The sequence below is a fragment of the Pseudoalteromonas sp. PB2-1 genome (genome assembly GCF_045040605.1).
Lineage (GTDB): Bacteria > Pseudomonadota > Gammaproteobacteria > Enterobacterales > Alteromonadaceae > Pseudoalteromonas > Pseudoalteromonas arabiensis.
Window position 1 is genome coordinate 165,001 of sequence record NZ_CP090667.1, and the last position, 57,671, is coordinate 222,671.

Here is a 57,671-nt window from a genome sequence, read left to right on the forward strand (position 1 = left end):
TGGGGGGACGGAGCAGGCTAAACAAGCATGGCGTTGGTTGTCCATGTGAAAGTGAGTAGGTTGAGAGTTTAGGAAAATCCGGACTCTTAAGACTGAGACACGAGACGAGCACCCAAGGGTGTGAAGTTGTTGATGCCATACTTCCAGGAAAAGCCTCTAAGCTTCAGATTATACCGAATCGTACCCCAAACCGACACAGGTGGTCAGGTAGAGAATACTAAGGCGCTTGAGAGAACTCGGGTGAAGGAACTAGGCAAAATCGTACCGTAACTTCGGGAGAAGGTACGCTCCTATCTGTGATGAGACTTGCTCTCTAAGCGGACGGGAGCCGCAGTGACCAGGTGGCTGGGACTGTTTATTAAAAACACAGCACTGTGCAAAATCGCAAGATGACGTATACGGTGTGACACCTGCCCGGTGCCGGAAGGTTAATTGATGGGGTTAGTTTTCGGACGAAGCTCTTGATCGAAGCCCCGGTAAACGGCGGCCGTAACTATAACGGTCCTAAGGTAGCGAAATTCCTTGTCGGGTAAGTTCCGACCTGCACGAATGGTGTAACCATGGCCACGCTGTCTCCACCCGAGACTCAGTGAAATTGAAATCGCAGTGAAGATGCTGTGTACCCGCGGCTAGACGGAAAGACCCCGTGAACCTTTACTACAGCTTGGCACTGAACATTGAACCTACATGTGTAGGATAGGTGGGAGGCTTTGAAGCAGAGACGCTAGTCTTTGTGGAGCCGTCCTTGAAATACCACCCTTGTAGTTTTGATGTTCTAACGTTGGCCCCTAATCGGGGTTACGGACAGTGCCTGGTGGGTAGTTTGACTGGGGCGGTCTCCTCCCAAAGAGTAACGGAGGAGCACGAAGGTTGGCTAAGTACGGTCGGACATCGTACGGTTAGTGTAATGGTAGAAGCCAGCTTAACTGCGAGACAGACACGTCGAGCAGGTACGAAAGTAGGTCATAGTGATCCGGTGGTTCTGAATGGAAGGGCCATCGCTCAACGGATAAAAGGTACTCCGGGGATAACAGGCTGATACCGCCCAAGAGTTCATATCGACGGCGGTGTTTGGCACCTCGATGTCGGCTCATCACATCCTGGGGCTGAAGTCGGTCCCAAGGGTATGGCTGTTCGCCATTTAAAGTGGTACGCGAGCTGGGTTTAGAACGTCGTGAGACAGTTCGGTCCCTATCTGCCGTGGGCGTTTGAGAATTGAGAGGGGTTGCTCCTAGTACGAGAGGACCGGAGTGAACGAACCGCTGGTGTTCGGGTTGTCATGCCAATGGCACTGCCCGGTAGCTACGTTCGGAACTGATAAGCGCTGAAAGCATCTAAGCGCGAAGCAGGCCTCGAGATGAGTTCTCACTAGACTTTTAAAGTCTCTGAAGGGCCGTTGAAGACTACAACGTTGATAGGCAGGGTGTGGAAGTGGTGTGAGCCATTAAGCTAACCTGTACTAATTACCCGTGAGGCTTAACCATACAACGCCAAACGCGTTTTGTGGCAGCGTAACAACGCAAAGCAGAAGTTAAGATACTAAAGTAGACATTTACTTACAATCAGCATTCCAGATTTAGTAGTCGCGATTTTATATCGCGCTTACAACAGAATACGCTTGGTGACAATAGCGTTTTGGACCCACCTGACCCCATGCCGAACTCAGTAGTGAAACGAAACAGCGCCGATGATAGTGTGGCATTTGCCATGTGAAAGTAGGACATCGCCAGGCTCCTAATTCAGTCGCAAGACTTTAAATTAAAAATAATAAGAAAATTAAACAGAATTTTCTTGGTGACAATAGCGTTTTGGACCCACCTGACCCCATGCCGAACTCAGTAGTGAAACGAAACAGCGCCGATGATAGTGTGGCATTTGCCATGTGAAAGTAGGACATCGCCAGGATCCTAATTAGAGAAACCCGTTGCAGCAATGCAACGGGTTTTTTTCGTATGTGGTGGCGATTTTACATCGCGCGCTATCTACGAATAGACACTCCATGACGCGGGATGAACCTGCTGCTACGCGCTAGTATTTTGATAGTGAAACGGCATGTACACCTATGCCATTATGGTCACTAAAACAACCCGTAGGCCTCGGTTTCTTCCTCTTCTTGGTTTGCAAGATGTTCTGGGCGGAATATAGCGCTTGGATCAATCAGTAACGTATGCTTATTTTTCATTTTGATTAAGCCGCGCATCATATTTTTTGTTTGTGGGTCTACATCAAAGCCGACGGAGGTTAACTTATCTAAGGGTTTAATATCTTCTTTTTTAACGTTGATGTTGTCTTCTACTTTATCAACCAGTAATCCTATGTGTGGTGTGATGCCATCTTTAGTGGTGAAGATAATAATAGGTTTGTAGTCGAGGATTATTTGCTCTCTAGCAGACTCAAATAAACGTATTAGTTGGTTAAAAATATGTCTCTTTTTCTCTTCAAATATATGGATTAACTTATCCTTAGATAGAGTTTTTTGTAGTTCGAGTAACTCTCCAGCCATGGCATGTAGTGCTCTGTGAGGCGTATCAAATTTGTTAAGAATGTTTTGCAAATCTTCATTGTCTGTTTTGAAGCTACTATACCAACGGCCAAAAGCACATTTTTCTGGATCAGTTGATTGTGTAAAAGCAACACCAGTTAGTAAGCTTTCTTCTAGGGCGTTTAACCAGAGTTGGTGCTCTTTTTCTTTCTCAGCTAATAAATCTGTTAACGCAGCATTTGTTTTATGGGTCGATTGGTTGTTAAGTACAATGCCTAAGTCAAATATAGGAGTGGGTGTATCCATGTAGTCTTTAACACCAATAAAGCTTTTATTTTCATTGGGTAGAGACGTTAGGTTATCTTCATAACGTTCTGTTAGAAGAATATCGAGTATTTTAAGTGAAATGGTCTTATGGCCAACACGAAAATTAATCAGATCCATATTTCCCTCAAAGCCTTATTAAGTCTTTAAAGCATAGAACATTATTCTGATTTAGCAGTAGTTAATCTTGATTACTTTTAAAATATGAGCGATAAATTTTTTTATCACTATTGCCAGTCTGTTCACTGAATAACCTTGCAAAGTCAGTATCTTCATCAAATAGTGCATTTAACTTGGAAAGTAAGCATTGGTTATTTAAAGGGGGAGAGCACTTTTGGGCAGCACTAACCAGTGCCACAGCATTCAAGTAACCTTCAAAAATTATGCGATTTGGCTTTCTTTGGTAGGGTTTAATATCTTCATTAAATTGCACGCACCAAGCGTTATCGCACAGATTAGGATCGGGGACGACTTCCGTGACCATAATATTGCTTGGATGGTTAATTCGCTTGTATAGTTCATGGCTTGATGCAAACGAAACGGCGGTGTAGTCGGGTGTGAAGCCTTGCTGGTAGCCTGTATTGATAAACTCAGCTAACGGTTTGTATGTGCCTACCATACAGATTGCAGTCGCTTTACTTTGTTTAAGTTGCGTAAGTGCCTTTGCAACATCTTCGCTATTGCGTTTAAAGCGGGCAACTTCAATAGGTTTTATTCCATATTTTTCTAAAGCTAAAATTAAATTACTTTCAACAACATAACCAAATTCATCAGCTTGAATCATTAATGCAATTTTTTCATGTTGGCGTTCTTTTACCAAGTAGTCGATTTGTTCAGACGCTTCATCTTGATAGCTGGCACGTAAGTTAAATACATTTGGCATTGAATTATTATGAAGAAAGTCAGCACCCGTGAAAGGCATCAAAAAGGGGACGCGATGCCTGTCGAGTAAAGGTTTAATTGCATGTGCAGTCGGTGTTCCCATCGAACCAAAAATAGCGTGGATGTTATCACTAAATAAAAATTGCCGTGTGTTTACAACCGTATTTTTGGGCTCGTACCCGTCGTCAGCAATGATGAGGTGGATATTTTGACCATCAATACCGCTATCAGCATTTATCTTATCGAAATAAATATTACTGCCGAAAGCTAATTGCTCGCCAATTTCTTTTGCAGGCCCTGATAGTGCTGTAGACATACCTAATTTAATAGGGGGAAGAGTGTCTTCGGCATGACCCAAAGTAGATAAAAGTGAAAGAGAAAACAATATGCTCTTAATTGTCGATATTATGGAGTAATTTAAAGTGAGCATACCAACCTTGCACTGCGGTTTTGAATTGTGTGTTTAATGCTTTTTTTCCTGACAAACTCGCTTCATTAATGAAGTGTTCGATACCAGTTTGCTGTAATATTAGCCGAATAAGTATGCGTTTTGTATCTTTATTAAGCAAGTGTAGACTAATTGGTGTATGCCAGAACAGTTGCCACAGTAGCGGTTGAGCAGAAAATAACGTGAATTCAGTGTTTAAAAGGCGCTCAGCTCTAGTTAGTAATGCAGCCGGGCATTCACTTTGTGAAAAATGAGGTAGTAACTCAGCAATCAGCTGCCACGGTAAGTGGCTAAAGTGGCCTAAAAGCTGTAAAGAAAAGTCGTGTTTAAACTCATTATTGAGTTGAGTTACTGAGTGCCTAGCTTGGCGGGTAAGTGGCTTTATTACTAAAGCCGAATGTTCCGCAGTTGCTTTATCGTGGCTAAACCCCAACTTAATGACCTTAAAACCATTACTTTGCCAAAACTTAACCAGAGATGCATTTGCGCCAAAGCTCGCACCGAAATAGTCGCAATTATCTAGCTGTTTTTCGCAGTAATTTAAGAGGCTTGAACCTACACCTTGCTGATGGCACTCTGGTGCGACAGCGATTCGCACAACTCTTGCAGAGCGTTTACATAAATCTTCTGTATTCTGGCTCAGTTGAGTAATGGTTTGTGCCATTAAATGGCCATGTGGTCTGCGCTTACCTGTTTTTACTTGCTCTGCGATTTCAGTCGTTAACCCTCCCTCAACAGCCACCAAACACACTGCTTTTAATGTATTTTCTTGCTTACAGATAGAGAGCTGTAACTCGGGTGCATCAAGCAGTTGACGCAAATCATTCACTGTGGTTTGGTAATGAGCCAGCGCGAGTAGTGCCATTATTTGGCTAAGTAGCTGCTCATCAACAACAAGTTGCTCTTTGCTGATGTTTTCAAATTGGTACTGCTTACTACTATGCGTGTCTAGGTACTTTGCATCGAGTAATAATAGTTCGCGTATACTATTTTCTAGCGGATCGCGCTTTGCAAAACGAATTGGTTCCTCAAGCGTAATTGTTTTTAGCGATTTAAATTGGCTACGTAAGTAATGTAAAAAGCGTAGCGTATAACCTCGCCCATTTCCCTCATAACCAACCATAGTGCTAGCAAACACAATTCGCGGATAACTTTTCAGAATTTGCAGTAGTATAGAAACCGGGATAGCCGCAGCTTCGTCGACAAATAACAGATCGCAGTCAGGCTTTTCATCTAACAGTGAATCTGGCGCAATATAGCTAAGGTTAGCCAGTTGCTTACAGTTTTGCTCTTTAGTTATACCAAGCTCAGATGCTAAATGTTTAAAGCTAGTTTGCACAGCTTTGGCTTGCGTTGTACAAATCAGGATTTTTTTATCTTGCAGATTAGCAGCTGCAAGTCCTAAAGCGGCTGACTTACCACGGCCCCGATCTGCACTGATAACTAAGGGCCTATTAGCGCGTCCTGTCGCAGTTTTAATTATTTGCTCAACACACGCCTGTTGTTGCTGATAATTTATCTCAGCGGTTGCTGGCGATACTGATTGGTAGACGGGGACTGAGTGCTCAGTAAAATAATGTCGCTGTAGCTTCAACTTTGTAAAAAAGCGTTGATTAAAAAAGCTATGCGTAATTTCTTCGCCATAAGAGGTAATACTTGTGAGTGCAGGGTCTTGCCAATGATTGTCCTCTGGTAGCAATAAGATCAGTACACCACCTGCTTTTACGGTACCTACAAGCGCGGCCAGTTTATCCACATATAAGCCGCTAAAACCATCGAAAATTGCGTGTTGAAACTCTTGGCCAAGAATTTGGTGAGCATGTTTTGGAAACTCACTATTTGCTAATTGTGAGCTAGCGCTTAAAACATAGGTATTGTTAAGCGCTAGTTGGCTTGCGAACTGGTAGCACCAAGTTTCGCTGCCTTGCACGATAACGAGCTGGCGATGCTTTGCAAGCGTCAGCTCGTTACACAGTGCTGCTATGTATTCATTATAAGGCTTGAAGTCTTGCATACTGTGTTACAAGCCATTTGCTGCCTAGGTCATCAAAGTTCACTTGAATACGTGATTGTGCGCCACTACCTTCGTAATTGAGTACGGTACCTGCGCCAAATTTGGCGTGTAATACGCGTTGACCTAAGTTAAAGCCGCTGTCTTCAAATGCCGCATGGGTTACTGATGGGCTAAAGCGACCTGCGGCAGGTGGTCTAGAAACCTGTGTTTTAATACGAATTTCTTCGATGCAATCTTCAGGCATTTCGCGTAAAAAGCGTGATGGGCTGTGGTATTTTTCTTGCCCATATAAACGACGGCTTTCTGCGTGACTAATGTATAATTTCTCCATCGCACGGGTCATGCCAACATAGCATAAACGACGCTCTTCTTCTAAACGGGCAGACTCTTCGTTACTTTGCTGTGATGGGAACATGCCCTCTTCAACACCAACCATAAATACCAGTGGGAATTCTAGGCCTTTTGCTGAGTGTAGTGTCATCATTTGCACAGCATCTTCGTGCTCATCGGCTTGACCTTCACCAGACTCTAGTGAGGTATAGGCCAAAAATCCCTGTAGTGGTGAGCTGAACTCTTCATCTTCAGGGAGCTCATATTGACCACATGCACTAATAAGCTCTTCTAAGTTTTCTACGCGAGCACGGCCTTTTTCGCCTTTTTCAGCTTGATACATAGCCATTAACCCCGAGGTTTGAATGGCGTATTTAGCTTGCTCCTCTAAGGTGAGGTCGCTGATCTTATCTTCGATATGTTCAACAAGCTCTAAGAATTTAGTCACTGCACTTGCTGCACGGCCAGATAAGTGTTGTTGCTCGATAATTGCTTTTGCAGCATACCAAAGTGGCAGAGACTCATTCCGTGCACAATCACGGATATGGCTTAGTGTTTTATCACCAATACCACGGGCAGGGGTATTAATAACGCGCTCGAAAGCGGCATCATCTTGGCGATTCCCCACCAAACGTAAGTACGAAAGAGCATCTTTGATCTCTTGGCGTTCGAAGAAGCGCATACCGCCATAAATACGGTATTTTAAACCTTCTTGCAGCATCGCTTCCTCAAGTACACGAGATTGCGCGTTATTACGGTATAAAATGGCGGCATCTTGTAATGCATTACCCGCATTGAGCCAGCTACGTAGTTTGCTGCTAACAAAGCGGGCTTCGTCTAATTCATTAAAAGCAGCGTAAACAGAAATAGGCTCACCGTCATTGCCGTCTGTCCAAAGGCTTTTACCCATGCGTTCAGCATTATTTTTGATCAGTGCATTTGATGCTTTCAAGATGGTTGCTGTTGAGCGGTAATTTTGTTCAAGGCGAATCGTTTCGGCTTCGAAGTCAGTTAAAAAGCGTTTGATATTCTCAATTTTTGCGCCACGCCAGCCATAGATACTTTGGTCATCATCACCTACGATCATAATACTATTCGTATTACCTGCGAGTAACTTTAACCAAGCGTACTGGATTGTATTAGTATCCTGGAACTCGTCTACCAACATGTGAGCAAAGCGTTGCTGATAATGACGTAAAAGTGTCGGGTGATTTTTAAGCACTTCGTAGCAGCGCAGTAGTATTTCAGCAAAGTCGATTAAACCAGCACGATCGCACGCTTCTTGATATGCAGCATAGACTTTTAGCATCATCTGCTCATTGATATCGTAAGCTTGAATGTCTTTCGGGCGTAGGCCTTCGTCTTTTTTCGCGCTGATATACCAACCAAACTGTTTTGCAGGCCACTTTTTGTCATCGATGTTCATCGCTTTAAGTAAGCGTTTGATCATACGTTGTTGATCGTCAGAATCTAAGATTTGAAAGCTTTCTGGTAAGTTCGCTTCACGGTGATGGGCGCGCAAAATACGGTGAGATAAACCATGGAAAGTACCAATCCACATACCACCAACTGGTGCTTTAAGCGTTTCTTCTACACGGGTACGCATTTCTTTGGCGGCTTTGTTGGTGAACGTGACCGCAAAAATGCTGTATGCAGAAGCTTGTTCAACTTGCATGAGCCATGCGATGCGATGAACGAGTACTCGAGTTTTGCCAGAACCTGCGCCTGCAAGCACTAGCATGTTTTGCAATGGGGCTGCGACTGCATCCCGTTGTTTATCATTTAAGCCATCGAGTAATTCAGAAACGTCCATCGTTACGCCTTTTCAATCTATAATGAAGGGAGTATAACAGGTGTTTATGCAAGGCTAAATAAAATACTGTTTTTATAAACAGCTATTTTGGCAAGTCATTAAAATTGGAGTATGAAAATTGTGAATTTGACTTATTTTTAGCAAAAAGAACTAAAACCAAAATAACGCTATTTTTTAACACTTTGATTTGTAAGCTATAATAAGTTGGCATAAAGTGTGTTTATTAAAAGTATAATCATTAAAAACTACAGAGGTTAGTATGGCAGAGCAAGGTTCTGGTGGTAATGTAATCGCAGCAATTTGTAATATCTTTTTCCCTGGCTTAGGGCAGTTGGTACAAGGTCGTTTAATGGCGGCGATTGCATTCTTTTTAGCTTGGGTTATCAGTGGCGCACTAATTTATGTCGCGATCGGCTTTGTGCTACTGCCGATTGTTTATTTATGGGCAATCATTGATGCCGCACGCTTTAGATCACGACTCTAGCTGTTTGAATAGCTTAAATGCGGGCGCCACATTGGCGCTTGCGTTGTTTTTAGGGCTGCAAAACTCGCCACGTATAGCTGCAAACGGTATAATCAGCGTATTAACGTATTACGAGCCCCCTTCATGGAATATCAATTTATCCGTGACCCAATTAGCGGTTTACGCATTAAAATCTCTTCTGAACACGGCGTTATTGGTCGTTGGCTGAATGAAGAAATCGGAAAAGAAAAAGTCGCAATGGTGCAAGCTTTAATTGCTGCAGTTAAGTGTAGCCATGAGCCTTTAACCTTACAAGGCCAAGAAATTGATTTGATTTTAAGTAAAGATGAAGCGTTATTTGAAGCCCATGCACTACATCAAGACAACGAAGACTTAGTCGCCTATCAAGATGATGATTTAATGCTCGAAGAAGAGGGCTTATGCAGTGGCTGTGGTTTTGAAGACTTTGTTGATTTAATTGAGTCTTGGCAAGAGTTTACCCAAGGGCGATAAGCAGAAACAGATTCTGCTTATCTGTGGCTAGTTTATTGTTCATTGACTGATTTAACAGCCGCAAGCAATAAGTCTTCAGTTAAACGTACTTTATAATTTGGATTAGCATACTGAAAGTGAATTAATCCTTTTGTGTCAACCACAAAAACAGCCGGTACAGGTAAAGCCACCTTTGCTTCGCCATCTAGCGACACAAAGTTAACGCCAAGCTTATTGCGATAGATTTTAGCGGTTTTAGCGTCTAGATAAAATGCCAAGCCTAATTGCTGGCTCAATGCCAAGCTATCATCAGATAAAAGTTGATAATTTGGAGAGGATATTTTGCTTTCATCTAGCTTCTCTGGGCTATCTGGCGATATCGCGATAATTTGTGCATTGAGGTCTGCTAACTGCTTTTCAATTTTTTGCACACTGGCTAATTGTCTTGAACAATATGGGCACCAACCGCCCCGATAGACAATCAATACCGTGGTTTTTTCTTTAAAACGTTCACCTAAAGAAACGCTTTTTCCAAACTGATCTTTTAAGTCAACATTTTGTATAGTCAAGCCTGGCAGTAATGGACTAACTTGTTCAGCTGAGTTTGCAATATTCGTTGCGGTAGCTGCAATTGCTTGGCTAGATAGTGCAAGCAATGCAGTAATAAGTAGTGATCTAAACATTAGGTTCCTTAATGATTCTTTCTCGATTTTACAAACGACCAGTTTATAGGTGTTTTTATTTCATCAATGCCAAATTTAACTGTAGTATATAGGCAAATAAAAAATGCAAGTTGGGATAAAGAATGTCTGCTAATTTACATAAACTCGTTGTTATGCTCGAAATGCAAAATGCGATGAATACCAAAGTTCATGAGCAATGGTTTAGCCAAGGTTTTGAGTGGTATCGTGCAATTTGGGTTGAGTGTGCTGAAATGCTTGATCACTATGGTTGGAAGTGGTGGAAAAAACAAACTCCAGATACTGAACAAGTTATTTTAGAGTTAGTTGATATTTTCCATTTTGGTTTATCTTTGCGCATTGATGGTGAAACCAGCTATGAGCAATTAGCCGCGCAACTTGAAGCGGAATTAAGTGCGCCAGTGCAAGCGGATGACTTTAAACAAACACTAGAGCAATTAGCTGCGTCAGCAGTCGCTGAAAAGCGCTTTAATGCAGCTGCATTTGCAGGTTGTATGGCGCAAATCGGTATGGATATCGATGATTTATACCGCGGCTACGTTGGTAAAAACACCTTAAACTTCTTCCGCCAAGATCATGGCTACAAAGATGGTAGCTATATCAAAGTATGGAACGGCCAAGAAGACAATGAACACTTAGTGGAAGTTGTTAAAAGCCTAGATACAGAGCATGTAGATTTTGCAAAGCTTGTTTATCAAGGCTTAGAGCAGCGTTACCCTAAATAAACGTGTTTATGCTCATTTTATAACGGGCATAAACTCGCGAAAATCGATGGTCGATAAAAAGTCATCGAACTGCTTGTGCGGTTGTTGACTATCTGGGTTGGCAACCGCAAGAATATGGCCAATACCAAACTCTTTTGCTGCATCGAGCACGGCAGGGCTGTCATCGACAAATAAAGTCCGTTTCTTATCAAATTGCCATTCTTGGTGCACTTGTTGCCATAATGGTTGATGCTCTTTACTCACGCCATATTGGTGAGTTGAAATTACCCCATCTAAGTAATTATCAATAGCAGTGTGTTCAAACTTTAACATGGCACAATCTGGGTGCGCGTTAGTAAGCATGATCAATTGCTTGCCTGCTTTTCTAAGCTCCGTTAGAAACGGCGGTACGTCATCACGCACTTTTATTAAATGTTGAATGTCGCGTTTAAGCGCCATGATGGGTAAATCAAGTTGCTGTTGCCAATAATCTAAACAATACCAATTAATTTGCCCATGCACTTGTTGATAGCGGTGCAGAATGTCTGCTTTTGCTTCGTCTAAACTCATTTTATGCTTACGCGCATATTGCTCGGGAATAACAGTAAGCCAGAAATAATTATCAAAATGCAAATCGAGTAGGGTGCCATCCATATCTAACAACACAGTATCGATTTTTGACCAATTTAACATAGGCAATTCACTTTAAAAGATTTATGATGAGCATAACTGCCATGATAGCAAATTAATGCCAATGACACAGAAAAAGCATCCTACACCACCGCAAATTTTGTCTAATGAAGTTGTCGCTAAAAGTCGACTGTTTACTGTTGAATCTCTCGAATTGAAGTTCTCAAATGACGAGCAAAGGCAATACGAACGAATTCGTGGTGGCGGAAGAGGTGCCGTCATGATTGTGCCTGTAACGGCTGATAATGAGCTGTTATTGGTGCGAGAATATTGTGCCGGCACTAATGATTATCAACTGGGCTTTCCTAAAGGCTTAATTGATCCGGGTGAAACTCCTGAACAAGCTGCAAATCGTGAGCTTAAAGAAGAAGTCGGCTTTGGTGCTAACCATTTTGCCGCCCTTAAAAAAGTCAGCATGGCACCTAGTTACTTTAATGCCACTATGCATATTTTGTATGCCGAAGATCTCTACTCTGAAACCTTACCAGGGGATGAACCAGAGCCACTTGTTGTTGTGAAGTGGCCGATGAATGATTGGCCGTCTTTATTACAACAAGAGGACTTTACAGAAGCACGAAGTGTTGCAGCTTTGCTATTATTAACAAAGTACTTAGAGTCGGGAGCTACCAATGAGTGATTTTTTAGAGCCTTGCATTCGTCTAGCTGAACAAGCAGGTGATGCCATTATGGCTATTTATCAGCAAGATGATATTGGTGCCGAGCAAAAGTCCGATCATACGCCCGTAACTAAAGCTGATTTAGCGTCAAATGAAGTATTGATGGCAGGATTAAAAGCGTTGGCACCAGATATTCCTATTATGTCAGAGGAAACGCCAATCCCTGCACTTGCTGACAGAAAGCATTGGCAGCAATACTGGTTGCTAGATCCCATGGATGGGACTGGGGAGTTTATTTTAGAAAGTGGTGATTTTGCAGTTAATATCGCACTGATTGAAAATAATCGTCCAGTATTAGGTGTTATCCATTGGCCAGCGAGGCACGTTACTTATTTTGCAACTTATCAGCAAGGCGCGTTTAAGCGTGAAAATGGCCAAGATCAGAAAATTTCGGTTGCAACACCTGATAATTTAACTTTAGCTGTAAGTCGTCGACAAAAAATTGAAGCGGTAAGTCAGTATTTAAATACCCAGTTTGCAACGGTCGCATTAGGCTCATGCTCATTAAAAGCCTGTATTATTGCAGAAGGTAAAGCGGATTGTTTTTTACGCATAGGGCCAACAGGAGAGTGGGATACAGGCGCATCTCAAGTGATTGTTGAAGAAGCGGGTGGCTGCATTACAGATGCTGAATTTAATCCTTTAACTTACAATCAACGAGAAAGCACAGAAAACCCAGATTTTATCGTTATGGGCCACCCTGATTGGGAGTGGCAAAAAATGATAAGTCCTCACCAACGAGCTTTTTAACGGCACTTTGTGTGCTTTTTGTTCGTTTGGTGGTGTTTTATTACTATAACTCTTGATTTCTAATCTTATTGCTATATGATAGCGCTCTCTTCGAAACAAGGCATCAATAACATGCTGTTGTTACTTAGAGATTACAGGTGCGGGATAGAGCAGAATGATAAATCATTCGTCGGACTCGCAAATACCTGAAGTCCAAGGTCGTCGGTTCAAATCCGGCTTCTGGGACTCTAAACATACAGGCGCGGGATGGAGCAGCCTGGTAGCTCGTCGGGCTCATAACCCGAAGGTCGTCGGTTCAAATCCGGCTCCCGCAACCAATTCTTTGAATTGGCTGACTTCTTAAATTAAGTGAGAAGTAAAATAAACTTAATATTCAGGCGCGGGATGGAGCAGCCTGGTAGCTCGTCGGGCTCATAACCCGAAGGTCGTCGGTTCAAATCCGGCTCCCGCAACCAATTTTTATAAAGATTGGTGTAATGTTGGAACTATAAAGGTCGTCGTCACGGCGTGAGGCATTCACTCTTCACCTTCACAGCTCCAGCAACCAATTCTTTGAATTGGCTGACTTCTTAAATTAAGTGAGAAGTAAAATAAACTTAATAATTTCAGGCGCGGGATGGAGCAGCCTGGTAGCTCGTCGGGCTCATAACCCGAAGGTCGTCGGTTCAAATCCGGCTCCCGCAACCAACTGAAATTAATACGTAACATTAGGCACGCGAAAGCGTGTTTTTTTATACCTGAACTTCAGGTTCATAGCCCAAAGGTCGTCGGTTCGCCCTCAAAGTTCACAGCTCCCGCAACCAACTGAAATTAAAAATTAATCTGTAATACTAGACACGCGAAAGCGTGTTTTTTTATGCCTGAACTTCAGGTTCATAGCCCAAAGATCGTCGGTTCGCCCTCAAAATCCACAGCTCCCGCAACCAACTGAAATTAATACGTAACATTAGGCACGCGAAAGCGTGTTTTTTTTATACCTGAACTTCAGGTTCATAGCCCAAAGATCGTCGGTTCGCTCTCAAAGTTCACAGTTCCCGCAACCAACTGAAATTAAAAATGAATATGTAATACTAGACACGCGAAAGCGTGTTTTTTATGCCTATAAGAAAGTGAAGGTGCTCTTGAGTATCGAAAAAATCTTTTTATCTCATCATAATGTTTGTCCTAATAGGTAATAATACGAAATCATTGCCTATTAATAATATGGTTTCTTGCTTCAAAATAGCTCTCTTGATTAAACGGATTGATATTTTCCTTCTGCTACGTTTAGTGACTTGCATAATCTTCTCTTAAAAGATTGAAACGTTTATGTTACAAGGTAGGTAAAATTACTTTTTAGTTACAAGTATGACTGAACTTTACCACTGGTTTGACTTAATTGGCGTGGCTGTATTTGCTGTATCAGGTACGCTGCTGGCCTATGATAAAAAAATGGATGGCTTTGGGGTTGTTGTACTTGCCACCGTAACGGCAATTGGTGGTGGTACGTTGCGTGACTTAATCCTAGATGTTCCTGTTTTTTGGTTACATGATCAAAGCTATTTTTGGGCTATTTTATTTTCGGTATTTGTTACTACACGTTTAATTAATAAGCAGCGTTCGATTGAATTTAATACGCTACAGATAGCAGATGCATTTGGTCTGGCGTTTTTTGCTGTTATGGGCGCTCAAAAAGCAATGTTGGCAGGTATGCCTGACACAACGGCTATTATTATGGGCGTTATTACAGGTTGCTTCGGCGGCATGATCCGTGATGTGCTTGCAGGTAATATGCCTATGCTATTAAAAGGTGAGTTATACGCAATTACCTGTATTGCAGGCGGAGTCGCTTATACGCTGGGTATTTCTTTTGGTTTTGTAACAGAGCTTGCGATGGTGATTGCAATGCTAGTGACGCTTGTTTTACGACTGGCGGCGATGAAGTGGCGGTTAACGTTGCATATTTTTAAATATTCTGATTAAACTATAACTTAGGACTTGTTATAGGGACAGATGAAACGTGTCATTAGCTCGTATTTTCTCTCGTGCACAAATAGGCGTACAAGCACCAGAAGTCATAGTTGAAGTGCATTTAGGTAATGGTTTACCGGCTTTTCATATAGTTGGTCTGCCCGAAACATCTGTGAAGGAAGCGAAAGATCGCGTAAGAAGCGCACTTGAAAACTCACAGTTTGGCTTTCCTGATCAGCGGATCACGGTTAATTTAGCACCCGCAGACTTGCCTAAAGAGGGAGGGCGCTTTGATTTAGCCATCGCCGTAGGCATCTTGGTGGCATCAGGGCAGATTAGTTGTCCCGATATTCATCGTTATGAATTTTATGGTGAGCTTGCCTTAAATGGGGAAGTAAGAGGCGTGAATGCGATTTTGCCCTCCGTGCTCGGTGCTAAAGAGAAAGGCCGTTGTTGCTTTCTTCCTGCCGATAATGACTCCTTGGCGAGTCTTGTTTCTGGGGTCGCACGAAAAGCAGTATATTCTATTCAGGATGTCTGGAACGACTTACTTAACCAGCAACCTCTTCCTTTGAATATTGAATACCCAGAGCAGGAATTAGATAGGGAGTCTCTACTCGATTTAAGCGATGTTAAAGGGCAACCAGGCGCGAAACGCGTATTAGAAATTGCCGCTGCTGGTGGGCATAATTTGTTATTTTTAGGCCCTCCGGGTACAGGCAAATCTATGCTCGCACAGCGTATGCCGACAATTATGCCCGCCATGTCTGACGATGAAGCGATTAGTACCGCAGCGCTTTATTCAATTATTGGTCAATCAGTCGATTTAGCGAATTGGCGTGAGCGTCCCTTTCGCAATCCTCATCATACGTGTTCAGCAGTCGCACTTGTTGGTGGTTCGTCAAACCCAAAGCCAGGGGAAATTTCATTAGCCCACAATGGAGTGCTTTTTTTGGATGAGCTGCCTGAATTTGAGAGAAAAGTACTCGACTCATTGCGTGAACCTATGGAAACGGGCGTAGTAACGATATCAAGAGCCGCGAGGCAAATGGAGTTCCCTTCGCAATTTCAGTTGATTGCAGCCCTTAACCCAAGCCCAACAGGTAGCCACACAGATAAGCGAGCGACGCCCGATCAAGTGCTACGTTACTTATCTCGGGTGTCAGGGCCATTTATCGATCGTATTGATTTACAAATTGAGTTGCCAAGATTAACCAGTAGCCAACTACAAAGTACTGAAATAGAAGAAAGCAGTGAGCAAGTTCGCTCACGTGTTGAGCGTGCCTACGCAATTCAGCTTGAAAGACAAGGCAAAGTGAATGCGCGTTTGAATAATAAAGAAATGAATCGTTACTGTATTTTAGCAGCCGCAGAGCTTCAGTTTTTAGCTAAAGCCAGTGAAAAACTGGCTTTATCGCCTCGCTCTTATCATCGGGTAATTAAAGTGGCACGCACCATCAGCGATTTAAAAGCGCAGCCAAATATAACCTTAAGTGAGCTAAAAGAAGCATTAAATTATCGGGCATTTGAGCGGCTAATTAGTCAGCTAACGCAACTCTAAAAGTTTAAATCGATAACATGTAACCTTTACCACGCACTGTAACAATACGCTTCTGATCCTTTTCATCACTTAATTTTTTACGTAGTCGACCAATCAATACATCGACGGTGCGATCACTTGGGCTCCAATCTGGTTGACCAATCTCTTCAGATATCTTTTCACGTGATGTTGCTTTGCCCGCATTTGCAATTAAGCAAATAAGTACTTTGTGTTCAGCTTCTGTTAGGCGCGACTCTTCACCGTTGGGGGTAATCAAGGTACGATTATCAGGGTGTAGCTTGAAGTCGGCATATTCAATAAACTCTTCGCTTTCATCATCGTTTTGAGAGCTCTTTAGACGTTTGTGAAGGGCACGCATTCTAAGTTCGAGCTCAAGTAAGTCTACGGGCTTACATATGTAGTCATCTGCACCTTGGGCAAGCCCTGCAATGCGATCGGCTTGAGAGTCTCTGCTTGATAGCATAATTACGCCAATTTCTGTGAGCGCGTTGAGTTCTTTTGCTAATAGCAGACCATCACGTTTGGGTAGTACTATATCGATGACAGCTAAAGAGATTGCATTTTGTGAAGGGGCGCGGGATTGCACAATGCCCAGTGCATCGGCACCTGTTGAGTCTACCTCAATCTCAAATTCAGTCTCTTTAAAATGGTTGAGAATACGTTTGACGAGTAGCTCGTCATCTTCAACCAATAAAACTTGAATAGTCATTAGCTTCTATTTCACACTTGATTTGTTGTTATGTTAGCACTGTATGACAAAGAGTGAGAAGTGTAATGGATAGGTTTATAACTATTTCTTACAATTTAATTAGTTAGGTGTCGTAAAGTGAAAGAAAAGTTGAGTACTTTTGTAGTACTCAACTATATAAAAATCTACTTTTCAGCGTAAAGGTATTGCCACCATTGTGGCTGCTCTTTTAGATTTTTATCGAAATAAGCGAGCATGGTGTCCCACCAATCAAAGCGTTTGTCGCGTGCAAATATCTGATGGTCTGCGCCTTTGTACTCAATGAGTTCGACATCTTTTCCTAGTAACTTTAATGCCGTGTACATATTGTGACTTTCCCCAACCGGTACATTCGTATCCGAATCACCATGCAGTAATAATAATGGTGTGGTCACCTTGTCGGCATGAAAAACAGGACTATGTTGGCTGTAAAGGGCTGGGTTATTCCAAGGATAGCTATTTTTAGACGCCTCGTTAGAGTATAAGTACCCCCACCAGCCTTGTCCCCAATACGACGTAATATTAGAAATGCCAGCATGGGCGATTGAGGCACTAAACATATCTGTTTTGGTAGCCAGTAGCATAGTCATAAAGCCACCATAGGACGCACCTAAGTTGCCAACACGTTTGCTATCTACGAAGTGATACTGGTTTAAAAACGCCTTTGTGCCATCGATGATATCGTTCGCTGTGTACTCACCCCATGCATTTACGTGTTTAGCTGAGAACTCTTGGCCAAAGCCTGTTGCGCCCGTTGGTTGCACAACATAAACAACATAGCCATGCTCAGCCCACAAGTTAAATGGATAACGACCTGTAAAACCACGAGTAACGGGTGATGTACCGCCATAATAATAGACCAGTGCAGGGTATTTTTTGCTTTTATCTACGTTGTGCGGCAAGTAAACGCGGCCTTTAATTTCAATACCGTCTTTATTGGTAAAGTTAAACTCTTCAAGTGAGGCAATGGCAGTATCTTTATAGGCGATCGGTTTTGAATCCCACAATATTTTCATTTTCGCGCGGCTGTTACCTAGGCTTAGTTGTTTCAGTTGCTGAGGTGTTGAAGCTGTAGTGCCAGTGAGCAAAATGCTGGGGTTGCGTTCTTTTGAATAACTAAATTGCTCAACAACATCAAAGCCGGCGTTCACCTTATTAAAGCGCTTTTTACTGAGGTCATACTGGTAAAGTTGTACTGTATCTTGTTCTGTAACTTTTATAAGTGCATCACCATTTTCAAGTACATTGAGTTGGCCAATTGCAGGATTAAATTCTTTGCTTAACGCTGTGGCTTTTTTACCATCACGACTTAAAAGGTAAAGTTGCCCATCGTAGTTATTAGCAAGCATGCCTTGTGGTAGGTTACGCCCTAAACCATTGTTAAAGTCAGGGCCTGCCGTTACATAAATCCCTTCGTTTGTGTATTTAGCCTGATTAAAGGTTTTAAATTGACCAAGTACATTGAGCGCTGATGTCGCCAGGTTTAATTCAACCAGCTCAGTTGCTGGCTCGGGTGATAGTTGCATTGCTTGTGCTGAGCGACTCATTAATATGCTGCCACGTTTGGCATCAAAGTCTTCAAGTGAGTGGCTAAGTGGGCCTTGGCTTACTATTTTGCTAAGACCTGTGGCAATATCAAGTAAATAGACTTGTGATGTCGTACGAGCATACGACCAGCGATCTTGTAGACCTTGATAGTGCTTAGTGAGCTTACCATTATCTTCAGGTGATTTTGACCAGCTAAAGATCAAGCTGTTTTGGTCATAAAATTGAAAGCCGTTCGCTCCAGAGAGGTTTTTAGCGATGACACTCAGCTGCATGGTTTTTAGATTTAAGCGCTTAAGCTCACCATTTAATAGATACACTAAACGTTTGCTGTCAGGGCTCCAAGTTATACTACTTGGCTGAGCTGACTCGAAACGATACAGAGTATTGTTCTTGGCGTCTTTAAGCTCTGTAACATATTGAGCTTGGTTGGCGGTTGCATCTTCGTAATGACGTTTGCTCGTGATAAAATAATCGCCACTGGGTGCCATTGACACAAAGCTAATTGTCGGCGCATCGAATAATTGCTTAGCCGATAAACCATGTTGCTGTTTAGCGCTAAATTGTATAGCGTCTAGTTCAGATTTAGCTGTAAAATCAAGCTCCACCTGATTCCAGTTTGCGACTTGCTCCGTAACGATAACAATTTGATGATCGCCTTGGCTTAAGGCTAATTCGTAGGCTTGATTTTTTTCTGTTTGTTTTTCGCCATCAATAAATAGCTGAGCGTTTTCAATGCCTTTTAAGGTCAATGTGCCTTGACTGAATCGATCTGTTGACGCTGTGAATTTAAGTGCTTGTAACCCTCCAAGGGTTAACGCACTGACTTTGTCGAATGCTTGCCAGTCAACGTCATTACCAAACAAATGTATACTGTCACTGCTTGTTTGTAAGCTTGGCAATAAGTTTGCGATGATGGCATCGCGATGATCGGTTTGATACGGCTTCAGTTGCATATCTTCTGCAAGTGGGCCAATAAACTGAATGGCTGATTTGTCGATTGGGTCTGCCAAAGAGGTTGTGCTTAGGGCACTGAGTACGAATGCACCCAGTGTTATTTTTAAATGGGTAGACTTACTCTGCCAAGTTCTTCTAAATGTCATAATTGAGCCTATAGTCGGTAATTTGAGCTAATATAGCACGCGCTAAAAAAGCCAAAAAGTGCTCTGCGTTAGAATGCAATCAGGGTTTGAGGTTAAGTCATACACTTGTTAAGGTGAGCAAGTTACCCCAAAGTGAGGATAGATAGTGACACTTTTACTTGTTTACATGGTCGTCGCCATTACGATTTCGTTTTTGTGTTCTGTGATGGAGGCGGTGTTATTAAGCATTACGCCCAGCTATGTTGCATTAATACGTAAACAACAGCCTCATTTAGCTAAACGTGTCTCCAAACTTAAAGATAATATAGATCAGCCGCTTGCCGCTATTTTAACTCTCAATACCATTGCTCATACCGCAGGTGCTGCGGGGGTTGGGGCTCAAGCAGCCGTGGTTTTTTCTGATGCTGCCGTGGGCGTTGCATCAGCTATTATGACGTTATTAGTGTTGGTGCTGTCTGAGATCATCCCTAAAACATTAGGCGCTAATTATTGGCGCGCTCTGACGCCTATTGTCAGCCTTGGCTTAGTTGGCTTGGTGTTTATGTTAAAACCCTTTGTCTGGTTTGCAGATATTCTTACTCGTTTCTTAGGTCGAAATTACGATGAAGCTTATTATATTCGTCAAGAAATTGAAGCTATGGCGGATATTGGAACGGAATCGGGAGCGCTTGGTCAGGATGAATCTGAAATAATAAGAAGCTTATTGCACTTTCGCCACGCTAAGCTCGATACCATCATGACACCACGTACTGTATTGTTCAAAGTACATAAAGATTTAACCGTTAATCAGTACTTGTCTGAATATGGCTCTTCGTCATTTTCTCGTGTACTGGTGTATGATCAAAATGGCGATGATATTATTGGCTTTGTGCATAAGAACGATATTATGCTTGCTTATCACCGATTAGGCGAAGACTATAAAATCAGTAAGTTAGTAAAACCTATCTATACTGTGCCAGAAACATTACACGTGCCAACCTTGCTTGAAACACTGTTGACAGAACGTACTCATATTTGCCTAGTTGTGGATGAGTACGGGGATGTGCAAGGAATTGTCACCCTTGAAGATCTCATTGAAGCGTTGATGGGCCTCGAAATAGTTGATGAACATGATCAGTCAGCTAATATGCAGCATGTTGCCAAGCAGCGTTGGCGACAGCGCCTAGAAAGTAGCAATACGATTGTTAGTGATGATAAGCGTAAGCCCTAACGCCTATAGCCAGCCGCCGTTTTAACCATTTGCCGCCATGATAAAGACCAATTTAAAAAGTCGTCTTTGGATTTTGGTCGGCATAGTAAAAAACCTTGCATAAGAATGAACTCTTTATACCTATCAAGGTAATCAAGCTCTTCAACGCGCTCGATGCCCTCTGCAACAATCGCTAAGTCCTCTTGTATGGCAATATTTACTAAACTACTGACGATAACTTGTGAAAATTGATCGGTTTCAATATTGCTGATCAAGGTTCTATCAATTTTTATTTCAGTAAAAGGCAGCGTTTTTAGTTGCTGTACGTTTGTAAAACCTGTACCAAAATCATCAAGGGATATGCCAAAGCCCCTCATGCGTAAGCGGTTAAGCGTTTCTAGCTGTGCAGCACTTCGTAAAGCATATTGTTCTGTTATTTCTAATATCACTTCACTGGGAGTGAGTTTATTAAGGTGTAGGATCAGGGCTAACTTATCAGGGCAGCTTAAGTCTTCTAACTGGGAAGGTGATAAATTGAATGCCAGCTTTAAGTTAGGATCAAAATGCTCTTTTATCTCATTAAAGTCATTGGTTGCTTTTTCGAATAACTGAAAAGTGATGAGGTTAATGAGGTCTAAGTCTTCAGCAATGCAGATAAATCGATCTGGCAAGACGACTTCATCTTCTTTACTGGTGTTTATACGTGCCAATACCTCAATGCTTTCTACCCGATTATCATGGCGATTGATTTTGGGCTGATAATAAGGAAGCACTTCATTGTGACTTATCGCATGCAGGAGCAGCGACTCTGAAATAGGTGATTTTGTACGTTCAATGTGAACAGAAAAATGCTCAAGTTTTTGCAGCAATAAATAAACCTGATTCAATTGTACAGGTTTCGAAATGTTGCCAATCAAGTGGGCGTTATGCTTACGTGCCAAATCTGCCGCTAAATCAATGACTTTTGGATCCATTTCAGAAATAATGGCTATCGCACCATTGTATTTCATTTCACCTAAGTGTCGAATAAGCTCCATCCCATCCATATCTGGCATATTTAAATCTGTAAATACGGCATCAAAGTAATGGGGTGCTTTTTTGATTTTATCCAACGCATCAGTTGCACTTAAGCAGGTTGTGATATTTGTTATCTCGAGCTCATTTAGTATGGCTTGCATAACAATTAAAATTGCTTTGGAGTCATCTACTACAAGTATATGTCGGTTTGATTTCACCTTATTCACTCCATGAATAAATTAATCTTCTTTAAAAGTAGTAGGAAAAAAGGAGTTCGTCATGTTTTATAACTGGTCAGTGATGAAAAAAAACGCTACTTTAAGAATATTGTCAATAATCCGGAATTTTGCTTTTTCCAAATGTAATAGCTTAATACAACAATAGCGTTTAAAATCATTATGATAACGATACAGCTAAGTCTAGCAGATGAAATTTTTACCTTGCACCTTAAAGGTTCGCAATTAGTAGGACTTTTTCATCATCAACAAGCTATTACCTTTGAGTCGCCCAAGCAGTATATGTATGAGTTTGACTTTCGAGGTGAGCGAGTCGGCTTAGATACGTGTAATGTTGATAACCGCTGCTTAGCTATTTACATAAATCAGCAGTTTGCTCACCGATTAGTGATACCCACGATGACACCTACTAAACCCAAAAGAAGCGTTATTGGCCTTGTCGCTTTAGCGTTTAAATTATTTAAAAGTGCAAAAGTTGTTAAAGCAGCACTTGCTGGAGCATCCGTAGCGGGCTATGCATGGCTATTCTCGATAGAGTTTGCGTTGATGCTAATAGGGTGCTTGGTTGTACATGAATATGGGCATGTCAGAGCGATGAAGTATTTTGGTATAAAAACCAAAGGTATTTACTTAATTCCATTTGTCGGCGGGCTTGCTGTTTCAGACGATAAAATTACGACCCGTTGGCAAGATGTTGTTATCTCATTGATGGGGCCAGCATTTGGTTTGATCACATCAGTACTGGGTGTGGTGCTTTATTACGCAACTGAGATGGAAATATTCGCGGGTGTAGCAGTATTAAGTGCACTACTTAATCTCTTCAATTTATTACCAATTCTCCCTCTAGATGGGGGGCATGTGCTGAAAAGTATTAGTTTCTCAATGCGCTCGTGGATTGGCCTAACAATGTGTTTAGTGGGTGTGTTATTAGGCCTTTGGCTTAGCTACACTTTCGGACTGACGTTGTTAGTGTTTTTCTTGTTTATTGGTGCGCTGGAAATACTTTTTGAGTGGCGTGAACGCCATAATTCACACCTTGTACCATTAGATACTTATGGGCAAACCTTCTCAACTGTGATGTATGCGCTGGTGGTCGCAGGCCATGTAGCCGTGATGATGCACTTTGCTGATTCACAAAGCGCAATCTTAAGCCTACCAATGAAAATTTTATCAAGTTAGTTTATTGTTTTCGCGCTGAGTTAATTTGAAATAGCACTATAAAATTAATCGGAATGTTCCTGAGCCATTTATTCGAATTTACTGACATGAACCCTCTATATTCCGTACTTATTTTAGGAGTTATCCTATTTACATAAAGTAGGGTAGAAATTTAAGTTAAATATCTGTGCTTTCCGATTACTTTGCAATTGCATGAGCACCACTTACGAGTCACGCCAATGGAAAGCTGTTTAAGGCTGAAATTATGTGAGAACAAGGCACATTGATTGGAGTGCTCGTTTAAAGTTTAAATCATTATGATTCCTTACTACATTTAGGGCGCCTTATCACTCTATCCGTTTTGGAGGTATGAAATGAAGCATCTCTACCGCGTATTATTTTTACTAATATCTACAGGAGTGATTACATATATAGGCATTGAATTTAAGCTAAATAAGAGCATACCGGAAACACTATCATTAGTTTGTATAATCTTTTTAAGTTTTTCTATCGGTTTCTATGTAGGTAGATATGAAAAAGCTAGTTTAATGGACGCTGGTATAGCGAATGATACAGCGTGAAAGTAAACACTTGTTTGCTCTCAAAAACTTAAACATGTTACTTTTTATGGACTTTTTAGGAAAGGTTAGGACACACGAATCCGACTTTATAAAATATACAGATAAAAATTATGGGACGAATAAGTAAGCTTTTGGTATATAAACTGAACCAGTACGAAACGGTTAAATAAACAACCTTGTTTCGAACACTAAAAGCTAATCTCAGAGCTATTCCCTAAGCCTCGCTATGTATCCATTGCGATATTTTTATTGGCTTAGTAAAACGGGTTTATATACTTTAGCCTTATTTTAAGGATAAAAACTCAGCATTAGCGCAATAAACACACCGGTGATCACCAGTTGCACTAAACAAAAGCCCATAATATCTTTTGCTTTTAGTCCTGCTATCGCAAGTACAGGTAGGGCCCAAAAAGGCTGAATGAGGTTTGTCCATGCATCACCCCAAGCAACGGCCATAGCAACACGGGGTATGTCGGCACCGAGTGTTTGTGCCGCAGGTATGACGATAGGTGCCTGAACAGCCCATTGGCCTCCACCCGATGGCACAAATATATTCACAAAACCAGCGCTTAAAAAACTCCAAAATGGCAGTGTTTCGGCTGTGGCTATTGCGATGAAGCCTTCGGAAATTTGCTGAGCTAGGCCGGTGTTAACCATGATAGCCATAATGCCTGCGTAAAATGGAAATTGCACTACGATTCCAGCACCGCTTGGGATTGCTTGCTGTAGGCTTGTGAGTAAGTTATGAGGTGTTTGGTGCAGTAAAATAGCGCTGAATAAGAAAATGGCGATAACACTATTTAAATTTAAGCCACCGTTACTCAGTACAAAGTAATAAACTAGATAGCCAAGGCCGATGAGTCCCATCCCTATACCCAGTATGCGGCTATGCTCAATGACTTCAGCAGGACGGCTAGGGGTTACCGACTGAGTCGGTTCATCATCTAGCTTTGCAGGGTCAATATATATACTGTCTTTGTTGCTTGGCAACATGTAGCGGTTTACAAGTGGCATGACAATAAATAAGCCAATGACAATTGCGATATTAAACCCTGAAAAAATAGTACTGTCCGTACCTATTACGCCGATACTTTGCTCTGAAAAGTGCCCCTCTGTTGCGATAGTCAGTGGTACTGAGCCTGCCAAGCCACCATGCCAGACAATAAAGCCTGAATAAGCACTGGCAACGAGTAACCTGTAATCAACGCGAACTTGTTTGGCAATCGCTTTTGCAAACAAAGCTCCTATTACTAAACCAAAGCCCCAGTTGAGCCAGCTTGCTAATAATGAAACGAACGTAACCAGTATAATTGCCTTGGCAGGTGTACTAGCCAAGGCCGCCAGCTTGGTTAATAGATGTCGCATGACAGGCGTACTTGCCAGCATATAACCGGTTAGTAATACTAACAGCATTTGCATGGCAAATTGCAATAAGTTCCAAAAGCCGCTTCCCCAAGCCGTTAAAATTTGTATCGGTGTCGATGGTGTGAAAATACCAGCAACGATAAAGCTTAAAAAAGTTAATAAAATTACAAAAATAAATGGATCTGGTAGGTAACGCTCAACCAGTTTTGTGAATGGCTTTGCAACATGATTTAGCATAATTTTTATTGTTGTCAGTAAATTGATTGTGCCAATTAATCATGAAAATAACTAATTGGCAAATCGACATTCTGTGGTGGGTTTACATTGGGCATCCCAAAAAGTGCTCATCAGGATTTTTTTGCGTTATTTAAAAGGGCAATTATTTATAAGGCTATTTTTGTTGCTCGAGTACAGCTCTTAAACGCGATTGTACTTCCTCGACAAGTAAAATAGGTTGAAACTTAGACAAGAAGGCATTACACCCTACCTTTTCAACCATTGCTTGGTTAAAACTACCACTCAAAGAGGTATTTAAAACGATATGTAGGTTTTTTAGGCGGCTATCTTGGCGAATTTCATGGGTGAGCCTATAACCATCCATTGCCGGCATTTCAGCATCGGTAATTACCATCAGTAATTCTTTTTCAACATCCTTGCCCTCGTCTGCCCAGCCTTTTAGCATCTCTAATGCTTCAAGGCCATTACGTGCAGGAATTATTTCTATACCTAATTGAGTTAGTGTATCACTTACTTGTTTGCGCGCAGTCGGGGAGTCATCGGCATGTAAAATTTTACGACCTGTGAACTCGTTGACTATATTTTGATCTAAAATGTCATCGCTGATTTGCACTTCGTATTCGATAATTTCAGCCAAGACTTTTTCAACATCGATAATCTCAACTAGGTGCTCTTGATTATCACGTTTAATTTTTGTCAGTGCAGTTAGGTAATGGTTTTTACCAATAGCGGTGGGTGGTGGCATAATGTCAGACCATGTCATATTGATAATCTGATCGACTTTGCCAATTAAAAAGCCCTGTACGGTGCGATTGTACTCAGTAATTACTAAGTTAGTATCTTCAATGTGTTTCGCCTCAGGCATGTTAATCGCTTTACGTAAATCGATCACAGGAATAGATTCACCACGGATATCGACAACACCAGATACTTTAGGATGTGAATTGGGTATTTTGCTTAAGTGGGGAAGTTTAACAACCTCTTTGACTTTGAATACATTGAGCGCAAATAAGTGGCGGCTGTGTAGATAAAACAGCAAGAGCTCTAAACGATTTTCACCAACTAATTGTGTACGTTGATCGACTGAAGCTAGAACACCAGACATATTGCACCCTTAAGACTTAATACAGAGAAAGTATAGTCTACTATTATTTTTCATCGACAGACATTAAGAATTTTCCACCAGTTGCTAAAACCTATGCATTACAGTACCGTATCGGTTAATTTCTTCTAAGATACATTGCAAGGATTATGCATCATATTTTTAACCGCTTAGTGGTACTTATACGCAGTCATATTGATCAGGTTAGCTGGCAGGCTGTGGTAATAACAACACTTTTCCATATGTTGCTTATTTGGTGGTTACTCGTGCTTGCAGGGGAGCAGGATCTCACGCCAATTAGCACCTACTTTTACTATTATGTTGTCACGACTTCTACAGTCGGTTATGGCGACTTTAGTGCCAGTACAGAGCTAGGACGCTGGATCGTTGCACTGCTACAAATTCCTTTTGGTTTGGCATTATTTGGTGTTCTGTTAGGAAAAACAGGGCAAACAGTTACTTACTTGATTAGGCGCGCTATGACGGGTGATAAAAGCTTCTCACATATTAACAATCATATAATTATCTTCGGTTGGCATGATACGCGGACAAAAAAGATGATTGACTATATTTTGGCAGATAACAAGCGTCTTGATCGACGCATATTATTAGCAGTGACCGAGCAAATGGAACATCCATTTCTAGCCAATACACATGTTGATTTTGCTCGCTTAAGTAGTTTTACCGATATTGATGAGTTAAAACGTGTGGCTATAGAGCGGGCAGATAAAATTATTATTGATGGTCAAGACGATGACCAAACATTCACAACGGCATTACGCATCAGTAAATTGGTCAATGAGCAGTGCCATATTAGTGCTCATTTTGATGATGAAACTAAAATTGAGATGCTACTTGAGCATTGTAATAATGTTGAATGCAGTAGTTCTAAGTCTGCAGAAATTCTTGTACGTTCGATGCAAGACCCAGGTTCAAGCCGTGTGCAAGAAGAATTATTATCTACGCTACACGGTGACACGCAATTTAGCTTGCCAATACCTAAGGGTGTAAAAGCCATGACGTTTGGTAATTTATTTCATCACTTTAAACAAAGTCATGATGCGATTTTGCTTGGTGTGGCGCATAACTTAAGTGCTCAGAATATGGATTTAAACCCACCTCTGGATTATACCGTCAGTGAGGGGGATATTTTGCACTACATCGCCGTTGAACGTGTACTTAGTAATGAAGTTGATTGGTCTTCATTGGTGAGCGAATGAATGAAGTTGCGTTTTTAATTATTGTATTGAGTGCGTATATTTTGCCTGTGGTGATTGTTTTAAATAGCAAACGCACTCAGGGGCATGAAAAAAATGCATGGTTAATAGGGATTATCTTGTTTTCGTGGTTAGCACTTATCATGTACTTAACCATCGTGCCCAAGCATGGGCACGTTAAAAAAAATAAAAAGGCGAAAAGTAAACACTAAGTTATTTTAACTGTTTTAGTTTGTGTTCAATAACCGGATCGTCAGGAGCCAGTTGTTGCGCCACTTTAAGCAATTTTACGGCATCTTTAGGGTGTTGCTCTTGGTGTTTTAGAGCAACATCTAACAAAGGTTGCACATCAACGTTTTCTTGCTCTTCTTTTACATGCTCCGCTTTTTCATCAATTAAAATGTTATGGGCTGTACTCAATAGTGCCAAGCGGTGTGCGGAACTCGCATTCGCTTTGTTAAGGCGGCGATAGTAGTCTTCTTTAAAACGCAGTGTACGTGTTTGCTGGCGAAATTGTGCAATATCGACTTGCTGGTGGCGCATAAAGTCAACGGCAACATCTTTATAAAATCCAAACTTACTGAGGTAAGTGGCATGTACACTGTGTCCCATTCCGAACACTCTTAGATGATTAAGCTGTGGGTAGCGCTTAGCGTGGGCACGGTCGATGCGATTTGTTGGGTCGTAAATAATGTAGCCTTTAGCGTGGCCTAAATCTAAGTCATGGTAATCACCGTGCCAATCAAAATTTTGTGCGATATCTGTGCTTGAGCGATCATCCCATGGCACTTTATCTTTATTTTTGGTGCTGACAGGGTGAAATAATAGTACTTTGTCGAGTTTTAATAAGTTAGCGAATGCACCTACTGCAAAGCCACCACGACTCAAGCCGTAACCTAATCGCTCGGTAAAGCAACTAACTAAAGGTGCCAATTGCTCAATAAAGAAAATCAGATTCCGATGTCTAAACCAATTGCTTTTCCCTAAATGTTGAAACGCAATTATATTTATTCCCTGCTTTTTGGCGAGCTTATAGCCCCAAGGAGTAAAGTCGTCGGTTAAGTCATGTTCTTGATAATTGGTACCAGCAGGAGAGAAGGTAAATAGCAGTGGCTTATTAGCATCGCTGATGTGATATTTCATATACACATCACCAAGCAAGTCGCCGCCAATAAATGGTAGTTGATTTTGCTGTTCGTCGCGGGGTAGCTTGGTCCACTCATCTAACCAATACAATAATTTCATACATACCCCATCTTACCCTTGAAACAAAGGTGACGTATTTTAGCAAATTTGGGGGCTCATTTAAATGACAGTGATTTTATGTCTCACTCATTGTCATTATTTGCTGCCAGTCATGTTCAGTCACGGGCATGACTGACAGTCGGCCGCCTTTTTTAAGGGCGATTTCGGTAATTGACTCATTGGCTTTAATTGCTTGTAAGCTCACTGGCTTTTTAAGGTGTGATTGATATTTCACATCGACCACAAACCAGCGAGGGTTGTCTGTTGTTGCTTTGGCGTCATAGTAGTCGCTATTTAAATCGAATTGTGTTGGGTCAGGGTAGGCATCACGCGTTATCGTGGCAATGCCTACCACACCAACTGCTTTGCAACTGGAGTGGTAAATCATCACCAAATCACCTTGCTTCATGTCATCACGCATGAAATTACGGGCTTGATAATTACGTACGCCATCCCACATAGAGGTTTGCTCAGGTGTGTTTTTTAGATCATCAATTGAAAATGCATCGGGTTCGGTTTTAAAAAGCCAATAAGCCATAATGAGGTGCTCTTACAAAGATTTACTTCCAATTAGTCTATAGTATCATTAAACGCTTGTCGGGATTGAGGATAAATAAATGAGCCAAGTATTAGATGATTTGCTGTCATTAATGGCGCTAGAAGAAATTGAACAAGGCTTATATCGTGGCCAAAGCCAAGATTTAGGGTTTAGAGCTGTTTTTGGCGGCCAAGTTATGGGCCAAGCTTTATCGGCCGCTAAAGAAACGTTACCCGAGGGGCGCATCGTTCACTCTCTGCATTCTTACTTCTTACGCCCAGGGGATGCTGCAAAACCGATTGTTTATGATGTAGAAAACATTCGTGATGGTAGAAGTTTTAGCACCCGCCGTGTGAAAGCCATTCAATACGGTAAACCTATTTTTTATATGACGGCGTCATTCCAAGGCGATGAAGAGGGGTTATCGCATCAAGCGCAAATGCCAAGTGTGCCACAGCCTGAAGAGCTAAAGTCGTCTCTTGAATTCTATCAAGCGAATGCCGAGCTTATTCCTGAACCTATACGCAATAAGTTCATTCGCGAAGTGCCGATTGAAATGCGCCCTGTGACTTTTCATAACCCATTTAAGCCACAAGTTATGGAGCCAGTGAAACATATTTGGTTTAAAGCCAATGGCGAGATGCCTGACGACCAGCGCATTCATAATTATTTACTTGCGTATGCATCGGATTTTGAGTTCTTACCAACGGCCTTACAGCCCCACGGTGTATCATTTATGCAGCCGAATATGCAGGTTGCAACGATTGACCATGCAATGTGGTTCCACCGTCCGTTTAGACTTGATGATTGGATTTTATATTCGATTGATAGCCCAAGTGCGAGCTCTGGACGTGGTTTGGTGCGAGGCCAATTCTTTGACCGTCAAGGCAACTTGGTTGCCTCAACGATCCAAGAAGGGGTCATGCGTCAGCGTTAACCTTTTGAGTGCTTAGCTTGGCTTTGCACTATGTCGTCAATTGACTGCCAGACGCGTGCTGGCAGCAATGCTTTAAGGTATATATACACCTCACACAGCTCACTGCTACCCGTTAAGCCTTGTTCTGTTTCAGTGATCAGCTTCTGCTCACGTAAACTTGTAATAAAACCAATGAGTACTTTCTTATCAAAGAATTCAGGGGTTTTAATGCCGTGTAACGTTCCTAAACGCTCTGCCAATACTTGGCTTTCATGCTCAAGTTCAGCACGCTCAATGCCATGACTGGTTTGGATAAAACCAATAACGATTGCATAACGTTGTAAAGTTAAGCTTAAAGCGCGACCGAGTATTTCTAGTTTTGCTAAGCAATCACTGCTGTTGGTGATTTTTATATTATCACCGTCAATTTCAATGAGGTCTTGATCAACAAAGCTGGCAAGAACACGCGTAATGTAGTTTTCATCTAACTCATGTAAGAACCACTCTTTGGCAAATAGTGGGTAAAAGCGTGCAATCAAAGCGTGGCAATCTGCCATCGTCGTTTTATGCGCTTTAAATAAATGCAGTGCAAGTAAGCTTGGCACAGCAAATAAGTGCAATACGTTATTACGGTAATAGTTGAATAACGTTTTCTCTTTATCGTTGATAGCAATGATTTCACCAAACTCATCGCTGATAACATCAAATTTATTGAGCTTTAATGCATGTTCAAGTAGTTGTTCTGCCGTTTCGTCAGGTGTTGTTACTTTGTCGCTATAACTCGCGCTGCGTTGTAAATGTAGATAAAACTCAAGCTGAGCAATCAATTTAGGCTTACTTAACGCATGTTTATCATTAACTAATAAAATCATAGCCAGTAGATTCACCGCATTGAGTGCCGCGGCGCTATTAATATTAACCATGACTTTATCAGCAAGGTTGGCGACCTGCGGCCCAAGCCATTGTGGTTTTTGTACATCGGTTGGGTGAATAGATTCACGCCAATCAGGTTGCTGCTCATTCAGGTATTGGTTTATCGAAATAGGGTCGCCAAAGTTTAAGTAACCACGCCCATAGTTTTTCAGGTTTTTAATCGCTTTAAAGATACCTAATATCGACTCACCTTTTTTATCGTTACCGGCAAGCTCTTTTAAGTAGGTATTAATTTCCATTACGTGCTCATAACCTATGTATACAGGCACAATCGAAATAGGGCGATCAATACCTCGTAGCATGGCTTGCAACGTCATAGCGAGCATACCTGTTTTTGGCGGTAACAAACGACCAGTTCGGCTACGGCCACCTTCAGTATAAAACTTTACTGAATAACCTTTGATAAACAGCTGACTCAGGTATTCTTTGAATACTGATGAATACAGTTTATTGCCCGCGAATGAGCGGCGAATAAAAAACGCACCGCTACGGCGGAATACACCACCGGCTGGGAAGAAGTTTAAGTTAATACCTGCCGCGATATGCGGCGGTACCAAACCTAAATGGTAAATAGAGTAGGTCAGTAATAAGTAGTCCATATGAGAGCGGTGACACGGCATATAAATAATCTCGTGGCCTTTATCAGTCAGCTCATTGACTTGTTCAGAAAACTTAATATCAATACCGTTGTAAAGCTTATTCCATAACCAAGTTAACACGCGATCAGCAACACGAATGGTTGCATCACTGTAATTTGCCGCTATTTCATCAAGAAGTTTCAGCGCATTTTGGCGTGCTTGCTGTTGGCTGATGTTCTTTTCTTTGGCTTCAATTTGAATGGCTTTTTTAATTGTTGGTGAAGCAAGTAGCGAATTGAATAGCTGCTCTCGCGATGGCATTTTAGGGCCAGTCGCGGCCAGTTTTTGACGTTTGAAGTGAACGCGTGCAACACGCAGTAGTTTGTGTGGTAGCTCATCCACGTCTGCTTTTTCGTTCACTAGCAGTGATAAGTCCAGGGGCTGACTAAAACGAATAAAATTATCGCGCCCAGAGAATAGCAACACAAAAAACTTGCGGAACCAACTTGGTGTGAGCGAGTGCGATACTAACGTCCCTAAGCCAGGTTTTTCTTTACCTGGGTTACGACCCCATAAAATAGTCACGGGGATCACTTGCACGTTTTTCTCTCCCGTGCGCATCAAATGATCAATGATTTGCTTGCCTTGTTGCAGCGCATTACTGGGTTTACTTTTGTCCCCAAATAATGGCGGAGGGTTTTGAATACCAATAAAGCGATTAAGTTCAGCATGCCCTAAAAGCTGCTCTTGTGTTGGGTCTGGTAGACCATATTTTTTACACACGCGCGCGAGTGCAGCCAAATCTGAGCGTGCATTAAGCTTAACTATATAGAAAGTCGGGTTAGCTGGGTTTAGGTTATATTGTTCAATCGGGTTGTCAGGCAGTACCTTGCTTCTTACAAACAAGCGGTTCATACCTGCTGACATAAAATTCAAACAACGATTAATGATACGCATCAACTCACCAAAGTAAATAAAGTAGTAATAGAGGCAAAAATAAGCGCAATAGAATAGCAATTATTAACTGGACTGACCATTTAAAAGCGATGCTTGCGCGCCTCAGACTGCACTAGTATAAAGTAAAGACGGCAATGTTATTGATAAAGTTCGAAAATTAAACAAATTTTAATTGGGGCTGTGGATTTTTTCAAAATTGTTGTTGCATTTATCACCAATATCACTATAATACGCAGGCTTTCAAAATTCCCTCGGGAACTTGGAAGGAAAGATTAAGCTTGGATTTCAAGCTAATAAAACAGGAACTCCGATTTGGAGTTCAACGTAGATATAAGAAAGCAGCCGACATCTTAGTTAGTAAGATTGTTTCGGTCGTTTTTTTATGCTCTTTTTAAATGCTCTTTATATTGAGGTTTAAGAATGTCAAATCAACGCATTCGTATTCGCCTAAAAGCTTTTGACCACCGTTTGATTGACCAATCAACGGCGGAAATCGTGGAAACTGCGAAACGCACTGGCGCACAAGTACGTGGTCCAATCCCACTACCTACACGCTTTGAACGTTTTACTGTACTAACTTCACCGCACGTTAATAAAGACGCGCGTGATCAGTACGAAATCCGCACCCATAAACGTCTGATCGACATCGTAGAACCAACTGACAAGACTGTTGACGCTCTTATGCGTTTAGATCTTGCTGCTGGTGTTGATGTTCAAATCAGCCTGGGTTAATCGGAAGATTAGAGAGGTTTTAGGAAAATGGCATTAGGTCTAGTCGGTCGTAAAGTGGGTATGACACGTATCTTCACTGAAGATGGTGTATCTATCCCTGTGACAGTTATCGAAGCGACTCCTAACCGTATTGCTCAGATCAAATCTGAAGCAACTGACGGTTATAACGCGCTTCAAGTAACCGCAGGCACTAAAAAAGCAAGCCGTGTAAACAAAGCAGCAGCGGGTCACTTCGCTAAAGCTGGTGTTGAAGCGGGTCGCGGTCTGTGGGAATTCCGCCTAAATGGTGGTGAAGGCGATTTTGAAGTAGGCGCTGAGCTTACTGTTGAATTATTCAACGAAATCAACAAAGTTGACGTAACCGGTACTTCTAAAGGTAAAGGTTTCCAAGGTGGTGTTAAGCGCTGGAATTTCAGCATGCAAGACGCGACTCACGGTAACTCTCTATCTCACCGTGCTCCTGGTTCAATCGGTCAAAACCAATCACCTGGTAAGGTGTTTAAAGGTAAGAAAATGGCCGGTCACATGGGTGCTGAGCGTGTAACGACTCAAAACTTAGAACTAGTTCGCGTTGACGCTGAGCGTAACTTGCTTTTAGTTAAAGGTGCAGTACCTGGCGCTATCGGCGGTGACGTTATCGTTAAACCAGCTGTTAAAGCATAAGTCCTGGAGATTTAGTGATGGAATTAGCAATTAAAGACGCTTCTGGCGCTCTTGAAGTTTCTGAAGCTACTTTTGGACGTGAGTTTAACGAAGCATTAGTACACCAAGTAGTTGTTGCTTACGCAGCAGGTGCTCGTCAAGGTACTCGTGCTCAGAAGACACGTTCTGAAGTAAGCGGTGGTGGTAAAAAACCATGGTCTCAAAAAGGTACTGGCCGTGCACGTGCTGGTACAATTCGTAGCCCAATTTGGCGTTCAGGTGGCGTTAGCTTCGCAGCTAAACCACAAGATCACAGCCAAAAAGTAAACCGTAAAATGTACCGCGGTGCGATCAAAAGCATCTTATCTGAATTAGTTCGTCAAGAGCGTTTAATCGTTGTTGAACAGTTTGGTCTTGAAGCACCAAAAACTAAAGAACTAGTTGCTAAGCTTAAAGAACTTGAGCTTAAAGATGTTCTAATCGTGACTGAAGAAGTAGATGAGAATCTTTTCTTATCGGCACGTAACCTATACAAGGTTGACACGCGTGATGTAGCTGGTATCGATCCTGTAAGCCTAATCGCTTTCGATAAGGTACTTATTACAGCTGCTGCTGTTAAGCAACTTGAGGAGGCGCTAGCATGATCCGTGAAGAACGTCTTTTAAAAGTGATCCTTGCTCCACACATCTCTGAAAAAAGCACTATCGCTGCTGAAGAGAACAACACGATTGTTTTCAAAGTAGCTTCTGATGCAACTAAAGCTGAAATCAAAGCTGCAGCAGAAAAGCTTTTTGAAGTAGAAGTAACTGGTGTTCGCACACTAAACGTTAAGGGTAAAACAAAACGTACTGGCATGCGTTTCGGTCGTCGTTCAGACTGGAAGAAAGCTTACGTTACTCTTAAAGAAGGTAGCGAGCTAGACTTTGTCGGCGGCGCCGAGTAATAAGGGGAGTTAGAATTATGGCACTTCAAAAGTGTAAACCAACTTCTGCGGGTCGTCGTCACCTGGTTAAAGTGGTTAACCCAGATCTACATAAGGGTAAACCTTACGCACCACTACTAGAGAAAAACTCTAAGTCTGGTGGTCGTAATAACAAAGGTCGTATCACGGTTCGTCACATCGGTGGTGGTCACAAGCATCATTACCGTGTAATCGACTTTAAACGCACTAAAGATGGCATTCCAGCTGTTGTTGAGCGTCTAGAGTATGATCCAAACCGTAGCGCAAACATCGCTCTTGTATTATATGCAGACGGTGAGCGTCGTTACATTATTGCACCTAAAGGCTTAAAAGCTGGTGATTCAATCCAGTCTGGTGTTGATGCACCAATCAAAGCTGGTAACACATTACCAATGCGTAACATGCCTGTAGGTTCGACTGTTCACAACGTAGAATTAAAACCAGGTAAAGGCGCGCAAATCGCACGTTCTGCTGGTGCATACGTTCAAATCCTTGCACGTGAAGGTCAATACGTGACTCTACGTCTTCGTTCTGGCGAAGTTCGTAAAGTTCCAGCTGACTGTCGCGCAACACTTGGTGAAGTAGGTAATGCTGAGCATATGCTTCGTTCACTAGGTAAAGCTGGTGCAAATCGCTGGCGTGGTATCCGTCCGACAGTTCGTGGTGTTGCCATGAACCCGGTAGATCACCCGCACGGTGGTGGTGAAGGTCGTACATCTGGTGGTCGTCATCCTGTGTCTCCATGGGGTAAACCGACTAAAGGTGCTAAGACACGTAAGAACAAGCGTACTGATAAGTTTATCGTACGTCGTCGTACTAAATAATAGTTGAGGAATAGCCATGCCACGTTCTCTCAAGAAAGGTCCTTTTATTGACCTACACTTGCTGAAGAAGGTAGAGAAAGCGTTGGAAAGCGGTGACAAGAAGCCAATTAAAACTTGGAGCCGTCGTTCAATGATCATACCTAACATGATCGGATTGACCATCGCTGTCCATAATGGTCGTCAGCACGTTCCTGTGTTTATCACAGACGAAATGATCGGTCACAAACTGGGCGAATTTGCACCAACTCGTACTTACCGCGGTCACGCTGCGGATAAGAAAGCGAAGAAACGTTAAGAGGGGAATGATAAATGCAAGCATTAGCTAAACATAAATTCGCCTCTGGTTCGGCGCAAAAAGCTCGTCTAGTTGCAGATCAGATCCGCGGACTTCCGGTTGATCGCGCTCTAGAAATCCTGGCGTACAGCCCTAAAAAAGCGGCTGTATTAGTTAAGAAAGTACTTGAGTCTGCTATTGCTAACGCAGAGCATAACGAAGGTGCTGACATTGATGAGCTACGTGTAGCTACGATCTTTGTGGACGATGGTCCTACAATGAAGCGTATTATGCCACGTGCTAAAGGACGCGCAGATCGCATCCTTAAGCGTACAAGCCACATCACTGTTGTGGTTTCAGATAGCTAGGAGTATAAGTAATGGGACAAAAAGTTCATCCTACTGGTATTCGCCTAGGTATCTCTAAACCTTGGGTTTCTACCTGGTACGCGAATTCAAAAGATTTCTCTGATCAGCTTTTTGGCGATCACAAAGTACGTAAATTCCTTACTAAGGAATTAAAAGCGGCTTCTGTGTCTAAAATCGTTATTGAGCGTCCAGCTAAATCTATCCGTGTAACAATTCACACAGCTCGTCCTGGTGTTGTTATCGGTAAAAAAGGCGAAGACGTTGAAAAACTACGTCAAGCAGTAACTAAGATTGCAGGTGTTCCGGCTCAGATCAATATTTCTGAAGTTCGTAAGCCTGAACTTGATGCACAACTAGTAGCTGACGGTATTGCGTCACAGCTAGAGCGTCGTGTTATGTTCCGTCGCGCTATGAAGCGTTCGGTACAAAACGCAATGCGTATTGGTGCAAAGGGTATCAAAGTTGAAGTTAGCGGTCGTCTTGGCGGTGCTGAGATCGCACGTTCAGAATGGTATCGTGAAGGTCGTGTACCTCTACATACTTTACGTGCTGATATCGACTACGCAACTTCTGAAGCCTTAACCACTTATGGTATCATTGGTGTTAAAGTTTGGATCTTCAAAGGCGAAGTTATTGGTGGTTTACCACTAGTACAAGAGCAAGAGAAGCCAGCTAAACGCGCACCAAAGAAAGCCAAAAAAAGTGCTAAGTAGAGGTAGCGAGTAATGTTACAGCCAAAACGTACAAAATTCCGTAAAATGCACAAAGGCCGCAACCGCGGTTTAGCGCAAAACGGTAACAAAGTAAGCTTCGGTACTTTCGGTTTGAAAGCTACTGGTCGTGGCCGTATGACTGCTCGTCAAATCGAAGCAGCTCGTCGTGCTATGACACGTCACGTAAAGCGTCAAGGTAAAATCTGGATCCGTGTATTCCCAGATAAGCCAATTACGAACAAACCATTAGAAGTTCGTATGGGTAAAGGTAAAGGTTCTGTTGAATATTGGGTTGCTGAAATTCAACCTGGTAAAGTACTTTACGAAATGGAAGGTGTTTCTGAAGAGCTTGCTCGTGAAGCATTTAACCTTGCAGCGCGTAAATTACCATTCACAACAACTTTCGTAACTCGGACGGTGATGTAATGAAAGCTAGCGAACTAAAAGACAAAAGCGTAGAAGAGCTAAACGCTGAACTTCTAGGACTTCTTCGTGAGCAGTTCAACCTGCGCATGCAAGCAAGCACTGGTCAGTTAGCTCAGACACACACGCTAAGAACAGTACGTCGCGATATCGCGCGTGTAAAAACAATTATTAACCAGAAGGCAGGTCAATAATGAGCGATAAAATCCGTACTCTTCAAGGCCGTGTAATCAGCGACAAGATGGATAAGTCTTTCACTGTTGCTATCGCACGTTACGTGAAGCACCCAGTATATGGGAAATTCATCAAACGTACGACTAAACTACACGTACATGACGAAAACAACACAGCTCAAACTGGTGACGTAGTTACTATCTCTGAGTGTGCTCCTATTTCTAAGACTAAGTCTTGGACTTTAGTAGACGTTGTTGAGCGTCCAAAGAAAGCTTAATTTTTAATTAAGTTTACTTTTAAAAAGCCCCGGCACTTGCTGGGGCTTTTTGTTTTCAAACTCTAAACAGCCATTTCAGTTAGTGTTTACTGTCATTCATCTTTGTATGAAAAAGCTTGCGTAATTTGATTTACAGTAATTCGCAAGTGTTCAAAAAATAGACCACTCAATTAAATAGAAAATAACTATTTAAGTAATAAAGTTAACCGTGTCGTTTTAAGAAAGAGATATTTAATCATTTTTTTATAAGCTGGCTCAAAATTTATTATTGTCAAAAATAAGTGATGAAATACTTTTTCAGAATCAACCTTAAATAATAGGTTTATTTTTGAGCTATATTGTTACTTTGTTGTTTTGTTTTTAATTTTATATGTGTTTTTATCCAGATTTATGCTTTTGTAAATTTATTGTTTATATGTAATATTATAATTAATAATGTGAGGTGTGGAAATTATTTTTATCTCAAGTTACTGATTGTATTGGTTATTTATTTGATTTACATATATTTACATATGTATCAATAGTTTTATTTAATTGTTCCTTTTTAAATTTATAATGAGCTTTGCGTTTATGTACCTTTATTGGTTATTGATATAGGTGTATTGATGTAAAACGCAAATAAAAAATAAAATAATCATTTGGAAGGGAAAATGAGCAAGTTAAACACATTATCATTTAATATAAAGGCTGCCCTGTGTATAACAGGGCTTGGTTTATCACATTTTGCCACTGCTGCAGATGAAGGTAATGAGCAAGTTGAGCGTATTCAAGTTACGGGTTCAAAAATAAAGCGTATTGGTGATTTGTCTCCAACTCCTGTTACTGTTATTACGGGCGATGCGATGGTTAATGCGGGTATTACTAATGCCGCTGAACTATTAAGCGAGATGCCATCGGCTACAGTTGGTTTATCACCTGAGACAACAAACGATAACGTTTTTGCTAATGGCTTGAGTAATACAGACTTACGAGGTTTAGGTGCAGAACGTACGCTCGTACTTGTTAATGGACGCCGCTTTATTGCGGGTGCTCCGGGCAGTAGCGCCGTCGACTTAAATAATATTCCAACCGCAATGATTGAGCGTATGGAAATCTCAACCGGCGGCGCTTCAGCTGTGTATGGTTCAGATGCGGTTGCTGGTGTGGTCAATATTATTACTAAGAAATCATTCCAAGGCTTTGAATTTGATGCATCAACATCGCAGCCTCAACAAGACGGCGGTGAAGAGTCTTATGTATCATTCACTTTTGGTAACGAAGGTGAAAAAGCAAGCTTTGTAACGAATATCTCTTATTCGGATTCAAAACAATTACGTGGTGATCAACGAGACTTTATTCGTAACGGTGTTATTTCTTTAGACCACCCTGATAACTCAAATGATGAAGATGGCATTCCTCGTCGAATCATTTATGATCAAACAGGTAGCACAACGCTTGGCTTTTATAGTCCAACAGGTGATTTCTTCACATCTGATGGTCATTATATCTTTGCTGATGACGGTTCAATTCGTCCATTTGCAAGTGGTGAATATTTACCAGCAAGTTCAACGCCAGGTAGCCGTAATACGCAATATTATGTTGGTAATGAAGGCGATGGCTATCATTTCTTAAATCATAAATATGTGCGTACACCACTTGAGCGTTTAAATTTATCATCGAATGTGAACTATGCGTTTAGTGATGCTCACTCAATGGCATTTGAGCTTACGTATTCAAATACGCATGCCTATGGTGAAAGCTCGCCTGCATTCCATACTTTAAGTGGTATGCGTACAGATAATGCGTTCTTTAGTGATGAGACAAAACAGTTTTTCTCTGATCGTGATATGGACACATATACAGCGTATATTACTACAGACGCACTAGGTAACCGCGTATACGATCAAAAGCGTCAGCTTATTCAAGGTGTTTTAAGCTTTGAAGGTGAAATAACCGATAACTGGTTTTACTCAGCTTATGTACAACGTGGCTCAGTACAAGCGGATACAACTTGGCACGGTGAAATGCTTGTCGACAATTTTAATAAGTCATTAGATGCCGTTGAAATTGATGGCGATATTGTCTGTGCCGATCGTTCTAGAGATGAAGTAACTGCCCGTGAAGGTTGTGTGCCTCTTAATATTTGGGGAACAGGTCTTGCCTCGCAAGAAGCGCTTGATTATGTAAAGACAGATGCAACTCGCCGTGCAACAGTTGATCAAACAACTTATGGTGTAACGTTTAGCGGTGATTTATTTGAGCTAGAAGCGGGACCAATTGCTACAGCATTTACCATTGAGCATCGTAAAGAAGCATCATCAACTTTACCTGATCCCGCTATGCGTAAAGGATTGATTTTTAACAATCAATCTGAGGCATTATCAGGTTCATTTGATGTCAGTGAGGCCGCTGCAGAGTTCTCTATTCCGCTTGTTGTAGATGCATCATTTGCCGATGAAATTTTCCTTGAAGCGGCATATCGTTACATGGATTACTCATCAACAGGCACTGATGACGCATGGAAGTTAAGTTTTAACTATGTACTTAATGATGATATTCGTTTCCGTATTAATAAGTCTAAATCAGTTCGTGCACCGAACATAAATGAGCTTTATCAAGCCCGTTCAGAGACTTTTAAAAGCTTTGATGACCCATGTGAACAAGGCCAAATTGATAATGCAGGTGAGTATAAAGAAAACATCACCAATAACTGTCGCTCGCAAGGCATTCCTGAAGGTTGGGTTCCAAGTGAAGACTGGAAGCGTACTAACCACTCTGGTTTCAATTTAGGTAATATTAATCTTGAAAATGAAAGTGCGCACGATTTAACTGTTGGTGTTATATACACACCTTCATTTGTTGATGGTTTAAGTATTACTCTTGATTATTGGGAGTTCGATCTTGAAGATATGATCCGTACACCTAAAGCAAAAACAGTGATTGAAAGCTGTTATGAATTTGAGAGTACAGATAATCCATATTGCCCACTTATCTATCGTAATAAAGATACCTTTGAAATTGATTCGTATGATCTGAAACCTATTAACTCTGCAAGTAACAGTATTGCGGGTACGGATATGGAAGTAACATATTCATTTGATACAACATTTGGCTCATTCAGAATGAATATGCTTGCCACTTACATGTCTAAAAACGATGAAAACTTAACAGGTAAAGAAGCTGATAAACGTAATGCTGCAGGTGAGTATACAGATCCACGCTGGAAGGCACGTTTCACAACGAACTATACCTATGAAAACTTACAGGTAAATTTAATCGGTGCCTATCGCCACAGTACTGTTTGGTCAAACGACTGGGTAGCTGAAGATAATAACTATAACGATATCTCATCTTATACGAAGTGGGATTTAACAGCGCGTTATAATATTACTGATGGCCTACAAGTGCGTGGTGGTATGTTAAATGTATTTGACCGCACTCCACCAAGACACCCAAGTCTTTATGATGACGGTGAATACTTTGATTTGAACGGTCGCACCTTCACACTAGGTGTTAACTATAAGTTTTAATCCTTAAGTGTTTTGATAGCCCCAGCACATGCTGGGGCTTTTTGATTGTATATTCTAAAAGATGCTGCTTTTTTGTATCTGTTAAAGCTCTGGGCACTGAACTATTTCGTTTTTTTAACACTCTTAAAATAAAAAGTGAGGAGTTTAGGTGTTAAAGGGAAGCTACAAAGCATGGATGATTTCAATTGCGCTGCATGCTGTAATCTTGTTTCTATTTGCGCAGCATATGCGGTCTGTATCTGTATCACCTGTCTCTGATTCTGTGAATGTAATACACGCATACGTTAGTGTTGATCTCACGGCTTTACCTAGTATAAAAAAAAGTGAAAAAATAACCTCAAAAGAAAAGCAGAATGACTCAAGACTGAAACCGCAAACAAAAGAGGCTGAACCCAGTCATTTAGGACAGTCAGCTGATACAAAAGCGGCTAATCGCTCTTTGAAAGAGCCTAAAGCAGTTCAAGCTGTAGCCGCTGAACCCAGTAAAGAGGTAGAAACTTTAACTGCTGAGCCTAAAACGAATAGTGAAGAAACAGCTGAAAAACCATTTAAAAAGCTGAATCCTTATGCACCAATCCCAGAGCTTAAGTTTGAAAATGGCTTTTCTAATGCTTCAGCACTTGGTCAGATTGATGCTGCAAATAATAATTCGCCTGTAGGCGGGGTTACAGTGCCTGCACAATTAACTGTCTCTGATAAAGCAACAATACTTTGGCAAAATGGCAATGGCAGCAAGCGAACAGAAATGCTCAATGGGCTATGTTACGACATCGATTTTAATACCGTATTTGGCAAGTCAGGAGTACCAAGCGGATCGCCCAGACCCTGTGAAGATAAAGAGGCTAAATTATTTAAGGAAATAATGAATAAATGGCGCAAAAAATAACAAAATACTTTACCTCAACTTAACTTGAGCTTTTAAAGTGGCGTTTTTAAAAGGACGCTATTATGAACTCATTAGAAAACTACTTGTTAAGTTTGCAACTTAATAACTATAACACTTCAATTTCACAAATCGTCGAAATACAGATTCGTACTTGGCAGTCGCTGCAATCGAGATCGCTTTATGCTCGGGAGTTGTTAGAAACATTAAAGGTCACGCATTATTCACTACAACAGCAACACCATGAGTTATTAAAGCACGTGCTGCCGCTACTTGGTTATCAGACCAAACAACAACACGACAACATGCTGTTGATAGAACATAAACGACTCACTCATTGGTTAAATTTATCTTGAATTGTCATTAACCAGTCACACTGCTAGCGTCAAATAAGCTGCTTTAAGAAAGAAAAGTCGCTTAGTTTATGCAAGAGCAGCCAAAAATCATTATCTTAGGTAATGGTCCTATCAATACAGATCTTACTGAGCAAGTAAATCATTGCCCACGAGTGGTTAGGTTTAACCATTGTGCAGCAATGCCTGATTATTTAGGCCAACGTTGTACTGACTTGTGGTTGGTTGGGCGTGGCCGACAAGCCCTGAGTTTATTAAACACACCACAAATGTCTCTCGAAGGGCTGAGCCAGGTTATGATCACCGATCCAACTCCTAATTCTGTAGCGCAATTTTTTTTTAAATTGATACAACGTAAAGGTAAGGTAGATTTCGGGGAGGCTCTAATCTCAGCCTATGCGCAAAAGTGCCAAGTAGAGCGTTTAACAGCACAGTTTCGCCAATCATTATTAAATGAATTATTAGCCCTTGGCTCACCGATACATCGGCCTCGTTGTGTTAGTTCTGGTACTTTGGCAATTGCTTACTTTTTAGTGCGGTTTAAATACGTACATATTGCAGGTTTTGGTTTTCAAGGTTGGAAGCGTCACCCTTGGAACCTCGAAAAACAATTTGTGGAGCAACTCGTCGCCGAAAAACGAGTTATATTGTTGGACAGTTAAACCAGACACCTAGCTGAGCTAAGCGCCTGGCTTATGATATTACCAAATCATCCCAACAAACTCAGGGTGATCGACAAATGGATTACGGTTACCTTGGTGCTCATATGCCGCTTGGTTGCGATCAAGTTCTAATTGGCTGACAGGGTCCTCGTTGTGCCATTTTAGTAGCATTGCGACAACCCAATTCTCAAATACTTGATTTGAGGTGCCGTTAAGTACAGCGTTACTGTAAGTAGTTTTATTTTGCCAACTTGCAATGACATTTTGATAGCGTGTTGCCATATAGAAATAGGCTCTTGCAAAATCGCCTTTAAACTCATCAATAGGTTCAAATACAGTACCTGAGTAATTTAAAGAACTCGCTGCGCTGCCCAATTTACTACCATTACTAGAGGTATAGCTTGCGCTTCCTACTTCACCAAATGGGTAGTTACTGCGTTTAGAGTTTACATAACCATCGGTTGCGAAAATGTGGTGTACATCAGAGTTCATAGGCTCAACAGTGCCGCCAAACCAGCTTTTCGGAAAAGAGTGTTCACGGTTGTAGCAATCAGCTTCACTGTTATAAGTACCACATTGATCGCTTACGGCTACATAGTTGTAGCTATCTTGACCTGTCGGGTTTTCTGAGTAGCGGTCTAGAATTGAGTTATCGTTTTCAAAATACTTATCGCGTGAGGCAATGTCATAAAAACTCCAAATAGCAGAGTAACCTTGCGAGTTGTGATCTTTAATAATGTTGTACAACTCTGTTTTTAGAGCATAGCCTGTGAGGCCTTGTGTAGTCACATAATAGCCTGTCGGATCAGGTGGTGTTGTACCGCCATCATCACCGCCAGTGCTATCACCTAATGTAAACGGTGTCGCCTCTGAGCTTTGGAAGTTTGCGCCACTGGCAAGCACCGTTTGGCCTAGAGAGAGGTTGTAGCTGCCATTACCGAACGAGCAACACATGCCATCACCGTAACTATCAAAAATAGTGAATGTGTAGTCACCATCAATTAAACAGGCTTGCTCACTATACTGAGTATTCGCTGCATAGCTGCCGCCAGATGCCACTGTACTGCCTTGGGCATTTGTTATTTGCCAACTTGTTTCTTCACCATAGTTGTCAGTGGTGAGCACTAACGATACTTGATTATCTGTGCAACTACCTGTCGGTGGTGGGGTTGTGCCTGTGCTGGGTGCAAAATTATCGACATAAACCACTTCGCTGCCATCAAAACCCGTTACGTCGTAAAAGCGTAAGCCAACATTGATAGCGGTTGTTGTTGGAGCTGTGTACTGATAGCTAATTTGTTGCCATTGATTGGTTAATGCTGAATTTGAATAGTCCTGATAGCCATCAACCACTAAGCGTGCTTTCACACCACCTTCGGTATGGTAAACCCAAGCAGAAAACTCGTAGCTTTCGCCCGCAACAACATCAACGAGCTGCTGTAAATCAGTATTGCTTTGTGTGCCAGTGTTAACAGTGACTTGTGCAGAATATTCGCCAGAGTAAACCACACTGTTGTTAGCACTAATGCTGATACCACTATCAATCGTGCTCCAAGCTGTTGGTGTGTTTGCTGACCAAGTTTCAAAGTCTGCATTATTAATATTTGCAAACGCTGTGTTGCTTAAAAAAAGTAAGCTGCTAGTAAGTATGAGCTTTTTCTTAATCCCGTATGGCATAGATTTTCCCTATTATGTGTTTTCAAATGGTGGACAATAGATGATAACAATGACAGGTTTTTTACAGAATTGATAATTTTTGGATTATTTTATATACGCATTTGTTAATTAAAATTTACAGTTCTGCATTGTTTATATTTTGCACACTTTTTAGTTTTGTTCCTATTTTGGGTTTGTCGTGTTACTTCTAAAAGCACTGTTATAGTTTTGTGGTGTAAAGATCACCCGACTTCAACAGCAATAATCAAATAATAACAGCTTGTTTAGGGGTCAAAATGAAGAAATATAATTTATTGGCGCATAGCGTTAAGTTTGCTTTGTCGTTAACTGCACTTTCTACTGTGGGTTATTCAGTCGCAGCTGAAGAGGGAGTTGATGAAGTTGAGCGAATTCAAGTTACAGGGTCTCGTATTGCAAAACCAAAGCTTTCTCAACCCACACCAATAGTAACAATTGGTGCGGCTGAAATAGCCAAAGCAGGTACACCAGATTTAGGGAGTATTCTAGCTGAGTTTCCGTCTATAGGCGCGACCGATACCCTCTTTGGTAATAATGATGACAATGCTGATGCAGGTATCAGCTCTGCTGATTTAAGACGCCTAGGATCCACGCGTACACTTGTTTTAGTGAATGGCAAGCGCCATGTCGCAGGGGCGCCAGGGTCATCTCAGGTAGACTTATCAACAATTCCAGCTGCACTTATTGACAGAATTGAAGTAATAACAGGAGGTGCATCGGCAGTGTATGGCTCTGATGCGGTTTCCGGTGTTGTAAACGTGATTCTAAAAGACAATTTCGATGGCTTACAATTAAAGGCATCAGTTGGTAATTCAACCGAAGGAGTCGGCTCTAAAAATACCTCACTAAGTATTTTAGCGGGGACAGATATTGCCGGCGGTCGAGGTAATATCACTTTCTTTGCTGGCAAAGACCATATCAATGAAGTGATGGCAAATGACTTACGCCAGTCGGATAACTGGGGAACAGTTGATAATCCGCTCAGCCAAGGTGAGGAAGATGGTATTCCTGATCGTTTAACAAGGCCTCGTGTTTTTTCGGATCGTATAAGTGAAAATGGTGTGCTAAACCCATTTGGTGCATTTGGTGAAATTACCACGTTTTCAGATAATGGCACACCTGAATTAATGCCGATTCGTGAGTTCACAAATAGCTTTGCATTCGGTAATTTCCCTGATGGATGTGAGCACTGCTTTAAACTTCAAGACTATGAAAATGTATTACCTGAGCAGGATAAAATAACCATCGCATCAACACTTAATTATAATATTACTGACAACCATACATTTTACAGTGACTTTAAGTTCGTTCGTTCAGACATTAAACAACAGTTTCAGCCATCTTTTCGCTTTGGTGATATATTTATTAACGTAGCAGACAACCCCTACCTTGATGAAACGCTACGCCAGTCCTACCTTAACCAAGGCATTACAACAATAGAAATGTCTAAGTTTTTTGCTGAATTCGGTAATCGAAGTGCTGATAACCGCCGTGAGCTATTTCGATTCGTTGGTGGGGTTCAAGGCTTATTTACTTTAAGCCAAACTGATTTTAACTATGATGTTTACTATGTATATGGGCAAACAGATAACCGCCGGAACTCATTAAACGATTTAATTTCAGGCAATCTTGATGCTGCGCTTGATGCTGTTATTAACCCAGATACGGGCGAAATAGTATGTCGAAATCAAGTACCCGACTTACAACTACCAGATGAGGATGGAAATGAGTATGTTAACCCTGCCACTTTAAATCCCGCAGATTGTGTTCCTTACAATGCGTTTGGTTTTGACCAAGCATCAGAGGCTGCAAAAGACTGGGTAACAGCCGATGTATCGCGTACAGATGAAATAACGCAAGAATTAATTGGCGCTAATATAACATTTGATACTGGGGAGTTTTTTGAACTACTTGGCGGGCCAATCGGTTTAGCTGCTGGTTTTGAATACCGTGAAGAAACATCAGAAACACGCACCGATGAGCTGACAAAATCAGGTGTTTTAGCACAGGCAGCTACACCCGATGCATTTGGTGAGTATGATGTAACTGAGGGTTTTATAGAGGTGAGCTTGCCTCTGCTTGCAAACCTTGCTTACGCAAAAGAACTTACCTTAGATGCCGCATATCGTTATGCTGATTACTCGCATGCTGGCGAAACTGACGCGTGGAAGGTTGGTGTGTTGTATCAGCCTATTGAGGATATTCGTTTGCGAGGCACTTATGGTCAAGCGGTACGTGCCCCGAATATAGCCGAAGCCTTTTCACCCATTTCTCCAGGCTTTGGCCGTGTAGCCGATCCATGTGATGCTGATAGTATTCTCGATAATCCTAATCGCGTTGCTAATTGTGCAGCAATCGGCATACCAGCAGGGTTTGAGGCAAATGATAATGCGAGTATAGATACTATTAGTGGTGGCAACTCTGAACTTGAATCTGAAACCTCAACCTCATTTACGGCAGGCATTGTTTGGACACCGAGCTTTTTTGAAAACTTTTCAATGACCCTTGATTACTATGATATTGAAATAGAAGACGCAATTTCATTTATCGCGACACAAAGTATTGCTGATAATTGTGTGGATGCCCCAGGAGGCCCAGACGAAAGTTTTTGCTCGCAGGTTGAGCGAGACCCTACAACGAATAATGTGACTTTAGTTCGCTCTGGCTTTTTAAATGCAGCAGCTTTGACAACTAGAGGCCTTGAAGCTGATTTTGATTACAGTATGAAGCTGTCTGATTATGGTTTGGCAGGGGATTTAAATTTAAACTTATTTGTAAATCATCTTTTAGAGCTAGAGGCTTTTGAGTTCCAAAGTCGACCTGATAAAGTAAATGTGGAAGATGGTGAAGTGGGGGATCCTGAGTGGCAAGCTCGCTTTTCCGCAACCTATGCTATTAACGATTTAGTTGTAAACTGGTCATCACGTTTAATAGATCGTTCAGCTCGTATCGACCTATCGCCTGACGGAGATATACCTGAAGATTTGAGCCCTGCCTTTGTGGGAACTATTGTGACCCATGACTTGTCCGCTAGCTACCAGTTATTTCAAAACACCCGAGTTGGTTTAGGTATTCGTAACTTAACCGATAAATTACCACCGGCTTATATTGCAGCCAGTGGAGCTAATGATGCAATTTACGATGCTATCGGTCGTCGTTTCTTTGCAAATGTTGTTATTGATTTTTAACTAAAAATCCGTTTAAACAAAAAGACACTGACTTATATGTTAGTGTCTTTTTTTTAGTTATTTATAAAATTAATAACTAAATGGAATATCAAAGCAGATTCTATTCTTTTTTAATCGCGCGAGACCTCGTTATTCTTCACGCTCAGATAAACCTTTAAAGCGTTTTTATTTAGTCTTTAAAGTCGAAAAAATTGTTCGCGAAATGACGGTAGCAAGTTCGTTTCGCAGTTAACTTTTCAGGGTTACGAGGAATAAATTCATGTTGTTAAGTCAACTAAATGCAGCGGCGAGCCCGCTATCGCAAGAGCAAGTACAAAAGCTGCAAGGCTTAGTGGCTGAACTTAATCCAATTCAGCAAGCGTGGGTCAGTGGTTACTTAGCTGCTAATGCCAACGCAGGTGCAATAACGGGTGGTGTTGCTGCCGCTCCAGCTGCTAGTGATGCTGCACCCTTAACTATTTTATACGGCTCGCAAACGGGTAACGCAAAAGGCGTTGCGACTAAGTTAAAAGAACAAGCCCAGTCGCGTGGTCTCACCGTTAAGCTAGTCAACATGGCTGACTACAAACCAACTGCCCTGAAAAAAGAAAAGTTCATCACGGTTGTTGTTTCAACCTATGGTGAGGGCGAGCCACCAGAAGACGCTGAAAGTCTGCATGAATTCTTAACGACTAAAAAAGCACCAAAACTAGATGGTGTTAAAGTGGCTGTGATTGGCTTAGGTGATTCAAGCTATGAGTTCTTCTGCCAAACAGCAAAAGATTTTGAAGCGCGTTTTAACAAGCTTGGCGCAGAAACTATTTTCCAGCGTGCTGACTTAGATGTTGATTACGATGATGAAGCTGCTAAGTGGATTGATGGTGCACTTGATGCGTTTGAACCTGATCTTAAAGCGCAGCAACAAGCAAGTGGTGGTCAAGTTGTGGCGATGCCATTTGGTGCAGCGGCACCTGCGGCAAGCCAATACACCAAGCAAAACCCATTTGCTGCAGAGCTAAGCGTTGTGCAAAAAATTACGGGTCGTGATTCAACCAAAGATGTGCGTCATGTTGAAATTTCATTGGAAGGTTCAGACATCACCTATACACCGGGTGATTCGTTAGGCGTCTACTTTTTAAATGACGAAGCACTTGTTGATGAAGTGCTCACGCTTACACAAATCGATGCATCTAGCACGGTTAAACTCGGCGACGACGAGCTAAGTATTCGTGATGCATTAATCGAAAAATTAGAATTAACTCAGTCATACCCAGGCTTTGTTGAAAAATACGCAACAGCAACGGGCAACCCTGAATTATTAAAGTTAGTTGAAGATAAAGCAGCAATGCGTGAGTACATCGAGCCTCGCCAAATCTTCGATATTATTCGTCAAAACCCAGCTCAATTGGAAGCGCAAACCTTAGTAGATTGCTTACGTAAACTACAAGCACGTTTATATTCGATTGCATCTAGCCAAGCTGAAGTTGAAGAAGAAGTTCACTTAACGGTGGGGCTGGTTGAGTTTGATGCATTCGGAAGCGAACACTTAGGTGGTTGTTCTGGCTATTTAGCACGTCGTGCACAAGAAGGCTGCAAAGTAAAAGTATTCAGCGAGCATAACGATAATTTCCGTTTACCGGCTAATGATGAAACGCCAATTATCATGGTTGGTCCAGGTACAGGTATTGCACCATTCCGTGCGTTTTTACAAGAGCGTGATGCTCGTGAAGCAAGTGGTAAAAACTGGTTATTTTTTGGTAACCCACACTTTACTCAAGACTTCTTATATCAAGTTGAAATTCAAGGTTACTTGAAGTCAGGCTTACTGACTAAAGTGGATGTGGCGTTTAGCCGTGACCAAGCGGAAAAAGTATATGTTCAAGACAAACTTCGCAAAAACAGCCAAGAAGTATTTGCTTGGTTAGAAGCGGGTGCTCATTTCTATATCTGTGGTGATGCAAACCGTATGGCGAAAGATGTTCATCAGGCGCTTGTAGACATTATCAAAGAAAATAGCGGCAAAGATGATGAACAAGCTGAGCAATATTTAAAAGATTTACGTAGCGCAAACCGCTATCAGAAAGACGTGTACTAATCACGTTTAAAGCTAACAGCCGTCACTGTAACAAATTTAGGAAATACCATGAGCGAACAAGACAAAAACGTAAAGCTTTCTGATAACGAGCGTTTGAAAAGAGAAAGTAATTTTTTACGTGGCACAATTGAGCAAGATTTAAAAGACGAGATCACCGGTGGTTTCACTGCTGATAACTTCCAACTGATCCGTTTCCACGGCATGTACCAGCAAGATGACCGTGACATTCGCCCTGAGCGTGCCAAGCAAAAACTAGAGCCGTTACATAACGTTATGTTACGTGCGCGTATGCCTGGCGGTATCATCAAGCCAGAGCAATGGTTAGCGATTGATAAGTTTGCTGAAGAGAAAACTAGCTATGGCAGTATTCGTTTAACCACGCGTCAAACGTTCCAGTTCCATGGTGTGCTTAAGCCAAATATTAAAGGTATGCACCAAATGCTCAATAGCGTGGGCATAGACTCAATTGCAACGGCGGGCGATGTAAACCGAAACGTATTATGTACGACGAACCCAGTTGAGTCTGAGCTTCATCAAGAAGCTTACGAGTGGGCTGCGAAGATCTCTGAGCACCTATTACCAAAAACCAAAGCGTACGCTGAAATTTGGCTAAATGGCGAAAAGAGTGAAACCACTGAAGAGCCAATCTTAGGTTCAACTTACTTACCGCGTAAGTTTAAAACCACAGTAACAATTCCACCGAACAATGAAGTGGATGTGCATGCGAACGACTTAAACTTCGTGGCAATTGCAGAAAACGGCAAGTTAGTTGGCTTTAACGTGTTAGTGGGTGGTGGTCTTGCGATGACTCACGGTGATACAGCAACGTATCCTCGTAAAGCAGATGACTTTGGTTTTATCCCACTTGAGCACACCTTGAAAATTGCTGAGCACGTTGTGTCTGTACAGCGTGATTGGGGCAACCGCTCAAATCGTAAAAATGCGAAAACTAAATACACATTAGACCGTGTAGGTTCTGATGTATTTAAAGCTGAAGTTGAAAAACGTGCTGGTGTTCAATTTGAACAAAGCCGCCCGTATGAGTTCACTCACCGTGGTGACCGTATCGGTTGGGTTGAAGGTATTGATGGTAAGCACCACTTAACGCTGTTTATTCAAAGTGGCCGTATTTTAGATTACCCAAATCAACCGCTAAAAACAGGCTGCCGTAAAATTGCTGAAATTCACCAAGGTGATTTCCGCATGACGGCAAACCAAAACTTGATCATCGCAGGTGTTCCAGCTGATCAAAAAGCGGTAATCGAAGAGATTGCGCGCAACCATGGCCTGATTGATGACAGCCATACAGAGCAGCGTAAAAACTCAATGGCGTGTGTGGCATTACCAACCTGTCCATTAGCGATGGCAGAAGCTGAGCGTTACTTACCAAGCTTAATAGAGAAAACGGAAGCATTATTAGCTAAGCATGGTCTGAGCGATGACAACATCATTATGCGTGTTGTGGGTTGTCCGAATGGCTGTGGCCGCGCAATGTTGGCAGAAGCGGGTCTGGTTGGTAAAGGTCCAGGAAAATACAACGTGTACTTAGGTGGTAACCGTGAAGGCACGCGTATTCCAAAGTTGTATTTAGAAAATGTTGGCGAAGACGTATACCTAGACGCATTCGATAAGCTAATTGGCCAATGGGCAAGTGAGCGTAATGAAGGCGAGTGTTTTGGTGATTTTGTAATTCGCAAAGGCATTGTTGCTGAAGTTAAAGTTTCAGTAACTGATTTTCACGCATAATTTTATAAGCGACACCGCTTTAAGGTTTGGAATTAACCATGAGTGAATTTAAAGACATCTTAACGATGAGCAAAGAAGACCAAACAGCTATGCTGGCTGATATTAATGGTCTTCTGGCTGATAAAAGCGCTGAAGAGCGTGTTGCGTGGGCTCTTGAAAACTTACCAAGCACGCACTTTTTGTCGTCTAGTTTTGGTATTCAAGCGGCGGTGATGTTGCACTTAGTGACATCGCAGCAGCCAGATATTCCTGTGGTACTGACTGACACTGGTTATTTGTTCCCTGAAACCTATCAGTTCATCGAGCAAATGACGGAGCGATTATCGCTTAATCTTAAAGTTTATAAAGCACAGCTTAGTCCTGCGTGGCAAGAAGCCAAGTTTGGTAAACTTTGGGAGCAAGGTGAAGCCGGTATTAAGCAGTACAATCAACTGAATAAAGTTGAGCCAATGACTCGTGCTTTAAACGAGCTTGAAGCGGGCACCTGGTTTAGTGGTTTACGCCGCGGGCAATCATCTAGCCGTGCTGACAAGCAAATTGTTGAAATTAGCCGTGGTACTGTGAAAGTGTATCCACTTATTGAGTGGAACAACCGTGATATTTATCAGTACCTAACTAAGCATGATTTACCATATCACCCACTTTGGGAACAAGGTTATGTATCTATGGGTGATGTTCATACAACTCGTAAACTTGAACCAGGTATGACAGAAGAAGAGACGCGTTTCTTCGGCTTAAACCGTGAATGTGGCTTGCACATTGATGGTGATGGTATTTAATTCTATTTTCCTATCAGAAAATTCATAAAGTGCAACTTAGGTTGCGCTTTTTTTGTGTCTTTTGTGTACAATTCGCGGCTTATTAGTAGTATGGAGTCGTCGATGAGTCGTTTTGTCGTTTTCTTATTTTTTGTAGTGCCGTTTTGCCAGTCAAAAGTATTGCAGATTGGTCTACCAGACAGCGATTACCCTCCCTATCATTTTATGAATGCCGAACAAGGCGGTATTGTTCAAGACATACTGCAACGCTTTAGTGAGCAATATGCAATTGAGGTACAGTATTCGTATGCGCCTGAAAAGCGCTCGCAAAAAATGCTTGATGATGGGTTATTAGATGGGCGCATTGAATCTATAGATTGGTATACAGGGAGTAACCAGTACTATTGGAGTGAGGCGATTAGCTTTGTAGAGGATGTGTTAGTCATGCCACATGGCTGTCATATACCACCCATAGATGAGCTAACAGGCTATGTATTTATGGGTCGTTATGCTTATACTTATCCGAAATTTGAACATTATTTTGACAGCGGGGCGATGCACCGTGAGAATTTTTATTCAGAACGAGAGATGCTCTTAGCATTAATGGACTGGGATCATAATCAGCGTATCGCCGCTATCTCTCTAGATGCATTAAACTGGTATGTGAGCCGGGATGAAGTATTCAAAAAATTAACCGTAAGCACCTATAGTGTGGGAAAAGCGCCACTCCAATTACAGTTTTCAGCAACAGCAAAAACATATTTAATCAAAGAGCAGTTTAATGACTTTATAAAAAGTCTTAAAGCTTCAGGAGAATTTGCTAAGATTGTGAGTCGCTATCAATAGTTGGTAAATGGAAGGATGAAGCGTTTTTGTTATTTTGCCGTCATGTTGCTGCTGATCAGTGTTGTGCTGTTATTTTATATTAAAAAGCCAGATGGTAAACCTTACTTAGAACTGAGCATGTTCGAACATTACTCTGAAAAAGTGAGTGGTGATGTGAGTGACTTTGCTTCGCAAGGTGCCGATGCATTAAGCACACAAGCTAAAAAGTTAACTGAGAAATTGAGCTTTAGCAAAGACGCACATGCACCTGTTGTCGTGTATAAATGGCAAGATGAGCATGGTCAGTGGCACTATGCTGATACACCTCACCCTAATTATTCGAGTACAGTTGTTAGCTTAGATCCGAACGATATTACTGTATTACCTGCAGAAACTTTTCAAGCTGATGAAAAGCAATCATCAACCGTTAAAGCTGACGTAACACCGCCCGCACTTGGGGTGTACGATGCTAAAAATGTGCAAAAGATGATGCAAGAAGCAGAGCAAGTAAAACAGCTTATGGAGCAACGCAATAAGCAACTTGAAAAGCAGCTACAAGAGCAAAGCGGTAACTAATTCAGCCTGTTTTGTGCTGTCAGATCACTTTCCATTTTCATCAGCAAAATAGTGAGGTAAATTTTGGTAGGCAGTGAAAACAGTACGCCGATAGCAATACATGCTGCGCTGAACATAATACCATGCACACCCATGCTTTCACTTAAGTAATTGCCGGCTAATAAAGAATGCCCCAATACGATTAAGCAAATACCTAAAATGATGAAGGTTTTTAATATTCGAATGATGGTTTGTTCAGTCATACAAGCACCTCACTTTTGCCTTAATTAAAGTGTAGGTGCTGTTGTTATTAACTGGATTGTTCTAAATCAAGCAATTGTCGATTATCTATCCAATTTAACTGGGCCATTGACGTTATCGATACTTAAATCGCCAGAGCCCGCTTCGATAATTGTCAGGCCTAGTGTATCATTCACATAAATACTGCCCGAGCCATCGGTGATAGTAACGAGTCCATTTATATGTCTCACATCTATATCACCAGAGCCATCTTCGATAGCCAGCAAACCAGCCAATTTTTTAACGCTGATACTACCTGAACCATCAATAATACGTGCAGGCCCTTGGCTGTTCTCAATGTGGATATCGCCAGAGTCATCTTCAATATCAATGCGACCTTGGCCTTGCTCTATCATAATCGAGCCAGAGTCGTCTTCAATGCTTATATTGCCGCTTACATTGCTAATTCGAATATCGCCTGAGTCATCATCAATATTAATATTGCGACCGTTTTCAATCACAATTGACCCTGAGTCATCATCAATGCGAATGTCGTTTTGCATCGCACGTATAACGATATCACCTGAGCCATCATCGATATCAAGTTTAAGGTTGGTGGGCACAGATACGATTAAATCAATGTGAGGTGATGAACCTCTGTAAAACGATAAGCTACCATTATTGAGCTTACTGATAAGCTCTGCGGTGTCGCCGTGTTTTTCAATAGTTAGGGTATAGGTTTCATCGCCTTTAGCCGCATAGATATTGGCATTTACTGTGATAGCTGAAGCGTTACTATCGCCTTTGATGGTCAGTGAGCCTGCTTCGGCATCGATTTTGAGTGTGCTTAAATTTGCAGCCGACACGCTTAAATCTTGTTGTTTTTGCTCTGCGATTTGACCCGGAGATACATGAATCACACAACCAGTTAATAATAAGCTAGATGTGATGGCAGTTGCGCAAATTGCGCGTTTGAATGATGCAATTGTCATATGGATTCCAAAATTATTGTGATTTTTATCTGGTTAGCATTTGCAAACTATGGTCCAATTTTAACATGCTGATTTTTATGTGCTTTTCATTTTTTGTAAATAAGTGTGTTGGTCTAAACTACAAATTATTGGTGTTTTAAACAAAAAAGGGGCTGAAAATTCAGCCCCTTAGTTAACTTACAAAGTGATTACTGCTCAGCCAGCATATTACGAAGTACATACTGTAAAATACCGCCATGTTTGTAGTAATCCCACTCTTTAGGCGTATCTATACGCACATCAACACTAAAGCTAATTTGTTTGCCTTCACTGTTAGTGGCAATGACGCTTACTTCATTGGTTTTGTCATACAGGCCTTCAAAGTCGAATGACTCTTGGCCAGTTAGACCGAGTGACTCATAGCTTTCACCGTCTTTAAATTGTAAAGGTAATACACCCATACCAATTAGATTTGAACGGTGAATACGCTCATAACTTTGTGCAATAACGGCTTTAACACCAAGCAGTAGTGAACCTTTGGCTGCCCAATCTCGTGAAGAACCTGTGCCATATTCCGCGCCTGCTAAAATAATCAGTGGCGTGCCATCTTGCTGATACTTCATAGCAGCATCATAAATGCTGGCAAGCTCATCACTCGGTTGCATACGCGTAACACCGCCTTCGGTACCCGGTGCTAATAAATTACGTAAACGTACATTAGCGAAAGTACCGCGCATCATCACTTCGTGGTTACCACGGCGCGAACCATATGAGTTAAATTGTGCTTTTTGCACGCCATGCTCTTGTAAGTAGAGGCCTGCAGGGGCATCAGCTTTAATAGCACCTGCTGGCGAGATGTGGTCAGTGGTGACTGAGTCACCTAACTTTGCTAAACAGCGTGCGCCACTGATGCTTGGAATTCCTGGAGGCTCAATCTCCATACCATCAAAGAAGGGCGCTTTTTTAATGTAGGTTGAGGCATCATCCCAATCGTACAGTTTGCCATCAGGAATTTGAATTTTCTGCCAACGATCATCGCCTTGATACACATTGCCATAGCTTGAGGCGAACATTTCTTTGGTTACGGTCTCTTTTACTAATTCATTGACTTCACTGACACTTGGCCAGATATTTTTCAGGTAAATATCATTACCATTAGGGTCTTGTGCTAGCGGCTCGTTGTACACATCAATATCTGTACGGCCTGCGATAGCGTAGGCGACAACAAGTGGTGGCGAAGCTAAAAAGTTCATTTTCACATCTTGGTGAATACGACCTTCAAAGTTTCGGTTACCTGATAAAATAGAGCTGACTACCAGTTTGTGCTTTTGAATGGCTTCGCTGATTTCATCAGCCAGTGGGCCTGAGTTGCCAATACAGGTTGTACAGCCATAACCAACAAGGTTAAAGCCTAACGCATCTAAATCATCCATTAAGTCTGCTTTTTTCAGGTAGTCAGTCACTACTTGAGAGCCAGGTGCCAATGAGGTTTTAACCCAAGGTTTCACTTTTAAGCCTAATTGTTTCGCTTTTTTAGCGACTAAGCCCGCTGCTAAAATAACACTTGGGTTTGAGGTATTTGTACAGCTTGTAATTGCAGCAATGACACACGCACCGTCATTAAGCTCAAACTCCTCGCCTTTAAAGTTAACCTTAGCCGCCCCCATAAATTGTGCTTCGTTGACTGGCTCATCTGGGTTGGTTGTAGGGCCCTCATCTTCAATGCGCGCTTCTTGAATATCACTTTTATCGCGATGCTGCATACGTTCATCTTGGAAGCCCTTTAAGTGTTCACCAATGATGTCGCCCGCTTTATCAAGGGCAATTCTATCCTGTGGACGTTTAGGACCCGCAAGACTTGGTACTACATCATCAAGGGATAACTCAAGGGTATCTGTG

The 57,671-nt window shown here is 41.7% G+C and carries 51 protein-coding genes, 3 tRNA genes and 3 rRNA genes (2 of these 57 only partly in view); 39 read left to right on the forward strand and 18 right to left on the reverse strand.

Features of this window, described 5'->3' with window-relative positions; all coding sequences use genetic code 11:
* The 3 genes from L0Z67_RS00815 to rrf (L0Z67_RS00825) all read left to right on the forward strand — a co-directional run.
* Positions 1-1,484, forward strand: a 23S ribosomal RNA gene (locus tag L0Z67_RS00815) (it extends 1,401 nt beyond the left edge of the window).
* A gap of 133 nt (positions 1,485-1,617) precedes the next feature.
* Positions 1,618-1,732: ribosomal RNA gene (rrf, locus tag L0Z67_RS00820) — 5S ribosomal RNA — on the forward strand.
* Between the two features lie 58 nt (positions 1,733-1,790).
* A 5S ribosomal RNA gene (gene rrf, locus L0Z67_RS00825) occupies positions 1,791-1,905 on the forward strand.
* A gap of 172 nt (positions 1,906-2,077) precedes the next feature.
* On the opposite strand, the gene L0Z67_RS00830 is transcribed toward rrf (L0Z67_RS00825), so the two are convergent.
* From L0Z67_RS00830 to uvrD, 4 genes are all read right to left on the reverse strand, one after another.
* Positions 2,078-2,926, reverse strand: coding sequence for a CZB domain-containing protein (locus tag L0Z67_RS00830; RefSeq protein ID WP_062568276.1), 849 nt, complete (start codon positions 2,924-2,926; stop codon positions 2,078-2,080).
* A gap of 61 nt (positions 2,927-2,987) precedes the next feature.
* Positions 2,988-4,073 (reverse strand): ABC transporter substrate-binding protein, encoded by a 1,086-nt coding sequence (locus L0Z67_RS00835; protein WP_237114686.1) that lies wholly within the window; start codon positions 4,071-4,073, stop codon positions 2,988-2,990.
* A 7-nt stretch (positions 4,074-4,080) separates the two neighbouring features.
* Entirely contained in the window at positions 4,081-6,150 is a 2,070-nt protein-coding gene (locus L0Z67_RS00840; RefSeq protein ID WP_405128356.1) for a GNAT family N-acetyltransferase, read from the reverse strand.
* Positions 6,128-8,293, reverse strand: a complete 2,166-nt coding sequence (gene uvrD, locus L0Z67_RS00845) for a DNA helicase II (RefSeq protein WP_405128357.1) — start codon at positions 8,291-8,293, stop codon at positions 6,128-6,130. Before uvrD ends, L0Z67_RS00840 begins: the two co-directional genes overlap by 23 nt.
* A gap of 259 nt (positions 8,294-8,552) precedes the next feature.
* Between uvrD and L0Z67_RS00850 the strand changes: the two genes are divergently transcribed.
* Both L0Z67_RS00850 and L0Z67_RS00855 read left to right on the forward strand, forming a co-directional pair.
* Positions 8,553-8,777 carry a hypothetical protein gene (locus tag L0Z67_RS00850; RefSeq protein ID WP_062568272.1) on the forward strand — a complete coding sequence of 75 codons (225 nt, stop codon included), beginning with the start codon at positions 8,553-8,555 and terminating at the stop codon, positions 8,775-8,777.
* A gap of 123 nt (positions 8,778-8,900) precedes the next feature.
* Entirely contained in the window at positions 8,901-9,269 is a 369-nt protein-coding gene (locus tag L0Z67_RS00855; RefSeq protein WP_193988125.1) for a YacL family protein, read from the forward strand.
* Positions 9,270-9,301: 32 nt separating this feature from the next.
* Here the strand turns inward: L0Z67_RS00855 and L0Z67_RS00860 are convergent, their stop codons facing one another.
* Positions 9,302-9,931, reverse strand: a complete 630-nt coding sequence (locus tag L0Z67_RS00860; protein ID WP_405128358.1) for a peroxiredoxin-like family protein — start codon at positions 9,929-9,931, stop codon at positions 9,302-9,304.
* Between the two features lie 122 nt (positions 9,932-10,053).
* Here L0Z67_RS00860 and L0Z67_RS00865 point away from each other — a divergent pair, with 122 nt between their 5' ends.
* Positions 10,054-10,674 (forward strand): dUTP diphosphatase, encoded by a 621-nt coding sequence (locus tag L0Z67_RS00865; protein ID WP_405128359.1) that lies wholly within the window; start codon positions 10,054-10,056, stop codon positions 10,672-10,674.
* A 12-nt stretch (positions 10,675-10,686) separates the two neighbouring features.
* On the opposite strand, the gene yrfG is transcribed toward L0Z67_RS00865, so the two are convergent.
* The gene (gene yrfG, locus L0Z67_RS00870; protein WP_062568268.1) at positions 10,687-11,346 is read right to left on the reverse strand and encodes a GMP/IMP nucleotidase; all 660 of its coding nucleotides are present in this window, start codon (positions 11,344-11,346) and stop codon (positions 10,687-10,689) included.
* Between the two features lie 61 nt (positions 11,347-11,407).
* Between yrfG and nudE the strand changes: the two genes are divergently transcribed.
* The 7 genes from nudE to L0Z67_RS00905 all read left to right on the forward strand — a co-directional run bounded on the left by nudE (position 11,408) and on the right by L0Z67_RS00905 (position 16,281).
* Positions 11,408-11,980 carry an ADP compounds hydrolase NudE gene (gene nudE / locus L0Z67_RS00875; RefSeq protein ID WP_193989015.1) on the forward strand — a complete coding sequence of 191 codons (573 nt, stop codon included), beginning with the start codon at positions 11,408-11,410 and terminating at the stop codon, positions 11,978-11,980.
* Positions 11,973-12,770 carry a 3'(2'),5'-bisphosphate nucleotidase CysQ gene (gene cysQ / locus L0Z67_RS00880; protein WP_062568266.1) on the forward strand — a complete coding sequence of 266 codons (798 nt, stop codon included), beginning with the start codon at positions 11,973-11,975 and terminating at the stop codon, positions 12,768-12,770. Before nudE ends, cysQ begins: the two co-directional genes overlap by 8 nt.
* 240 nt (positions 12,771-13,010) lie before the next feature.
* A tRNA-Met gene (locus tag L0Z67_RS00885) sits at positions 13,011-13,087 on the forward strand.
* Between the two features lie 61 nt (positions 13,088-13,148).
* A tRNA-Met gene (locus L0Z67_RS00890) sits at positions 13,149-13,225 on the forward strand.
* Between the two features lie 155 nt (positions 13,226-13,380).
* A tRNA-Met gene (locus L0Z67_RS00895) sits at positions 13,381-13,457 on the forward strand.
* A 660-nt stretch (positions 13,458-14,117) separates the two neighbouring features.
* Positions 14,118-14,732, forward strand: a complete 615-nt coding sequence (locus tag L0Z67_RS00900; protein ID WP_062568185.1) for a trimeric intracellular cation channel family protein — start codon at positions 14,118-14,120, stop codon at positions 14,730-14,732.
* A gap of 37 nt (positions 14,733-14,769) precedes the next feature.
* A complete protein-coding gene (locus L0Z67_RS00905; protein ID WP_062568186.1) occupies positions 14,770-16,281 on the forward strand; it encodes a YifB family Mg chelatase-like AAA ATPase in 1,512 nt (503 codons plus the stop codon).
* A gap of 4 nt (positions 16,282-16,285) precedes the next feature.
* On the opposite strand, the gene L0Z67_RS00910 is transcribed toward L0Z67_RS00905, so the two are convergent.
* On the reverse strand, positions 16,286-16,990 hold the full coding sequence (locus L0Z67_RS00910) for a response regulator transcription factor (RefSeq protein ID WP_062568187.1): 705 nt from the start codon (positions 16,988-16,990) through the stop codon (positions 16,286-16,288).
* Between the two features lie 164 nt (positions 16,991-17,154).
* Positions 17,155-19,656, reverse strand: coding sequence for a prolyl oligopeptidase family serine peptidase (locus L0Z67_RS00915; RefSeq protein ID WP_405128360.1), 2,502 nt, complete (start codon positions 19,654-19,656; stop codon positions 17,155-17,157).
* 145 nt (positions 19,657-19,801) lie between these two features.
* Between L0Z67_RS00915 and L0Z67_RS00920 the strand changes: the two genes are divergently transcribed.
* Positions 19,802-20,866 carry a hemolysin family protein gene (locus L0Z67_RS00920; protein ID WP_062568189.1) on the forward strand — a complete coding sequence of 355 codons (1,065 nt, stop codon included), beginning with the start codon at positions 19,802-19,804 and terminating at the stop codon, positions 20,864-20,866.
* Here L0Z67_RS00920 and L0Z67_RS00925 read toward each other — a convergent pair.
* Positions 20,863-22,089 carry an EAL domain-containing protein gene (locus L0Z67_RS00925; protein ID WP_405128361.1) on the reverse strand — a complete coding sequence of 409 codons (1,227 nt, stop codon included), beginning with the start codon at positions 22,087-22,089 and terminating at the stop codon, positions 20,863-20,865. The two genes, L0Z67_RS00920 and L0Z67_RS00925, sit on opposite strands and share 4 nt — an antisense overlap.
* Positions 22,090-22,263: 174 nt before the next feature.
* On the opposite strand from L0Z67_RS00925, the gene L0Z67_RS00930 reads away from it, so the two are divergent.
* Positions 22,264-23,277 carry a site-2 protease family protein gene (locus L0Z67_RS00930; protein WP_405128700.1) on the forward strand — a complete coding sequence of 338 codons (1,014 nt, stop codon included), beginning with the start codon at positions 22,264-22,266 and terminating at the stop codon, positions 23,275-23,277.
* An 848-nt stretch (positions 23,278-24,125) separates the two neighbouring features.
* On the opposite strand, the gene L0Z67_RS00935 is transcribed toward L0Z67_RS00930, so the two are convergent.
* Positions 24,126-25,439, reverse strand: coding sequence for a short-chain fatty acid transporter (locus L0Z67_RS00935; protein WP_237114692.1), 1,314 nt, complete (start codon positions 25,437-25,439; stop codon positions 24,126-24,128).
* Positions 25,440-25,593: 154 nt separating this feature from the next.
* Complete coding sequence (locus L0Z67_RS00940) at positions 25,594-26,544, reverse strand: chemotaxis protein CheV (protein ID WP_237114693.1); 951 nt, start codon at positions 26,542-26,544, stop codon at positions 25,594-25,596.
* A 146-nt stretch (positions 26,545-26,690) separates the two neighbouring features.
* On the opposite strand from L0Z67_RS00940, the gene L0Z67_RS00945 reads away from it, so the two are divergent.
* Entirely contained in the window at positions 26,691-27,761 is a 1,071-nt protein-coding gene (locus tag L0Z67_RS00945) for a potassium channel family protein (RefSeq protein WP_237114694.1), read from the forward strand.
* Positions 27,758-27,970 (forward strand): hypothetical protein, encoded by a 213-nt coding sequence (locus tag L0Z67_RS00950; protein WP_062568194.1) that lies wholly within the window; start codon positions 27,758-27,760, stop codon positions 27,968-27,970. The genes L0Z67_RS00945 and L0Z67_RS00950 overlap by 4 nt, the downstream gene beginning before the upstream one ends.
* 1 nt (position 27,971) lies before the next feature.
* Here the strand turns inward: L0Z67_RS00950 and L0Z67_RS00955 are convergent, their stop codons facing one another.
* The gene (locus tag L0Z67_RS00955; protein WP_237114695.1) at positions 27,972-29,003 is read right to left on the reverse strand and encodes a cytosolic protein; all 1,032 of its coding nucleotides are present in this window, start codon (positions 29,001-29,003) and stop codon (positions 27,972-27,974) included.
* 76 nt (positions 29,004-29,079) lie between these two features.
* Complete coding sequence (locus tag L0Z67_RS00960) at positions 29,080-29,541, reverse strand: EVE domain-containing protein (RefSeq protein WP_062568196.1); 462 nt, start codon at positions 29,539-29,541, stop codon at positions 29,080-29,082.
* Positions 29,542-29,620: 79 nt separating this feature from the next.
* Here L0Z67_RS00960 and tesB point away from each other — a divergent pair, with 79 nt between their 5' ends.
* Positions 29,621-30,478: an acyl-CoA thioesterase II gene (gene tesB, locus L0Z67_RS00965; RefSeq protein WP_062568197.1), complete on the forward strand. Its 858-nt coding sequence runs from the start codon at positions 29,621-29,623 to the stop codon at positions 30,476-30,478.
* On the opposite strand, the gene plsB is transcribed toward tesB, so the two are convergent.
* Positions 30,475-32,925 (reverse strand): glycerol-3-phosphate 1-O-acyltransferase PlsB, encoded by a 2,451-nt coding sequence (gene plsB / locus L0Z67_RS00970; protein ID WP_062568198.1) that lies wholly within the window; start codon positions 32,923-32,925, stop codon positions 30,475-30,477. The two genes, tesB and plsB, sit on opposite strands and share 4 nt — an antisense overlap.
* 420 nt (positions 32,926-33,345) lie before the next feature.
* Between plsB and rpsJ the strand changes: the two genes are divergently transcribed.
* From rpsJ to L0Z67_RS01045, 15 genes are all read left to right on the forward strand, one after another.
* Positions 33,346-33,657: a 30S ribosomal protein S10 gene (gene rpsJ, locus L0Z67_RS00975; protein WP_002957900.1), complete on the forward strand. Its 312-nt coding sequence runs from the start codon at positions 33,346-33,348 to the stop codon at positions 33,655-33,657.
* 27 nt (positions 33,658-33,684) lie between these two features.
* On the forward strand, positions 33,685-34,320 hold the full coding sequence (gene rplC, locus L0Z67_RS00980; RefSeq protein WP_036974218.1) for a 50S ribosomal protein L3: 636 nt from the start codon (positions 33,685-33,687) through the stop codon (positions 34,318-34,320).
* 17 nt (positions 34,321-34,337) lie between these two features.
* Positions 34,338-34,943, forward strand: a complete 606-nt coding sequence (rplD, locus tag L0Z67_RS00985) for a 50S ribosomal protein L4 (protein WP_062568199.1) — start codon at positions 34,338-34,340, stop codon at positions 34,941-34,943.
* A complete protein-coding gene (rplW, locus tag L0Z67_RS00990) occupies positions 34,940-35,242 on the forward strand; it encodes a 50S ribosomal protein L23 (protein ID WP_054552368.1) in 303 nt (100 codons plus the stop codon). Before rplD ends, rplW begins: the two co-directional genes overlap by 4 nt.
* Positions 35,243-35,259: 17 nt before the next feature.
* The gene (rplB, locus tag L0Z67_RS00995) at positions 35,260-36,084 is read left to right on the forward strand and encodes a 50S ribosomal protein L2 (protein ID WP_036974212.1); all 825 of its coding nucleotides are present in this window, start codon (positions 35,260-35,262) and stop codon (positions 36,082-36,084) included.
* A 16-nt stretch (positions 36,085-36,100) separates the two neighbouring features.
* Positions 36,101-36,379 carry a 30S ribosomal protein S19 gene (rpsS, locus tag L0Z67_RS01000; protein ID WP_010376377.1) on the forward strand — a complete coding sequence of 93 codons (279 nt, stop codon included), beginning with the start codon at positions 36,101-36,103 and terminating at the stop codon, positions 36,377-36,379.
* 14 nt (positions 36,380-36,393) lie between these two features.
* The gene (gene rplV / locus L0Z67_RS01005; protein WP_055016519.1) at positions 36,394-36,726 is read left to right on the forward strand and encodes a 50S ribosomal protein L22; all 333 of its coding nucleotides are present in this window, start codon (positions 36,394-36,396) and stop codon (positions 36,724-36,726) included.
* Between the two features lie 11 nt (positions 36,727-36,737).
* Positions 36,738-37,439 (forward strand): 30S ribosomal protein S3, encoded by a 702-nt coding sequence (rpsC, locus tag L0Z67_RS01010; protein ID WP_062568200.1) that lies wholly within the window; start codon positions 36,738-36,740, stop codon positions 37,437-37,439.
* Between the two features lie 12 nt (positions 37,440-37,451).
* Positions 37,452-37,865: a 50S ribosomal protein L16 gene (gene rplP, locus L0Z67_RS01015; protein WP_036974208.1), complete on the forward strand. Its 414-nt coding sequence runs from the start codon at positions 37,452-37,454 to the stop codon at positions 37,863-37,865.
* Positions 37,865-38,056 carry a 50S ribosomal protein L29 gene (rpmC, locus tag L0Z67_RS01020; protein WP_004588692.1) on the forward strand — a complete coding sequence of 64 codons (192 nt, stop codon included), beginning with the start codon at positions 37,865-37,867 and terminating at the stop codon, positions 38,054-38,056. Before rplP ends, rpmC begins: the two co-directional genes overlap by 1 nt.
* The gene (gene rpsQ / locus L0Z67_RS01025) at positions 38,056-38,313 is read left to right on the forward strand and encodes a 30S ribosomal protein S17 (RefSeq protein ID WP_054552372.1); all 258 of its coding nucleotides are present in this window, start codon (positions 38,056-38,058) and stop codon (positions 38,311-38,313) included. Before rpmC ends, rpsQ begins: the two co-directional genes overlap by 1 nt.
* A gap of 650 nt (positions 38,314-38,963) precedes the next feature.
* Entirely contained in the window at positions 38,964-41,822 is a 2,859-nt protein-coding gene (locus tag L0Z67_RS01030; RefSeq protein ID WP_062568201.1) for a TonB-dependent receptor domain-containing protein, read from the forward strand.
* A 148-nt stretch (positions 41,823-41,970) separates the two neighbouring features.
* On the forward strand, positions 41,971-42,708 hold the full coding sequence (locus tag L0Z67_RS01035) for a hypothetical protein (RefSeq protein WP_405128362.1): 738 nt from the start codon (positions 41,971-41,973) through the stop codon (positions 42,706-42,708).
* 62 nt (positions 42,709-42,770) lie between these two features.
* Complete coding sequence (locus L0Z67_RS01040; protein ID WP_062568203.1) at positions 42,771-43,061, forward strand: hypothetical protein; 291 nt, start codon at positions 42,771-42,773, stop codon at positions 43,059-43,061.
* A gap of 68 nt (positions 43,062-43,129) precedes the next feature.
* Positions 43,130-43,720: a hypothetical protein gene (locus L0Z67_RS01045; RefSeq protein ID WP_405128363.1), complete on the forward strand. Its 591-nt coding sequence runs from the start codon at positions 43,130-43,132 to the stop codon at positions 43,718-43,720.
* A 39-nt stretch (positions 43,721-43,759) separates the two neighbouring features.
* Here L0Z67_RS01045 and L0Z67_RS01050 read toward each other — a convergent pair whose 3' ends face one another.
* Complete coding sequence (locus tag L0Z67_RS01050) at positions 43,760-45,397, reverse strand: endonuclease (RefSeq protein WP_405128364.1); 1,638 nt, start codon at positions 45,395-45,397, stop codon at positions 43,760-43,762.
* Between the two features lie 275 nt (positions 45,398-45,672).
* Here L0Z67_RS01050 and L0Z67_RS01055 point away from each other — a divergent pair, with 275 nt between their 5' ends.
* The 6 genes from L0Z67_RS01055 to L0Z67_RS01080 all read left to right on the forward strand — a co-directional run bounded on the left by L0Z67_RS01055 (position 45,673) and on the right by L0Z67_RS01080 (position 54,582).
* Positions 45,673-48,603, forward strand: a complete 2,931-nt coding sequence (locus tag L0Z67_RS01055) for a TonB-dependent receptor domain-containing protein (protein WP_237114700.1) — start codon at positions 45,673-45,675, stop codon at positions 48,601-48,603.
* A 259-nt stretch (positions 48,604-48,862) separates the two neighbouring features.
* On the forward strand, positions 48,863-50,677 hold the full coding sequence (locus tag L0Z67_RS01060; protein WP_405128365.1) for an assimilatory sulfite reductase (NADPH) flavoprotein subunit: 1,815 nt from the start codon (positions 48,863-48,865) through the stop codon (positions 50,675-50,677).
* Positions 50,678-50,725: 48 nt separating this feature from the next.
* Positions 50,726-52,423: an assimilatory sulfite reductase (NADPH) hemoprotein subunit gene (gene cysI, locus L0Z67_RS01065; protein WP_405128366.1), complete on the forward strand. Its 1,698-nt coding sequence runs from the start codon at positions 50,726-50,728 to the stop codon at positions 52,421-52,423.
* A gap of 38 nt (positions 52,424-52,461) precedes the next feature.
* On the forward strand, positions 52,462-53,202 hold the full coding sequence (locus L0Z67_RS01070) for a phosphoadenylyl-sulfate reductase (protein ID WP_062568209.1): 741 nt from the start codon (positions 52,462-52,464) through the stop codon (positions 53,200-53,202).
* Positions 53,203-53,304: 102 nt separating this feature from the next.
* On the forward strand, positions 53,305-54,027 hold the full coding sequence (locus tag L0Z67_RS01075) for a transporter substrate-binding domain-containing protein (RefSeq protein ID WP_405128367.1): 723 nt from the start codon (positions 53,305-53,307) through the stop codon (positions 54,025-54,027).
* 15 nt (positions 54,028-54,042) lie between these two features.
* Complete coding sequence (locus L0Z67_RS01080) at positions 54,043-54,582, forward strand: DUF4124 domain-containing protein (RefSeq protein WP_062568211.1); 540 nt, start codon at positions 54,043-54,045, stop codon at positions 54,580-54,582.
* Here L0Z67_RS01080 and L0Z67_RS01085 read toward each other — a convergent pair.
* From L0Z67_RS01085 to acnA, 3 genes are all read right to left on the reverse strand, one after another.
* Positions 54,579-54,824 (reverse strand): hypothetical protein, encoded by a 246-nt coding sequence (locus L0Z67_RS01085; protein ID WP_062568212.1) that lies wholly within the window; start codon positions 54,822-54,824, stop codon positions 54,579-54,581. The genes L0Z67_RS01080 and L0Z67_RS01085 overlap by 4 nt on opposite strands.
* Before the next feature lie 81 nt (positions 54,825-54,905).
* Positions 54,906-55,793: a hypothetical protein gene (locus L0Z67_RS01090; RefSeq protein WP_405128368.1), complete on the reverse strand. Its 888-nt coding sequence runs from the start codon at positions 55,791-55,793 to the stop codon at positions 54,906-54,908.
* Between the two features lie 188 nt (positions 55,794-55,981).
* Positions 55,982-57,671: the 3' portion of an aconitate hydratase AcnA gene (acnA, locus tag L0Z67_RS01095; RefSeq protein WP_405128369.1), read on the reverse strand. It continues 1,061 nt past the right edge of the window; the window shows 1,690 of its 2,751 coding nt (coding positions 1,062-2,751); its start codon lies beyond the right edge, outside the window; the stop codon is at positions 55,982-55,984.

Bases quoted from the DNA above. Each gene is read 5' to 3' on its own strand.
- L0Z67_RS01070 (WP_062568209.1), top strand. From the start codon at position 52,462: ATGAGTGAATTTAAAGACATCTTAACGATGAGCAAAGAAGACCAAACA.
- rplD (WP_062568199.1), top strand. From the start codon at position 34,338: ATGGAATTAGCAATTAAAGACGCTTCTGGCGCTCTTGAAGTTTCTGAA.
- cysI (WP_405128366.1), top strand. From the start codon at position 50,726: ATGAGCGAACAAGACAAAAACGTAAAGCTTTCTGATAACGAGCGTTTG.
- L0Z67_RS00950 (WP_062568194.1), top strand. From the start codon at position 27,758: ATGAATGAAGTTGCGTTTTTAATTATTGTATTGAGTGCGTATATTTTG.
- L0Z67_RS01045 (WP_405128363.1), top strand. From the start codon at position 43,130: ATGCAAGAGCAGCCAAAAATCATTATCTTAGGTAATGGTCCTATCAAT.
- rpsC (WP_062568200.1), top strand. From the start codon at position 36,738: ATGGGACAAAAAGTTCATCCTACTGGTATTCGCCTAGGTATCTCTAAA.
- rplV (WP_055016519.1), top strand. From the start codon at position 36,394: ATGCAAGCATTAGCTAAACATAAATTCGCCTCTGGTTCGGCGCAAAAA.
- L0Z67_RS00865 (WP_405128359.1), top strand. From the start codon at position 10,054: ATGTCTGCTAATTTACATAAACTCGTTGTTATGCTCGAAATGCAAAAT.
- L0Z67_RS00860 (WP_405128358.1), bottom strand. From the start codon at position 9,931: ATGTTTAGATCACTACTTATTACTGCATTGCTTGCACTATCTAGCCAA.
- L0Z67_RS01080 (WP_062568211.1), top strand. From the start codon at position 54,043: ATGAAGCGTTTTTGTTATTTTGCCGTCATGTTGCTGCTGATCAGTGTT.
- uvrD (WP_405128357.1), bottom strand. From the start codon at position 8,293: ATGGACGTTTCTGAATTACTCGATGGCTTAAATGATAAACAACGGGAT.
- L0Z67_RS00935 (WP_237114692.1), bottom strand. From the start codon at position 25,439: ATGCTAAATCATGTTGCAAAGCCATTCACAAAACTGGTTGAGCGTTAC.
- L0Z67_RS01050 (WP_405128364.1), bottom strand. From the start codon at position 45,397: ATGCCATACGGGATTAAGAAAAAGCTCATACTTACTAGCAGCTTACTT.
- L0Z67_RS01085 (WP_062568212.1), bottom strand. From the start codon at position 54,824: ATGACTGAACAAACCATCATTCGAATATTAAAAACCTTCATCATTTTA.
- L0Z67_RS01075 (WP_405128367.1), top strand. From the start codon at position 53,305: ATGAGTCGTTTTGTCGTTTTCTTATTTTTTGTAGTGCCGTTTTGCCAG.
- plsB (WP_062568198.1), bottom strand. From the start codon at position 32,925: ATGCGTATCATTAATCGTTGTTTGAATTTTATGTCAGCAGGTATGAAC.
- L0Z67_RS00955 (WP_237114695.1), bottom strand. From the start codon at position 29,003: ATGAAATTATTGTATTGGTTAGATGAGTGGACCAAGCTACCCCGCGAC.
- L0Z67_RS01030 (WP_062568201.1), top strand. From the start codon at position 38,964: ATGAGCAAGTTAAACACATTATCATTTAATATAAAGGCTGCCCTGTGT.
- rpsJ (WP_002957900.1), top strand. From the start codon at position 33,346: ATGTCAAATCAACGCATTCGTATTCGCCTAAAAGCTTTTGACCACCGT.
- yrfG (WP_062568268.1), bottom strand. From the start codon at position 11,346: ATGTTAAATTGGTCAAAAATCGATACTGTGTTGTTAGATATGGATGGC.
- L0Z67_RS00850 (WP_062568272.1), top strand. From the start codon at position 8,553: ATGGCAGAGCAAGGTTCTGGTGGTAATGTAATCGCAGCAATTTGTAAT.
- rplB (WP_036974212.1), top strand. From the start codon at position 35,260: ATGGCACTTCAAAAGTGTAAACCAACTTCTGCGGGTCGTCGTCACCTG.
- L0Z67_RS01060 (WP_405128365.1), top strand. From the start codon at position 48,863: ATGTTGTTAAGTCAACTAAATGCAGCGGCGAGCCCGCTATCGCAAGAG.
- rpsS (WP_010376377.1), top strand. From the start codon at position 36,101: ATGCCACGTTCTCTCAAGAAAGGTCCTTTTATTGACCTACACTTGCTG.
- cysQ (WP_062568266.1), top strand. From the start codon at position 11,973: ATGAGTGATTTTTTAGAGCCTTGCATTCGTCTAGCTGAACAAGCAGGT.
- L0Z67_RS00945 (WP_237114694.1), top strand. From the start codon at position 26,691: ATGCATCATATTTTTAACCGCTTAGTGGTACTTATACGCAGTCATATT.
- L0Z67_RS00840 (WP_405128356.1), bottom strand. From the start codon at position 6,150: ATGCAAGACTTCAAGCCTTATAATGAATACATAGCAGCACTGTGTAAC.
- L0Z67_RS01055 (WP_237114700.1), top strand. From the start codon at position 45,673: ATGAAGAAATATAATTTATTGGCGCATAGCGTTAAGTTTGCTTTGTCG.
- L0Z67_RS01040 (WP_062568203.1), top strand. From the start codon at position 42,771: ATGAACTCATTAGAAAACTACTTGTTAAGTTTGCAACTTAATAACTAT.
- L0Z67_RS01090 (WP_405128368.1), bottom strand. From the start codon at position 55,793: ATGACAATTGCATCATTCAAACGCGCAATTTGCGCAACTGCCATCACA.
- rplW (WP_054552368.1), top strand. From the start codon at position 34,940: ATGATCCGTGAAGAACGTCTTTTAAAAGTGATCCTTGCTCCACACATC.
- tesB (WP_062568197.1), top strand. From the start codon at position 29,621: ATGAGCCAAGTATTAGATGATTTGCTGTCATTAATGGCGCTAGAAGAA.
- nudE (WP_193989015.1), top strand. From the start codon at position 11,408: ATGACACAGAAAAAGCATCCTACACCACCGCAAATTTTGTCTAATGAA.
- L0Z67_RS00915 (WP_405128360.1), bottom strand. From the start codon at position 19,656: ATGACATTTAGAAGAACTTGGCAGAGTAAGTCTACCCATTTAAAAATA.
- L0Z67_RS00960 (WP_062568196.1), bottom strand. From the start codon at position 29,541: ATGGCTTATTGGCTTTTTAAAACCGAACCCGATGCATTTTCAATTGAT.
- L0Z67_RS00830 (WP_062568276.1), bottom strand. From the start codon at position 2,926: ATGGATCTGATTAATTTTCGTGTTGGCCATAAGACCATTTCACTTAAA.
- L0Z67_RS00855 (WP_193988125.1), top strand. From the start codon at position 8,901: ATGGAATATCAATTTATCCGTGACCCAATTAGCGGTTTACGCATTAAA.
- L0Z67_RS00910 (WP_062568187.1), bottom strand. From the start codon at position 16,990: ATGACTATTCAAGTTTTATTGGTTGAAGATGACGAGCTACTCGTCAAA.
- L0Z67_RS00940 (WP_237114693.1), bottom strand. From the start codon at position 26,544: ATGTCTGGTGTTCTAGCTTCAGTCGATCAACGTACACAATTAGTTGGT.
- L0Z67_RS00900 (WP_062568185.1), top strand. From the start codon at position 14,118: ATGACTGAACTTTACCACTGGTTTGACTTAATTGGCGTGGCTGTATTT.
- rplC (WP_036974218.1), top strand. From the start codon at position 33,685: ATGGCATTAGGTCTAGTCGGTCGTAAAGTGGGTATGACACGTATCTTC.
- rpmC (WP_004588692.1), top strand. From the start codon at position 37,865: ATGAAAGCTAGCGAACTAAAAGACAAAAGCGTAGAAGAGCTAAACGCT.
- rpsQ (WP_054552372.1), top strand. From the start codon at position 38,056: ATGAGCGATAAAATCCGTACTCTTCAAGGCCGTGTAATCAGCGACAAG.
- rplP (WP_036974208.1), top strand. From the start codon at position 37,452: ATGTTACAGCCAAAACGTACAAAATTCCGTAAAATGCACAAAGGCCGC.